This window comes from Stenotrophomonas sp. Steno-Z10-BAI, from assembly GCF_056393115.1.
In genome coordinates this window covers 1-57,671 of the sequence record NZ_JBWJOZ010000006.1, presented here as the reverse complement: position 1 = coordinate 57,671, position 57,671 = coordinate 1, and the positions used below count along the sequence as shown (strand labels likewise).

The 57,671-nt window shown below is 66.5% G+C and carries 48 protein-coding genes and 1 pseudogene (1 of these 49 running past the window's edge); 17 read left to right on the top strand and 32 right to left on the bottom strand.

Annotated features, from left to right (window positions below; genetic code table 11):
* Both AC06E9_RS14875 and AC06E9_RS14870 read right to left on the bottom strand, forming a co-directional pair.
* Positions 1–1,059 carry the 5' portion of a polyhydroxyalkanoate depolymerase gene (locus AC06E9_RS14875; protein ID WP_478056318.1) on the bottom strand. The gene continues 297 nt to the left of window position 1, outside the view, so 1,059 of the gene's 1,356 nt are visible here — the first part of the coding sequence; the start codon lies at positions 1,057–1,059; its stop codon lies off the left edge, out of view.
* Between the two features lie 57 nt (positions 1,060–1,116).
* The gene (locus tag AC06E9_RS14870) at positions 1,117–1,713 is read right to left on the bottom strand and encodes a class I SAM-dependent DNA methyltransferase (RefSeq protein ID WP_282263656.1); all 597 of its coding nucleotides are present in this window, start codon (positions 1,711–1,713) and stop codon (positions 1,117–1,119) included.
* Positions 1,714–1,871: 158 nt separating this feature from the next.
* On the opposite strand from AC06E9_RS14870, the gene AC06E9_RS14865 reads away from it, so the two are divergent.
* The 4 genes and pseudogenes from AC06E9_RS14865 to AC06E9_RS14850 all read left to right on the top strand — a co-directional run bounded on the left by AC06E9_RS14865 (position 1,872) and on the right by AC06E9_RS14850 (position 4,261).
* The gene (locus AC06E9_RS14865) at positions 1,872–2,327 is read left to right on the top strand and encodes a CopD family protein (RefSeq protein WP_282263658.1); all 456 of its coding nucleotides are present in this window, start codon (positions 1,872–1,874) and stop codon (positions 2,325–2,327) included.
* A gap of 58 nt (positions 2,328–2,385) precedes the next feature.
* Positions 2,386–2,881, top strand: a pseudogene (locus AC06E9_RS14860) (transposase); the annotation flags it as partial.
* A gap of 131 nt (positions 2,882–3,012) precedes the next feature.
* Positions 3,013–3,879, top strand: coding sequence for an RHS repeat-associated core domain-containing protein (locus AC06E9_RS14855; protein WP_478056317.1), 867 nt, complete (start codon positions 3,013–3,015; stop codon positions 3,877–3,879).
* A gap of 19 nt (positions 3,880–3,898) precedes the next feature.
* A complete protein-coding gene (locus AC06E9_RS14850) occupies positions 3,899–4,261 on the top strand; it encodes a hypothetical protein (protein WP_478056316.1) in 363 nt (120 codons plus the stop codon).
* Positions 4,262–4,460: 199 nt separating this feature from the next.
* Here the strand turns inward: AC06E9_RS14850 and AC06E9_RS14845 are convergent, their stop codons facing one another.
* The 24 genes from AC06E9_RS14845 to AC06E9_RS14730 all read right to left on the bottom strand — a co-directional run bounded on the left by AC06E9_RS14845 (position 4,461) and on the right by AC06E9_RS14730 (position 32,800).
* Positions 4,461–5,420 carry an acetyl-CoA carboxylase carboxyltransferase subunit alpha gene (locus AC06E9_RS14845; protein ID WP_478056315.1) on the bottom strand — a complete coding sequence of 320 codons (960 nt, stop codon included), beginning with the start codon at positions 5,418–5,420 and terminating at the stop codon, positions 4,461–4,463.
* Positions 5,421–5,533: 113 nt separating this feature from the next.
* The gene (locus tag AC06E9_RS14840) at positions 5,534–6,406 is read right to left on the bottom strand and encodes a hypothetical protein (protein ID WP_282263661.1); all 873 of its coding nucleotides are present in this window, start codon (positions 6,404–6,406) and stop codon (positions 5,534–5,536) included.
* A 31-nt stretch (positions 6,407–6,437) separates the two neighbouring features.
* Entirely contained in the window at positions 6,438–10,019 is a 3,582-nt protein-coding gene (dnaE, locus tag AC06E9_RS14835; protein WP_152151751.1) for a DNA polymerase III subunit alpha, read from the bottom strand.
* Between the two features lie 548 nt (positions 10,020–10,567).
* Positions 10,568–11,230 (bottom strand): ribonuclease HII, encoded by a 663-nt coding sequence (locus tag AC06E9_RS14830; RefSeq protein WP_461770875.1) that lies wholly within the window; start codon positions 11,228–11,230, stop codon positions 10,568–10,570.
* Positions 11,227–12,444: a lipid-A-disaccharide synthase gene (lpxB, locus tag AC06E9_RS14825; protein WP_478056389.1), complete on the bottom strand. Its 1,218-nt coding sequence runs from the start codon at positions 12,442–12,444 to the stop codon at positions 11,227–11,229. The genes AC06E9_RS14830 and lpxB overlap by 4 nt, the downstream gene beginning before the upstream one ends.
* A gap of 59 nt (positions 12,445–12,503) precedes the next feature.
* Positions 12,504–13,295 (bottom strand): acyl-ACP--UDP-N-acetylglucosamine O-acyltransferase, encoded by a 792-nt coding sequence (lpxA, locus tag AC06E9_RS14820; protein ID WP_121041472.1) that lies wholly within the window; start codon positions 13,293–13,295, stop codon positions 12,504–12,506.
* A gap of 19 nt (positions 13,296–13,314) precedes the next feature.
* A complete protein-coding gene (gene fabZ / locus AC06E9_RS14815; RefSeq protein WP_019184406.1) occupies positions 13,315–13,770 on the bottom strand; it encodes a 3-hydroxyacyl-ACP dehydratase FabZ in 456 nt (151 codons plus the stop codon).
* Entirely contained in the window at positions 13,767–14,789 is a 1,023-nt protein-coding gene (gene lpxD, locus AC06E9_RS14810) for a UDP-3-O-(3-hydroxymyristoyl)glucosamine N-acyltransferase (protein WP_121041474.1), read from the bottom strand. The genes fabZ and lpxD overlap by 4 nt, the downstream gene beginning before the upstream one ends.
* A gap of 343 nt (positions 14,790–15,132) precedes the next feature.
* Positions 15,133–17,499 carry an outer membrane protein assembly factor BamA gene (gene bamA / locus AC06E9_RS14805; protein ID WP_478056314.1) on the bottom strand — a complete coding sequence of 789 codons (2,367 nt, stop codon included), beginning with the start codon at positions 17,497–17,499 and terminating at the stop codon, positions 15,133–15,135.
* A gap of 73 nt (positions 17,500–17,572) precedes the next feature.
* Positions 17,573–18,931, bottom strand: coding sequence for an RIP metalloprotease RseP (gene rseP, locus AC06E9_RS14800; RefSeq protein ID WP_461770877.1), 1,359 nt, complete (start codon positions 18,929–18,931; stop codon positions 17,573–17,575).
* 34 nt (positions 18,932–18,965) lie between these two features.
* On the bottom strand, positions 18,966–20,156 hold the full coding sequence (locus AC06E9_RS14795) for a 1-deoxy-D-xylulose-5-phosphate reductoisomerase (protein ID WP_478056313.1): 1,191 nt from the start codon (positions 20,154–20,156) through the stop codon (positions 18,966–18,968).
* Positions 20,157–20,158: 2 nt separating this feature from the next.
* Positions 20,159–20,983: a phosphatidate cytidylyltransferase gene (locus AC06E9_RS14790; protein ID WP_123728763.1), complete on the bottom strand. Its 825-nt coding sequence runs from the start codon at positions 20,981–20,983 to the stop codon at positions 20,159–20,161.
* Positions 20,980–21,750, bottom strand: a complete 771-nt coding sequence (gene uppS, locus AC06E9_RS14785) for a polyprenyl diphosphate synthase (RefSeq protein ID WP_121041482.1) — start codon at positions 21,748–21,750, stop codon at positions 20,980–20,982. The genes AC06E9_RS14790 and uppS overlap by 4 nt, the downstream gene beginning before the upstream one ends.
* Positions 21,751–21,755: 5 nt before the next feature.
* Entirely contained in the window at positions 21,756–22,313 is a 558-nt protein-coding gene (gene frr / locus AC06E9_RS14780) for a ribosome recycling factor (RefSeq protein WP_121041484.1), read from the bottom strand.
* 99 nt (positions 22,314–22,412) lie between these two features.
* Entirely contained in the window at positions 22,413–23,141 is a 729-nt protein-coding gene (pyrH, locus tag AC06E9_RS14775; RefSeq protein ID WP_121041486.1) for a UMP kinase, read from the bottom strand.
* A 133-nt stretch (positions 23,142–23,274) separates the two neighbouring features.
* On the bottom strand, positions 23,275–24,774 hold the full coding sequence (locus AC06E9_RS14770) for a GGDEF domain-containing protein (protein WP_152151760.1): 1,500 nt from the start codon (positions 24,772–24,774) through the stop codon (positions 23,275–23,277).
* Between the two features lie 192 nt (positions 24,775–24,966).
* On the bottom strand, positions 24,967–25,845 hold the full coding sequence (gene tsf / locus AC06E9_RS14765; protein ID WP_088433310.1) for a translation elongation factor Ts: 879 nt from the start codon (positions 25,843–25,845) through the stop codon (positions 24,967–24,969).
* Positions 25,846–25,972: 127 nt separating this feature from the next.
* Positions 25,973–26,842 (bottom strand): 30S ribosomal protein S2, encoded by an 870-nt coding sequence (rpsB, locus tag AC06E9_RS14760; protein ID WP_478056311.1) that lies wholly within the window; start codon positions 26,840–26,842, stop codon positions 25,973–25,975.
* Between the two features lie 214 nt (positions 26,843–27,056).
* Positions 27,057–27,773 carry a fimbrial biogenesis chaperone gene (locus tag AC06E9_RS14755; RefSeq protein WP_478056310.1) on the bottom strand — a complete coding sequence of 239 codons (717 nt, stop codon included), beginning with the start codon at positions 27,771–27,773 and terminating at the stop codon, positions 27,057–27,059.
* Positions 27,773–27,988 carry a hypothetical protein gene (locus tag AC06E9_RS14750; RefSeq protein WP_478056309.1) on the bottom strand — a complete coding sequence of 72 codons (216 nt, stop codon included), beginning with the start codon at positions 27,986–27,988 and terminating at the stop codon, positions 27,773–27,775. The genes AC06E9_RS14755 and AC06E9_RS14750 overlap by 1 nt, the downstream gene beginning before the upstream one ends.
* A gap of 132 nt (positions 27,989–28,120) precedes the next feature.
* Positions 28,121–29,167: a Csu type fimbrial protein gene (locus AC06E9_RS14745; protein ID WP_478050546.1), complete on the bottom strand. Its 1,047-nt coding sequence runs from the start codon at positions 29,165–29,167 to the stop codon at positions 28,121–28,123.
* A complete protein-coding gene (locus tag AC06E9_RS14740) occupies positions 29,167–31,512 on the bottom strand; it encodes a fimbria/pilus outer membrane usher protein (RefSeq protein WP_478056388.1) in 2,346 nt (781 codons plus the stop codon). The genes AC06E9_RS14745 and AC06E9_RS14740 overlap by 1 nt, the downstream gene beginning before the upstream one ends.
* A gap of 13 nt (positions 31,513–31,525) precedes the next feature.
* Complete coding sequence (locus AC06E9_RS14735; protein ID WP_478056308.1) at positions 31,526–32,266, bottom strand: fimbrial biogenesis chaperone; 741 nt, start codon at positions 32,264–32,266, stop codon at positions 31,526–31,528.
* A gap of 9 nt (positions 32,267–32,275) precedes the next feature.
* Positions 32,276–32,800: a Csu type fimbrial protein gene (locus AC06E9_RS14730; protein ID WP_121041502.1), complete on the bottom strand. Its 525-nt coding sequence runs from the start codon at positions 32,798–32,800 to the stop codon at positions 32,276–32,278.
* A gap of 271 nt (positions 32,801–33,071) precedes the next feature.
* On the opposite strand from AC06E9_RS14730, the gene map reads away from it, so the two are divergent.
* The 6 genes from map to dapE are packed head-to-tail and all read left to right on the top strand — an operon-like array spanning position 33,072 to position 39,965.
* A complete protein-coding gene (gene map / locus AC06E9_RS14725) occupies positions 33,072–33,845 on the top strand; it encodes a type I methionyl aminopeptidase (RefSeq protein WP_121041504.1) in 774 nt (257 codons plus the stop codon).
* A gap of 20 nt (positions 33,846–33,865) precedes the next feature.
* The gene (locus AC06E9_RS14720) at positions 33,866–36,487 is read left to right on the top strand and encodes a [protein-PII] uridylyltransferase (protein WP_478056387.1); all 2,622 of its coding nucleotides are present in this window, start codon (positions 33,866–33,868) and stop codon (positions 36,485–36,487) included.
* The gene (gene dapD, locus AC06E9_RS14715) at positions 36,487–37,566 is read left to right on the top strand and encodes a 2,3,4,5-tetrahydropyridine-2,6-dicarboxylate N-succinyltransferase (protein WP_478056307.1); all 1,080 of its coding nucleotides are present in this window, start codon (positions 36,487–36,489) and stop codon (positions 37,564–37,566) included. The genes AC06E9_RS14720 and dapD overlap by 1 nt, the downstream gene beginning before the upstream one ends.
* Positions 37,563–38,435, top strand: coding sequence for a hypothetical protein (locus tag AC06E9_RS14710; protein ID WP_478056386.1), 873 nt, complete (start codon positions 37,563–37,565; stop codon positions 38,433–38,435). The genes dapD and AC06E9_RS14710 overlap by 4 nt, the downstream gene beginning before the upstream one ends.
* Positions 38,436–38,478: 43 nt before the next feature.
* Positions 38,479–38,841 carry an arsenate reductase gene (locus AC06E9_RS14705; protein ID WP_121041511.1) on the top strand — a complete coding sequence of 121 codons (363 nt, stop codon included), beginning with the start codon at positions 38,479–38,481 and terminating at the stop codon, positions 38,839–38,841.
* Entirely contained in the window at positions 38,838–39,965 is a 1,128-nt protein-coding gene (gene dapE, locus AC06E9_RS14700) for a succinyl-diaminopimelate desuccinylase (RefSeq protein ID WP_478056306.1), read from the top strand. The genes AC06E9_RS14705 and dapE overlap by 4 nt, the downstream gene beginning before the upstream one ends.
* Positions 39,966–40,028: 63 nt before the next feature.
* Here the strand turns inward: dapE and AC06E9_RS14695 are convergent, their stop codons facing one another.
* A complete protein-coding gene (locus AC06E9_RS14695; RefSeq protein WP_478056305.1) occupies positions 40,029–40,712 on the bottom strand; it encodes a pentapeptide repeat-containing protein in 684 nt (227 codons plus the stop codon).
* 87 nt (positions 40,713–40,799) lie between these two features.
* Entirely contained in the window at positions 40,800–41,678 is an 879-nt protein-coding gene (locus tag AC06E9_RS14690; protein WP_478056385.1) for a tetratricopeptide repeat protein, read from the bottom strand.
* Positions 41,679–42,046: 368 nt separating this feature from the next.
* Between AC06E9_RS14690 and asnB the strand changes: the two genes are divergently transcribed.
* Positions 42,047–43,738 (top strand): asparagine synthase B, encoded by a 1,692-nt coding sequence (asnB, locus tag AC06E9_RS14685; protein ID WP_282262702.1) that lies wholly within the window; start codon positions 42,047–42,049, stop codon positions 43,736–43,738.
* Positions 43,739–43,827: 89 nt separating this feature from the next.
* Positions 43,828–45,210, top strand: coding sequence for a cation:proton antiporter (locus AC06E9_RS14680; protein WP_282262704.1), 1,383 nt, complete (start codon positions 43,828–43,830; stop codon positions 45,208–45,210).
* A gap of 25 nt (positions 45,211–45,235) precedes the next feature.
* Here AC06E9_RS14680 and AC06E9_RS14675 read toward each other — a convergent pair whose 3' ends face one another.
* Positions 45,236–47,578, bottom strand: coding sequence for a penicillin acylase family protein (locus tag AC06E9_RS14675; protein WP_478056304.1), 2,343 nt, complete (start codon positions 47,576–47,578; stop codon positions 45,236–45,238).
* A gap of 153 nt (positions 47,579–47,731) precedes the next feature.
* Here AC06E9_RS14675 and bfr point away from each other — a divergent pair, with 153 nt between their 5' ends.
* Positions 47,732–48,220 carry a bacterioferritin gene (gene bfr, locus AC06E9_RS14670; protein WP_121041522.1) on the top strand — a complete coding sequence of 163 codons (489 nt, stop codon included), beginning with the start codon at positions 47,732–47,734 and terminating at the stop codon, positions 48,218–48,220.
* 617 nt (positions 48,221–48,837) lie between these two features.
* On the opposite strand, the gene parC is transcribed toward bfr, so the two are convergent.
* Both parC and AC06E9_RS14660 read right to left on the bottom strand, forming a co-directional pair.
* Entirely contained in the window at positions 48,838–51,081 is a 2,244-nt protein-coding gene (gene parC / locus AC06E9_RS14665; RefSeq protein WP_121041523.1) for a DNA topoisomerase IV subunit A, read from the bottom strand.
* A 58-nt stretch (positions 51,082–51,139) separates the two neighbouring features.
* On the bottom strand, positions 51,140–52,018 hold the full coding sequence (locus AC06E9_RS14660) for an AraC family transcriptional regulator (RefSeq protein WP_152151784.1): 879 nt from the start codon (positions 52,016–52,018) through the stop codon (positions 51,140–51,142).
* Positions 52,019–52,160: 142 nt separating this feature from the next.
* On the opposite strand from AC06E9_RS14660, the gene AC06E9_RS14655 reads away from it, so the two are divergent.
* The 4 genes from AC06E9_RS14655 to AC06E9_RS14640 are packed head-to-tail and all read left to right on the top strand — an operon-like array spanning position 52,161 to position 56,866.
* Complete coding sequence (locus tag AC06E9_RS14655) at positions 52,161–52,604, top strand: MarR family winged helix-turn-helix transcriptional regulator (RefSeq protein ID WP_121041527.1); 444 nt, start codon at positions 52,161–52,163, stop codon at positions 52,602–52,604.
* A gap of 5 nt (positions 52,605–52,609) precedes the next feature.
* Positions 52,610–54,094, top strand: coding sequence for an efflux transporter outer membrane subunit (locus tag AC06E9_RS14650; protein ID WP_152151786.1), 1,485 nt, complete (start codon positions 52,610–52,612; stop codon positions 54,092–54,094).
* 11 nt (positions 54,095–54,105) lie between these two features.
* Positions 54,106–55,287 (top strand): multidrug efflux MFS transporter periplasmic adaptor subunit EmrA, encoded by a 1,182-nt coding sequence (gene emrA / locus AC06E9_RS14645; RefSeq protein WP_121041531.1) that lies wholly within the window; start codon positions 54,106–54,108, stop codon positions 55,285–55,287.
* 7 nt (positions 55,288–55,294) lie between these two features.
* Positions 55,295–56,866 carry a DHA2 family efflux MFS transporter permease subunit gene (locus AC06E9_RS14640; RefSeq protein ID WP_121041533.1) on the top strand — a complete coding sequence of 524 codons (1,572 nt, stop codon included), beginning with the start codon at positions 55,295–55,297 and terminating at the stop codon, positions 56,864–56,866.
* Between the two features lie 52 nt (positions 56,867–56,918).
* Here AC06E9_RS14640 and AC06E9_RS14635 read toward each other — a convergent pair whose 3' ends face one another.
* The gene (locus tag AC06E9_RS14635; protein ID WP_121041535.1) at positions 56,919–57,569 is read right to left on the bottom strand and encodes a hypothetical protein; all 651 of its coding nucleotides are present in this window, start codon (positions 57,567–57,569) and stop codon (positions 56,919–56,921) included.
* Positions 57,570–57,671: the final 102 nt, after the last annotated feature.

The following is a 57,671-nucleotide window of genomic DNA, read 5'->3' as shown; positions in this document are numbered from 1 at the left end:
GCTGGGATCCACGCGTTCACCCTGTACGTACCACTCGCCGCGCGGCAGCAGGAACTCCTGGAAGACCACGCGGATCGTGGCCAGGTAGTACTTGGCCGGCATGTCGAGCACCGCGTTGTACTCATCGTAGAAACGACGGTGGGCGTCGGCATCTTCCATGTCGCCCTTGACCAGGTCGGCATAGAAATCCCAGTGCGAACTGAAGTGGCGGCTCGGGTTCATCGACAGGAACCCGGCGTGCTGCAGGAAGCCCGGGTACACGCGGCGGCCGGCGCCGGGGAAGGTGGCCGGCACGGTGTGGATGACGTTGTTCTCGAACCACGACATCGGGTTCTGCGTGGCCAGGTTGTTGACCGCGGTCGGGCTGCAGCGCGCATCGATCGGGCCACCCATCATCACCAGCGACCGCGGCGTGGTTTCGCCACGGCTGGCCATCAGCGAGACGGCGGCAAGCACCGGCACGGTCGGCTGGCAGACGCTGATCACGTGCAGCTTTTCCGCGCCAAGGTGGCGGATGAATTCCTGCACATAGGCAATGTAGTCATCCAGCCCGAACTCGCCTTCACTGCCCGGCACCATGCGCGCATCGACCCAGTCGGTCACGTACACGCGGTGATCGCGCAGCAGGGTGCGCACGGTATCGCGCAGCAGCGTGGCGTGGTGGCCGGACAACGGCGCCACCACCAGCACGAACGGCTGGTTGAGCATGGTATGCAGCTGGTCGGCTTCATTGCTGTGGCGCTTGAAGCGCAGCAGTTTGCAGAACGGCTTGCTGATCTCTTCGTGGACGACGATCGGCACGCGTTCGCCCTCGACGTCGATTTCGTTGATGCCCCATTCGGGCTTCTCGTAATCCTTGCCGATGCGGTGGAACAGCTCATTCACAGCGGCCAGGCGGTCCGCGCCGGGCATCTGCGACCACCAATGACCTTGATTGGCGAAGAACTTCGCGTTGGCCTGGGCCTGGTGCACCCACGGGGCGAGCAGGTTGCGGGTCAACTCATGCAGCTGATATAGCATGACGTCCAATATGTATGGTCTTATGTTGCCGCGCAGCATAGCGTACCCGTCGCGCGGGCGCCTTAATGCGAGTCCTGTCTCAGTTGTTATCGAGACTCAGGGCGTGCCGCGTTCCAATGCAGCCGCGTGCCCGGCCAGTGCGGGCGACAGCCAGCAGTGCGAGCCCAGCGCTGTGAACCCCACGCGCTTGAGCTGGCTGCGGTACCAGCGCGCCGGGCGCGGCTGGAAGCCTTCGTGGTCGCCATCGAAGTCATCCTCGGCCGTGAATGCCTCCAGGAAGGCCACGCCGGCGGTCAGTTCGGCAAAGCCCTCCAGTGCCGGGCGCAGCTCGCGGCTGGGCACGTAATGCATCACGTCCGAGCAGATCAGCAGATCCACCGGTGCGCACGGGCGCAGCCAGGCGAAATCGCCGACCTTGGCCGGGTGCAGGTTGCGGCTGCGGCCGTAGCGGTGCACGGCGTAATCGCTGCTGTCGAAGCCCAGGTACTGCACGCGGGGGCGCAGTTTGAGCAGCGGGGCACGCCAGGCGCCTTCGCCACAGCCGATATCCAGCACGCTGCGGATCGGGCGTTCCAGGTAGTACTCGGCGCTGGCCACCGCGAGCGCCACCTTGCGCGCCAGGCGCGCGGCGCCACCGGTCTGGTCAGGCTGGTACCAGCGCTGGAAGTAAGCGGCGTCGTAGGTTTTGTCCATGGGGATATGCACGTGGGTGAAAGCGGCGCTTATCGTACGGCGTGGGCGCGCGGATGCGTAGTTGAGGTGTGGCGATGGGTCGCGCCCGCCACGCATGGGCGGCCCTGCCGGGCATGCGAGAATGGCGGCCAACCCATGCCAGCCGCCGGAGCAAGCACATGCAGTCCTACTACTGGGTCAAGACCTTCCACCTGTTGTTCGTGGTGGCGTGGATGGCGGCGGTGTTCTATCTGCCCCGGATCCTGGTCAACCTCAGCGAGACCGCCGGCCAGCTGCCGGTGACCGAGCGGCTGCAGCTGATGGGCCTGCGCCTGTACAAGTTCGGCCACATGATGTTCGGCCTCGCGCTGATCCTGGGCGTGGTGCTGTGGCTGGGCTACCGCGTGATTCCCGATTTTCCGACCATGGTCGCGCCCGGTGCGGCGGGCTGGCTGCATGCCAAGCTCGGCCTGGTGGTGCTGCTGCTGGTGTATTACTCGTGGACCGGGCGGCTGCTGAAAGGCGCGGTGAAGGGCAAGCAGCTGCCGTCCTCGCGCGCGCTGCGCTGGTTCAACGAACTGCCGCTGGTGCTGTTCATCGGCGTGGTCTGGCTGGTGATCGCCAAGCCGTTCTGAAAAAAAGGTTCATGGCGGATTATCGTGGAGACCAGGCTTACTGACGGTAACCTTGACGCCTGCTTTCCCCCTTCGTGTTGCGCTGGTAGTTCCCCGGCGTAGGGTCTGGTGTGATCATGCGGTGGTCCGCGGCTGCAGACGCTGGACTGGCTGGGCCGCTATCAGCGGGTCACCGACCGGCTGGCTGAGACGGTCAATCAGTTGCTGGCTTCCAGCAGTATTCTGGCGGAGCTACAAAAAGGCCATCGCTACGCCACCGTCGTCGTCGACCCGCTAAGTCGCCAGGTGTTGTGGATCGGCAAAGGCCGCTCCCGTTAGGCCGCAGCGGCCTTCTTCAAGCGGGTATTGCCGAGCAGCTCCGTACCGTCGCAATCGACATGACGACCGGTATGAATTGGATTAGGGCAAACGGCCCAAACGCCAAGATCGTCTTCGATTTGTTCCATATGGTGGCCAAGTGCGGCGGCGAAGTGATCGACCGCGCTCGTGTCGATCAGGCTGACAAGCTGCGCCATGACAAGTCGGACCTCCGGGTATGTAGTGCAGGCTGCTGGCCGGCCACCACAGGTCCGCTTGACGCCCCCCGACTGACACCGCCGCATCGACCCGGTCCGACTTCGCTGGTGCTTGACGTCAAGTTCTAAAGTCGGGTGCCGTATGGGCATGGCTCTGCCTTGTGCTGTTGATGGGTCTGGCAGTTGTGCCGACCGCAAGCGCACAGAAGGTGACCTACATTCACACCGATGCTCTGGGCTCGGTTGTGGCCGAGTCTGATACCAACGGCAACGTGATCAAGCGTTATGACTACGAGCCCTACGGGGCAGTGGTAGGCGACCAGGTCACTGATGGGCCGGGGTACACGGGACATGTGAGCGACTCGGCCACTGGCCTGAGCTACATGCAGCAGCGGTACATGGATCCGCAGGTGGCAGTGTTCCTGTCAGTGGATCCGGTGACGGCATACCAGAAGCCGGTTGAGCAGTTCAATCGTTATCGGTACGCGAACGGGAACCCATATCGCTTTACTGACCCAGATGGGCGTCAAGCGCTGGGAGCGCCGAGGGATTTCTACAGTCCCGTAACAGATGAGCAAGCCCGGCAGGTCCTCCCTGTAGTTGCCGACTTCACGCCTGTTTTGGGTGACGTCAAAGGTATCGTCGAGGCAATCCGAGCCCCAACTCCTGCGAACATTGCTGGGGCGGCAATTGGTCTGGTCCCAATTGCCGGTGATGCTGGAAAGGCAGTCCTGAAGCACGGTGACGAAGCGGCGACATTAGGACGGAAGCTCGTTAGCGAGCAGAAAGGTGCTGGAACAATTTATGTCGATTTCAAGGGAAACGCGATCCCGACACCTCCAGGTGGAAAAATCGAAGGATCTCCGGATGGCCGCTTTGTTCAGGCGAAAGGGCCTGATGGTCGGCCTACTGGCTTGCGTATGGATGGAGGACATAAACCATCGACACACCCTGATCCGCGAGCGCAGCAGCCGCATGGCCATGTACCAGGTGTAACCAATGCCGATGGGACTTCTTGGCTTCCCATAAAGCAATGACAGAGGAGTTGCGTGGAATATGGATAGTGAGATAGATCTCATCAAGATGACGAGGCTTGTTAGAGAATTTGCACTCGGCGCTGTCAACGCCCAGAGCTTCATTGACGAGTACTCCAACTTTTACTACTACGAGGCATTGGATGGGCACGAGGCGTCAAGTGCGCTACCTGCTGGAGATACGGTACGACTAAGTCTGGCTGTTGAGTTGCATCGCCGCATTCAGGAGGAAGTTGTCAACAAAATTTCGCTTGATCCGGAGTTTTCAATCGAATCATTGAAGATGGCAGGGCGATTGACTGCCTCTGAAGCCCGGGAGCGTGCGCTTCGCATCTGTACAGACGTCGGAATTGAAGCTGTGTTGGCGGCGGTAGGGCCTGCTTGAGTAGGTGCTTCTGAGACGTCCAAGGTTTCTCTCAACAATTCGGCAGTTTTCAGGACATGGGTCAGTGGGTCACCACGGATACCGGGATTCGCACTATTTCTTCCTGAAGCCTCACGCTGCCTTGGCCGGAGTTGGGTGAAGAACCAAAAAAAAGCCGGGCGCTCACGCGTCCGGCTTTTCCGTTTCCGCCGCAGCCCGGTCAGGCCACTTCGTAGGTCCCGTAGCTGCGCAGGCGCTCGTAGCGCTTCTGCAGCAGCTCATCGACCGGCAGCTTCTCCAGCACGTCCAGCTCGTTGAGCAGCACGGCCTTGAGGCGCTTGGCCATCTGGTTCGGGTTGCGGTGGGCGCCACCGGTCGGCTCACGCAGCACCTTGTCCACCAGGCCCAGGCTCTTCAGGCGCGGGGCGGTCAGGCCGAGCTGTTCGGCGGCGTCCTTGGCCTTGGCAGGGTCCTTCCACAGGATCGAGGCGCAGCCTTCCGGGCTGATGGTCGAGTACACGCTGTACTCCAGCATCACGGTGCGGTCGCCCACACCCAGTGCCAGTGCGCCACCCGAACCGCCTTCACCGATCACCGTGCAGACCACCGGCACCTTCAGTTCGGCCATTTCCATCAGGTTGCGTGCGATCGCTTCGGACTGGCCGCGCGATTCGGCATCGATGCCCGGCCAGGCGCCGGCGGTGTCGATCAGGGTCAACACCGGCAGGCCGAAGCGCTCGGCCATCTTCATCAGGCGCAGCGCCTTGCGGTAGCCCTCCGGCTTGGGCATGCCGAAGTTGCGCCTGATCTTTTCCTTGGTGTCGCGGCCCTTCTGATGGCCGATCAGCATCACCGAGCGACCACCGATACGGCCCAGGCCGCCGATGATCGCCTTGTCGTCGGCGAAGGCGCGGTCGCCGGCCAGTTCCTGGAACTCATCGCAGATGATGCGGATGTAGTCCTCGGTATACGGGCGGGACGGATGCCGGGCCAGCTGCAGCACCTGCCAGGAGGTCAGGTTGCGGAAGATCTGTGCAGTGCGCACCCGCAGCTTGTCCTGCAGGGCATTGACCTCGGCCTCGACATTGACCGCAGGTCCGGCGCTGGCGCTGCGCAGTTCCTGGATCTTCGCCTCCAGATCAGCGATGGGTTGCTCGAAGTCGAGGTAGTTCGGATTCATCGGAAACCGTCGTGAAGAAAAGAGGGAAAGTGTAGCCGAATGCGCCGAAAAGCCCCGTACGCCGTCGTCTGGAAACCGACGTTAGCGCAGCGGGGCCAGGCGCGCCAGTCAGCTCAGGGGACGACCAGCGCCGCGCTGCCCATCAGCGTGCTGCGGGTCTTCACGAAGGTGTTGTAGCCCTCGTTGGCTTCCTTGGGCAGGCCCGAGCCCAGCCGGGCGGTGGCGGCGGTGAACGCCATCTGCGCCTGGAAGGCCTCCTGCTGGAGCTGCAGCTGCGCATCGGCGGTGGTGGCATGCAGGTAGCGGGTGTACAGCTCGCGCAGCGGGCCGGCATGGGCCTCGAAGGCCGGGTCCAGCGCGGGCAGTGCGGTCGGGGCGGCTTCCAGCGCGTAGGCGGGCGCGGCGTAGCCGTGGGGCTGCTGGCGTGCGTAAGCACCGGGCTGGCCCATGCCTGCTTCGACGTAGGCGATGAAATCCGGGGCGGTGAAGATCTTGGCGTTGATCCGGCCGCCACTGGCGTCCACGTGGGCCACGGTCTGCACCTCCGGGAACGGCTCGCGGACGCCGAAGCTCCACGCCTTGTCGATGAACAGGTCGTGCGTGCTCTGGTACGGCCCTTGGAAGGTCACCCCGCCCAGCTCGATCTGCTTGTCCAGGCTGCCGAAGTTCTGCAGCTTGTCTTCGCTGGTGACGTAGATCTCGTTGGCGATCACGTACTCGGCCAAGGTCGGGTTGATCAACCCGCCCTTGCCGCTGGCGTAGACGATGAAGCGCACGTCGCCGAGCTGGTCGGTCTGCAGGTGATGCTCACCGGGCTTGAGCTTGACCGGGCGCGAGGCGTGCGCGGCGATCGGCAGTTCGTTGCCGTCGATGCGCAGGGTCAGCGGGGTATCGCCCGGGTTGTCGATCTCGAAGGTCTGGGCGGGGCCGGCACAGCCCGTTAGGGCGACGGCTGCACTCAGCAGCACGGCAAAACGCTTGATCAAAACAAAATACCTGTGTTGCAACAGAAAAAAATCAGTTCGCCCAGGGCGGGCTGTAGCGCACCTTCACCGTGCGGACCGCGGGATCGGCGCGCAACGCATCGACCAAGTGGCTGTCCACGCGCACGGCGATGTCACCGGCGACATCGAGCATGCCGGCCACCGGGCCCTGTTCCGAGCCAAGCAGCAGGTCCAGCCGCAGCGGTGTGCGGCCCGGGCGATGCCGGTCGAGCAGGGCGTTGACGCGGTTCCACACCGCACCGTCCTGGCGCAGGTCCACCCGCAGTGAGAGCCGCGTGGCGTAGTTGGCGCAGATGTCTTCGTAATCCCAGACCTGGCGGATGCGCAGCGCGTAGCCACCGTTGAATTCGTCTTCGCGCAGGCCACCCTTGACCACCAGGATCCGGTCCTTGGTCATCAGGTGGCCGAACTCGGCCAGGCCATCGGTGAAGGCGCTGCATTCCACGCGGCCCTTGCCGTCTTCGAGCTGCATGAAGATCTGGCTCTCGCCCTTGCGGCGTACGCCGACCACCAGGCCGGCCAGGATCACCGGCGTTTCCTGGCGCCAGGCACGCTTCTCGCCGTCCTTGCTCGGGCGTGCCGGCGGGATCAGCTTTTCCAGCTTGCCCAGGTCGGTGCCGACCAGTTCCTTGACGTCATCGGCGTAGGGGTCGAACGGATGGCCACTGAGGTAGAAGCCCAGCGTTTCGCGCTCGCCGTCCAGCAACTGGCCCAGCGCCCACTCGTTGGCTTCCGGCAACTCCAGCTGCATCGCCGTGCTGACCGGATCGGGCGCGCCGAACAGCGAGTTCTGCCCGGAGGCCTTCTCGCGCGCCATCTGGTCGGTGGCCTTGAGCACTTCGGGCAGTTGCAGCATCAGCGAGGCGCGGTTCTTGCCGAGCCCGTCCATCGCGCCGCAGTTGATCATCGCTTCCAGCGTGCGGCGATTGAGCTTGCCCGATCCGGCACGCATGCAGAAATCCAGCAGCGATGCGTAACGGCCGCCACGCTGGCGTTCCTCCACGATCGCTTCGCAGGCACCCTGGCCGACGCCCTTGATCGCGCCCAGGCCGTACACGATGGTGTCGGCGCTGGAGGCTTCGAACATGTACGCCGATTCGTTCACGCGCGGCGGCAGCACGGTCAGGCCGAGGTTGCGCACTTCGGCAAGGAAGCCGACCACCTTGTCGGTGTTGTCCATGTCCGAGGACAGCGTCGCGGCCATGAACTCGGCCGGGTAATGCCGCTTGAGCCAGGCGGTCTGGTAACTCACCAGCGCGTAGGCGGCGGCGTGCGACTTGTTGAAGCCGTAGCCGGCGAACTTCTCCATCAGGTCGAAGATCGCGTCGGCCTTGGCTTCAACGACACCGTCCTTGGCCGCACCTTCGCGGAAGATCTCGCGGTGCTTGGCCATTTCGGCCGGCACTTTCTTGCCCATCGCACGGCGCAGCAGATCGGCGCCGCCGAGCGAGTAACCGCCGACGATCTGCGCCATCTGCATCACCTGCTCCTGGTACACCATGATGCCGTAGGTGTCTTTCAGGATCGCTTCGGTGCGCGGATCGGGATAGATGATTTCTTCCTGCCCGTGCTTACGCGCGTTGAAGGAGGGAATCAGGTCCATCGGGCCGGGGCGGTACAGCGACACCAGCGCGATGAGATCTTCGAAGCGGTCAGGACGCGCGTCTTTCAGCAGGCGGCGCATGCCCGAGGATTCGAACTGGAACACCGCGCCGGTATTGCCGTTGGCGAAGATGTCCTTGTAGGTGGGTACGTCATCCAGCGGCAGCGCGGTGATGTCCACCGGCGGAATGCCGGCGCGCTCATGGCGCTTGTTGATCGCCTTGACCGCCCAGTCGATGATCGTCAGCGTGCGCAGGCCGAGGAAGTCGAACTTCACCAGGCCGATTTCTTCGACGTCGTTCTTGTCGAACTGGGTGACCGGGTTGCGGCCGCGGCCGCCTTCGTCATGTTCGGCGAACAGCGGGCAGAACTCGGCCAACGGCTCCGGTGCGATCACCACGCCACCGGCGTGCTTGCCGGCATTGCGGGTGAGGTCTTCGAGCTGGCGCGCCAGGTCGATCAGATCGCGGACATCGTCTTCGTTCTGGTAGCGCTGGATCAGCTCCGGCGAGGCCATTTCCGAATCCTTGCCTTCGCCCATCGCATCTTTGAGCGAGATGCCCAGGATGTTGGGGATCAGCTTGGAGACGCCATCGACCAGACCGTACGGGAAGCCGAGCACGCGGCCGGAATCGCGCACCACGGCCTTGGCCGCCATGGTGCCGTAGGTGATGATCTGGCTGACGCGGTCGCGGCCGTACTTGCGCGCGACGTAGTCGATCACTTCGTCGCGGCGGTCCATGCAGAAGTCGATGTCGAAGTCGGGCATCGACACGCGTTCGGGGTTGAGGAACCGCTCGAACAGCAGGTTGTACGGGATCGGATCCAGATCGGTGATCTGCAGCGCCCAGGCCACCAGCGAGCCGGCACCGGAACCGCGGCCGGGGCCGATCGGAATGCCCTGGTTCTTTCCCCACTGGATGAAGTCGGCCACGATCAGGAAGTAACCGGGGAAGCCCATCTTGATGATGGTGGCCAGTTCGAATTCGAGGCGCTCGACATAATCGGCGCGGGTCTTGCCCGGTGCCAGCGGATTCTTTTCGAGGCGCGCTTCCAGGCCCTTGCGCGATTCGCTGCAGATCCAGCTGTCGAGGGTTTCCTCTTCGGGCACGGGATAGTTGGGCAGGAAGTAGGTGCCCAGCCGCATCTCGATGTTGCAGCGTTCGGCCAGCGCCAGCGTGTTGTCGATCGCGTCGGGAATGTCGGCGAACAGCGCGCACATGTCCTCGGCGGATTTGAGGTACTGCTGGTCGCTGTAATCGCGCGGGCGTTTGGGATCGTCCAGCACGCGGCCGGAGGAGATGCAGACGCGCGCTTCGTGGGCGCTGAAGTCTTCCGGCTGCAGGAAGCGCACATCGTTGCTGGCGATCACCGGCAGGCCGCGCTGGCCGGCAGCCTGCAGGGCGAACTGGTTGAAGGCTTCTTCGCCGTCGCGGCCGGTGCGGGTCAGCTCCAGGTGCAGGCCGTCACCGAACACGCGCTGCCAGTCGGCGAGCTGCTGCTCGGCCAGGTCGTGGCGGCCGTCGCCGGCGAGGCGGCCGGCAAGGCTGTCGCGGCCGGCCAGTGCGAACAGGTTGTGGCAGCCGGCTTTGAGCCAGTCCGGGTGGACGGCGACGCCGCCTTCGGGGCGGTGGCCTTCCATCCAGGCGCGGGTCAGCAGCCTGGAGAGGCTGAGGTAGCCTTCGCGGTCGCGACAGAGCAGGGTCATGCGCCAGGGCGTCATGCCTTCTTCGGCGATCATGATGTCCGCGCCGGCGATGGGCTTGATGCCCACGGTTTCGGCGGCTTTGTAGAACTTGACCAGCGCGAATAGATTGTTGAGATCCGTCACTGCCAGTGCGGGCAGCTTCAGTTCGACCGCGCGGCTGAGCAGGTTGGCCTGCTTGGCTTTTTTCGGGTCAGCCTGATCCGGCTTCGCCGGGACACGGATGGTCGAATCCGCCAGCGAAAATTCGGTGTGGACGTGGAGATGTACGAAACGGGAAGTGGACATGCCGAACCAATGTGATGCCCGGTCAGGGTAGCGGTGGCGGTGGTCGCTAACAAGGCTTGACAGGGGTGTTGCGGGGGCGCGGGTTGGCGCTGGGGTTCAGGTTTGCTACGGCGGTTCCAGCGGTTGCGGGGTTTGGCGTTGGTGAAGCAAGTGCAGGAGCGGTGGGCCCGGTGGTGCTGCGGGCTGGGGCGGCGGGGGCAGAGTCGCGGGACGCGCTGTGAATACATCCCTGTAAGCTCGTAGGCAGCATCCATGCTGCCTAACGGTCCCGCGCCTCTACCCCCACCACCCCTTCGACAGATGGCCGGTGCGTTGGGGCGAGCAACAGCTGATCCTTCGATAGGTGAGGGGTGCGTTGGGGTTGGCAACGGCCCATTCTTCGATAGATGGCGGGTGCGCAGAGGCAGGCAGCAGTCAGCCTTCGACAGATATCAGGTAGGCAGGCGCGAGTAACCGCCCACCTTTCCACCGGTGGCTGAGGCCCGGTGGCGAGCAATCGCCGTGTGTTCTTTGGTGCCGTGCCGGGCAGGGCCCGACAAGTGCAGCGCTCAGGCGGGGAGGCTGCTGCGGTCGGGTTCCAGGCACGCGCGGACGGGGGCGAAGCTGCGGCGGTGCTGGGGGCAGGGGCCGTGGTTGCGCAGGGCGGCGAGGTGGGCGGGGGTGCCGTAGCCTTTGTGCTGGTCGAAGCCGTATTCGGGGTGGGCGTCGTGCAGCGTCTGCATGAAGCGGTCGCGGCTGACTTTGGCGAGGATCGAGGCGGCCATGATGGCGCGGTCGAGGGCGTCACCACCGATCAGGGCCTGGGCCGGGCAGGGCAGGCCTTTGGGGACGACGTTGCCGTCGATGCGGGCGAACTGGGCGACGTGGGCGACGCCTTCGACGGCGCGGCGCATGCCGAGCATCGTGGCCTGGTAGATGTTGAGGGCGTCGATGTCGCCGACGTCCACCATCACCACGTGCCAGGCCAGGGCGCGGTCGAGGATCTTGTCGTAGAGCTGGTCACGGCGTGCAGCGGTGAGCTGCTTGGAGTCGTCCAGGCCGTTGAGGCGCGGTCGGTCGGGGCAGAACACCACGGCGGCCACCGCGACGGGCCCGGCCAGGGGGCCGCGGCCGGCTTCATCCACCCCGGCCACGTAGCGCGGGGCGACGGTGGCCAGGGCGGCGCCGTCGAACAGGGCCAGTGAAGCGGCGGCGGCGTGGCGACGGCTCATGCGGCGCGGCCGTGGTGGGGGCCGCGTTCAAGCAGCTCGGTGACGGCGTCGGCGGCCCGTGCGGAGGCGTCGCGCCGCAGCTGCAGGTGCAGGCGCTGGTAGGTGTCCTGCAGGTCGGTCACGCGCTGGGGGCGATCGAACCACTGCAGGATGGCGACGGCCAGTTTGTCCGGGGTGCAGTCGTGCTGCATCAGCTCCGGCGCGAGGTCCTTGCCGGCCAGGATGTTGGGCAGGGCGAAGCGGTCGACCTTGAGCAGCCCCAGCGCCTTGACGATGCGGTAGGTGAGTTCGGCCACGCGGTAGCCGACCACCATCGGGCGTTTGACCAGCATCGTCTCCAGGGTGGCGGTGCCGGAGGCGAGCACGACCACGTCGGCGGCGATCATCGCGGTGCGCGCGTTGCCGTCGAGCAGGTGCGAATGGGCAACCGGCAACGCCGAGGCGGAAAGTTGCTCGCTGATCAGGGTGCGGCAGGCGGCGTTGGCGGCCGGAACCACCACGTGCAGGCCGGGGATGCGTTCGGAAACCTGCCAGGCGGCTTCGAAGAACGGTTCGCCGAGCTTGCTGATTTCCCCCAGGCGGCTGCCGGGCAGTACCGCCAGTACCTTCGCGTTGGAGGGCAGGCCGAGTGCGGCACGCGCCTGTTCGCGATCATTGTGCAGCGGGATGTCATCGGCCATCGGATGGCCGACGAAGCGGGCGTCGATGCCGTGCTTGGCGTAGATCGGCGGTTCCATCGGGAACAGGCACAGGACCAGATCGGCGCTGGCCCCGATCTTCTCGGCACGCTTCTCACGCCAGGCCCAGACCGAGGGGCTGACGTAATGGACGGTGCGCACGCCGCGTTCCTTCAGCCAGCGCTCGACGCCGAGGTTGAAATCGGGCGCGTCGATGCCGATGAACACGTCCGGCTGCCACTCCAGCGCACGCGCGCGGAACGCGCGGCGTAGTTTGAGCAGGCGCGGCAGGTGGCGCAGGATTTCGGTCAGGCCCATCACCGCCAGTTCGCTGGCGTCGAACCAGGTCTGGCAGCCGGCGCTGCGCATGGCATCGCCGCCGATGCCGGCGAACTCGGCATTCGGGAAGCGCAGGCGCAATTCGCGGATCAGGCCGGCCCCGAGCAGGTCGCCGGAGGCTTCACCGGCGACCAGGGCGATCCGCACAGGGCGCTCGGAGGTGCGCACGGCCAGCGTCTGTTCAACGCTGGTCGCCATCGCAGCGAGTGGAATGATCTCGGCGGTCGTCATGCCCGGGGTGTGCCCGCCTGGAGCCGTCATCGCAGCAGGGGCCTCTCGGCGCTTTCGATGAAGTCCAGCAGGTCCTTCACGTCGGCGCTGTGGGTGGCCTGCTCGGCCAGCTGCACCTTGGCGTCGGCCAGCGGCAGGCCGGCCACGTACAGCGTGCGGTAGGCGCGCTTGATGCTGGCGATGCGCTCGGCATCGAAGCCGCGGCGCTTGAGGCCTTCGCTGTTGATGCCGCGCGGGCGGCCCAGGGTATCGCTGCCGACCATGGTGAACGGCGGAACGTCGCCGTTGGTCAGCGCGCCCATGCCAAGGAAGGCGTGGGCACCGATGCGGCAGAACTGGTGGGCACCGGCGAAGCCGCTGATGATCACGTAGTCGCCCACGGTGACGTGGCCGGCCAGCGTGGTGTTGTTGGAGAACACGCAATGGTCGCCGACATGGCAGTCATGCGCCACGTGGGTGTAGGCGAGCATCCAGTTGTCGTTGCCGACCGTGGTGATGCCGCCGCCACCGGCGGTGCCGCGGTTGATGGTGACGAACTCGCGGATGACGTTGTCATCGCCGATCACCAGCTCGGTGCGCTCGCCTTTGTACTTCTTGTCCTGCGGCTCGCCACCGATCGCGGCATGGCCGATGAAACGGTTGTTGCGGCCGATCCGGGTCGGGCCGTGGATCGAGCAGTGCGGACCGATCTCGGTACCGGCACCGATTTCCACGTCCGCACCGATCAGGCAGAACGCACCCACGCGCACATCCGCAGCCAGCGTCGCCGACGGGTCGATGACCGCGGTGGGGTGGATGAGAGGGGCGTTGTCACTCATTGCAGATCTCCTGCCTGGATCATTCGCGGGTGCCGGCGCACAGCACTTCGGCGCAGGCGACGATTTCGCCATCGACCTTGGCCACGCAGTCGTACACCGCCATGTTGCGGATCACGCGCTTGATCTCCACGTGCATTTCCAGCACATCGCCGGGCACGACCTGCTTGCTGAAGCGGGCTTTGTCGACTTTCACCATGTAGAACAGCTTGGACTGCGCATCGCGGCCCAGGGTGAGCTGGGTCAGCACGCCGCCGGCCTGGGCCATGGCTTCGATGATCAGCACGCCGGGCATGATCGGCTGGCCCGGGAAGTGGCCCTGGAAGAACGGCTCGTTGATGCTGACGTTCTTGGTGGCGACGATCTTCCGGTTCTCGAAATCGAGCGAGATCACCTTGTCCACCAGCAGGAACGGGTAGCGGTGCGGGATCAACTGCTGGATCTGGTTGATGTCCGGCAGATTCTGGTTGTTGCTCATTCTTTCTCCTTGCTCACAGACAGGATGCGCCGGGCGAGCGCATCGAGCTGCTTGAAGCGCGCGGCATTTTTACGCCACGTGCGGTTGTCGGTCAGTGGGGTGCCGGAGGAATACTCGCCCGGCTCATGAATGGAGTTGCGCACCACCGATTTGCCGGTGATGACGACCTTGTCGCAGATTTCGAGGTGACCGACGACGCCGACGGCGCCGCCCAGCAGGCAGTAGCGGCCGATCTTGGCGCTGCCGGCGATGCCGGTGCAGCCGGCGATGGCCGAGTGGGCGCCGATCTGGACGTTGTGGGCGACCTGCACGAGGTTGTCCAGGCGCACGTCGTTCTCCAGCACGGTGTCTTCCAGCGCGCCGCGATCCACGCAGGTGTTGGCGCCGATTTCGCAGTCGTCGCCGATGCGCACGCCGCCGAGCTGGGGCACTTTGATCCAGTGGCCGGCATCCATGGCCAGGCCGAAGCCATCGGCACCCAGCACGGCGCCGGGATGGATGCGCACGCGCTTGCCGAGCTTGACGCGGGTGACCAGGGTCACGCGGGCGATCAGTTCGCAGCCGTTTTCCAGGGTGCAGTCTTCGCCGATGATGCTGCCGGGGCCGACGATGCAGTTCTCACCGACGACGCTGCGCGCGCCGATGGTGACGAACGGCCCGATGTGGGCACTGGCGGCGACCTGGGCGTCCGGATCGATGCAGGCGCTGGGGTGGATGCCCGGGGCGCGCGGCGGTGCGATATCGAACAGGGCGGCGATCTTGGCGAAGGTGGTGTACGGGTCCTTGGCGACCAGGGCGGCGCCGGGCGCGGCCTCGGCATCCTCGGCGCGCAGCACGACGATGGCCGCCTGGCTGTCGGCCAGCTGCGCGCGGTAGCGCGGATTGGCCAGGAAGGTGAGCTGGCCGGGGCCGGCATGGGCGAGCGTAGCCACGCCATGGATGGCGGTGCTGCCATCACCATGGACCTGCAGGCCAAACTGCTCGGCGAGTTGCTGGGCGGTATAGGTAGGAGTGTTCACCGGGGGAGTTTACCGTGTGATGCCGAAACGGTCATGCGGGGCGGGGGTTTTGGGGTGGGTGTGTCGGTTTGCTGTGGCTCCGGCGCTTTGGTTGCCATCGCGCGGGGTCATGGCGGGCAGCCCGCCACGACCCCCGACGGTTCAGCGCGAGCGCGGCAGGGTAGTGCCGGCCGCTGGCCTGACCCAGAAACGAAAACGCCGGGCAAAGCCCGGCGAATGCGTACCGCGTCTGTTGGAGAGGCCCCCTTCTGTTAAGGGGGCCGCGCCGACGGCGCGGGGGATAGGAGGAATCGTTGGGCCCCAAGGTTTGCTGCGCAAACCTTGGGCAATTCACGTTAGGCGGTCAGAACTGACCGCCGAACGTGAATTGCAGACGCTCGACTTCGTCGTCGTCTTCCTTCTTGAGCGGGAAGGCGTAGCTGATCGAGATCGGGCCGACCGGGGCGCGCCACAGCAGGGCCACACCGGTGGACACGCGCAGTTCGTTGGCCTTGAAGTTGTCCACGCCGGTGTACACGTTGCCGAAGTCCACGAAGGCCGAGATGCGGGCCGAGGGGCTGTCGAACAGGCGCGGGAAGTAGGCTTCCACCGAACCAACGGTCTTCAGCGAGCCACCCAGCGGCTGGCCGCGGTTGTAGCTCAGGGTCGGTTCCGAACGCGGGCCGAGGGTGTTGTCCTCGAAACCACGCACCGAGTTGGTACCACCGGCGTAGAAGTTCTCGTAGAACGGCAGGCCAGCGGCGGTCACCACGCGGGTGCTGCCATCCGGGTTGGTGATCACGCGGGTGGTGTCATTGCCGTAGCTGTCGCCGTAGCCGACTTCGGCGCGGGTGTTGATGACCAGCTGCGGGATGATCGGCCAGTACTTGGAGAACTGATAGTTCAGCTTGTAGTACTCCACGGTCGAACCCGGCAGCGTGGTTTCCAGGCCGACGCGCTGGTAGGTACCGCGGGTCGGCATGAAGTAGTCGTTGCGGGTATCGCGCGCCCAGCCCAGCTCGGTACGCCAGGAATGGAACGTGCGCTGGCCGATGGCATCGATGTAATCGATGATCGCCTGTGGGGTCGACCCCTGGTACGTGGTGATCTGGTTGCTGTCGATGCCCACCATCAGCGAGACGGTGTCGTTCTCGGTGATCGGCACGCCGAACACCACCTGCGCGGCACCATTGGTGCTGTTGTACTGCGCGGTGTTGAAGTCGGAGTAATCCAGTTCGCGCCAGGACAGGTTGTAGCCCAGCGAGACGCCGTCATCGGTGAAGTACGGGTTGGTATAGCTGAAGCCGTAACGCTGCAGGTAGCTGCTGCGCGACGCTTCGACCGACACACGGTTGCCGCCGCCGAGGAAGTTGTTCTGCGACAGCTGCACCGAGGTGGTCATGCCGTAGGACTGCGAATAGCCCAGGCCGAACACGAAGCTGCCCGAGGTGGTTTCCTTGACGTTGTAGACCACGTCGACCTGGTCGTTGCTGCCGGTGACCGGCGGCGTTTCCACGTCGACCGATTCGAAGTAGCCCAGGCGCTGCAGACGGATCTTGGAGCGGTCGATCGCGGCCTGCGAGTACCAGCTGTTCTCGAACTGGCGCATTTCACGACGCAGCACTTCGTCGGAGGTGCGGGTGTTGCCCTTGAAGGTGATGCGGCGCACCGACACGCGCGGGCCGGGAACGACCTGCATGTTGATGGCCACCGTGCGGTCGGCACGGTTGCTGGTCGGGATCGGGTTCACCTTGGCGAAGGCGTAACCGATGTTGGACAGCGAATTGGTGATCTGGTCCGAGCTGAACTCCAGCAGCGCACGCGAGAACGTGTCGCCGGACTTCTGGATCACCATGCGCTCGACATCTTCCTGCGGCAGGATGGTGTCGCCGGTGACCTTGATCTCGGAGATCTTGTACTGCTCACCCTCGGTCACGCCGGCGGTGATGAACATGTCGCGCTTGTCGGGACTGATCGAGACCTGGGTGGAATCGATGCTGAAATCCACGTAGCCGCGGTCCAGGTACCAGCCGTTGAGCTTTTCCAGATCGCCGGACAGCTTTTCCTTGGAGTACTGGTCGTCGCGGCGGTACCACGAGGCCCAGTTGTGCTCCTTGGATTCCCAGGTTTCCAGGATGTCCTTGGCCGGGAACTTCTCGGTGCCGACCAGGTTGACGTGCTGGATCTTGGCGGCCTTGCCTTCCTTGATCGCGATGGCGATGTCCACGCGGTTGCGGTCCAGCGGGCTCACCGTCGGGGTGATGTCCACGTTGTACTTGCCACGGTCGTTGTACTGGCGGCGCAGTTCCTGGGTCACCCGGTCCAGGCTCAGGCGGTCGAAGGTGCCGCCCTCGGTCAGGCCGATGTCGCTCAGGCCCTTGAGCAGCTGGTCGCTCTTGATGTCCTTGTTGCCGGTGACGGTCAACTTGTTGATCGCCGGGCGTTCCTTGACCGTGACCACGAGGATGTCGCCCTGGCGGTTGAGCTGGACGTCTTCGAAGAAGCCGGTCTTGTACAGCGCACGGATGGTCTCACCGACCTTGTTGTCGGTGATCGTGTCGCCACGTTCCACCGGCAGGTAGGTGAACACGGTACCGGAGGTGATGCGCTGGAGACCATCCACGCGGATGTCGCTGACGGTGAAGGGCTCGGCTGCCTGCGCCAGGGCGGGCGCGCCGAAACCGGCAACGAGTGCGAGGGCCAGCAGGCGGCGATTGGGGAGTCGCGTCATGTCACGTCCGGTTGGAGTCGATTTCAACATTGCGGGATGCCGGCGCATAAGACGACGACAAAAGGAAAAAAGTTCATCGCGGGACCAGGCCGAGGATGTCGTTGTAGAACGCCAATCCCATCAGCCCGGCCAGCAGCGCCAGGCCCACATACTGCCCGGCAGCCATGGCGCGCTCGCTCAGCGGGCTGCCCTTGACCAACTCGATAAGGTAATACAGCAGGTGCCCGCCGTCCAAGATGGGGATGGGCAACAGGTTGATGATGCACAGGCTCAGCGACAGCAGGGCCAGGAAATACAGGAACCAATCCAGGCCGCGTTTGGCCGAGACATTGGCGACCCGGGCAATGGTGACCGGGCCGGAGATGTTCTGCAGCGAGGCGTTGCCGGTGACGATGCGGCGCATCATCCCCAGGGAATCGCCCGCCATCCGGGCGGTTTCGCGCAGGGCTACCGGCACTGCCGCAAACGGCCCGAACTTGAGTTCGGCGTCGTAGGCCGGGGCGTGGGTCTCCGGGAAACCGATGCCGATCTGCCAGGTCGGCTGGCCACGGCCGTCCACGCCCTGGCGGGGGGTGATCTCCAGCGCCAGCCGCTCGCCGCCGCGCAGGACGTCGATCATGCCGGGGCCGCCACGCTGGCCGAGCGCGGCGATCTGCGCCGGCACCTGGTCGGCACCTTCGATGCGCTGGCCGTCCACGGCCACGATCAGGTCGCCCGGCACCAGCACGCCCTGGGCAGCCGCGTCGGGCAGTACCTTGTCGACCAGCGCCGGCTGCAGCCAGAACTGCCAGCTCAACCCGGTCAGCTGGGGCACGCGGCGTTCATCGAAGCCGGCCGGCAGCTGCGACAGCGGCAGGGTGCGGGTGCGCACCTGGTCCAGGCCGTCGAGGACCTCGACGTTGGCATCGTGACGATCCATCGCCGCAGTGGTCAGCGCCATGCTGGCCTCGCCGGCGGTGGCCACGCTGCGGCCATCGACCTTGACCACACGGTCGCCGGCCTGCAGCCCGGCGGTCTGGGCCATGCCGGTGGTGCGGCCGATGGTGGCCGAATAATCCTGTTTCCCGATCACGAACATCGCCCACAGCAGGGCGATGCACAGGATCAGGTTGGCGGCCGGACCGGCGGCGACCACCGCGATCCGCTGCCACACGGTCTTGTGGTTGAAGGCCTGGCCGCGCTCGGCCGGGTGCACTTCCACCTCGCGCTCGTCCAGCATCTTCACGTAGCCGCCCAGCGGAATGGCGGCGATCGCGAATTCGGTGCCGGCGCGGTTGCGGCGCGACCACAGCGGCTTGCCGAATCCGACAGAGAAGCGCAGCACCTTGATCCCGCAACGGCGGGCCACCCAGTAATGGCCGAACTCGTGGAATGTCACCAGCAGGCCAAGGCTGACGATCATCCACCAGACGGATCCGATGAAATCACCCATGGTGATCAGCACTGTAAGGGGGCGTATGGGGCATTCAGGCGTGGTCGATGGCGGCTTGGGTGATCTGGCGGGCGCGCTGATCGGCGGTCAGCAGGCCCTCCAGTGTATCGGCGGACTCGCTCGACAGTGTTGACAGAGCGTTAGCGACCAGCGCTGGAATGGCAAGGAAAGCTGCCCGCCCCTGAAGAAACGCTGAAACCGCGACTTCATTGGCTGCATTGAGGATCGCCGGGGCGGTGCCACCGGCGGCCATCGCCTGCCAGGCGAGCTTCAGGCACGGGAAGGCCTCGGTGTCCGGGGCTTCGAAATCCAGCCGCCCCTGGGTCAGCAGATCCAGCCCGCCGACCCCGGATTCGATCCGTTGCGGCCAGCCCAGGCCGACGGCCAGGGTGGTGCGCATGTCCGGCAGGCCCATCTGGGCCAGGGTGGAGCCATCGACGAATTCGACCAGCGAATGCACCAGGCTCTGCGGGTGGACCAGCACGTCGATGCGCTCGCCGGGCACGCCGAACAGATGATGGGCTTCGATGACTTCGAGCCCTTTGTTCATCAATGTCGCCGAATCGACCGAGATCTTCGGGCCCATGGACCACTTCGGGTGGGCCACGGCCTGGGCCGGGGTCACCTGGGCCAACTGCTCACGGCTGCGGCCACGGAACGGGCCACCGGAGGCGGTCAGGATGATCCGGCGCACGCCGGCCCCATCGAGACTCGCATCGCGGGAGCGCAGGCACTGGAAGATCGCGCTGTGCTCACTGTCGATTGGAATGATCTCGGCCCCGGCGGCCGCGGCCTGGCGCATCAGCAGTTCGCCGGCCAGCACCAGCGATTCCTTGTTGGCCAGCAGGATGCGCTTGCCGGCGGTTGCCGCGGCGAGGGTCGAGGACAGCCCGGCGGCCCCCACGATGGCGGCGACCAGGGTGTCGCAGGCATCACTGGCGGCCAGCTGATCCAGCGCCGCAGCGCCCGCATGGGCCTGGGTGGCCAGGCCAGCGTCACGCAGACCGTCGCGCAGGGCGGCATACCGCGATTCATCGGCAATCACGGCATGCGCGGGGCGGTGCACGGCGCACAGCGCGACCAGCGCATCGACCTGGCGGCCGGCGGCCAGCACAGTGACCTGGTAGCGGTCCGGATGGCGCGCGATCACGTCCAGCGCGGATGCGCCGATCGAACCGGTGGCGCCGAAGACGGCGACCTGGCGGGGGGCGGAAGCGCTGGCCATGGTTAGAACCCGAAGATTTCCTTGCCGAGTGCGAACACCGGCAGGGCGGCGAGCACGCCGTCGATACGATCGAGCACGCCGCCATGGCCCGGAATGATATGGCCCGAATCCTTGGCACCGGCGTGGCGCTTGATCAGGCTCTCGTACAGATCGCCCAGCACCGAGGCGAACACGGTGACCACGGCGGTGATGACCAGGCCGACCAGGTGACCGCTGTCGATGCCGGCCAGCCAGCCGAAGCCCAGCGCCACGATCAGGCCGGCGACCATGCCGCCCCCCAGGCCTTCCCAGGTCTTGTTGGGGCTGATGCGCGGGGCCAGCTTGGTGCGGCCGAAGGTGCGGCCGGCAAAGTAGGCGCCCGAATCGGCGGCCCAGACCACGGCCAGCGCGGTCAGCAGCCACAGGTGGCCGTTGTCACCGCTGGCATGGATGAGCACCAGCGAGGCCCAGGCCGGAACGATCGCCAGGGTGCCGGCCAGCAGCTTGAGCGCACGCGCCGGGCTGCTCGGGCTGGCGCCGAAGTTGAAGAAGCGCAGCCACAGCAGCGCCAGCAGCCACCACCCGATGCCGACCAGCGCGGCGATCTGGTACAGCACCAGCGAGCCTGCATCGGCCCACACGATCAGCACCATCAGCACCAGGTTCAGCACCAGCAGGACGGTGCGGGCGAGGGTGTCTTCGACGTCGGCCAGCTTCAGCCATTCCCACAGCCCGATCAGGAACACGGCGGCGGCGGCGGCGGCCAGCCACTGGGTGGGCAGCATCAGGATGGCGAGAATGGCGACCGGCGCCATGATCAGCGCGGCGATGACTCGGGTCTTGGTCATGGGGAAGAGGTCTCGGTGGCCAAGGCGGCGATCTGGGCGCTGGTCAGGCCGAAACGGCGTTCACGCGCGGCATAGGCGTCGAACGCCTGCTGCAGGACGGCGGCGTCGAACTCGGGCCACAGTACGTCGGTGAACCACAGTTCGGTATAGGCCAGCTGCCAGAGCAGGAAATTGCTGATGCGGGTATCGCCACCGGTGCGGATGAACAGGTCCGGCGGTGGCAGGTCGGCCAGGGCCACGCGGCTGCTGAGCATCGCTTCGTCGATCTGCTCGGGCAGCAGGCGACCGGCCGCGACCTCGGCAGCGAGCTCGCGCGCGGCGCGGGCGATGTCCTGGCGGCCGCCGTAGCTGGCGGCGATGCTCAGGGTCATCGCACGGTTGCCGGCGGTGCGCTGTTCGGCCAGCTGCATGCGGCTGACCAGCCCGGCGCCGAAGCGCTCACGCTCGCCGATGAAACGTACGCGCACGCCACGGCGATGCAGCTCGTCCACTTCGCGGTCGAGCGCATTGAGGAACAGCTTCATCAGCGCGTCGACCTCATCGCTCGGCCGGCCCCAGTTTTCACTGGAGAAGGCGAACAGGGTCAGCGCGGCGATGCCGTGGTCGAGGCAGAAATCGATGGTGCGGTTGACCGCGCGCGCACCGGCACGATGGCCGATCACGCGCGGGCGACGACGCTTCTGCGCCCAACGCCCGTTGCCATCCATGATGATGGCAACATGGCGCGGCACGGGCGCGTCGGAACTGCTGGTCGGGGCCTGGGACATAGGGCTCAGACCGCCATCAGTTCCTTTTCTTTCTCGGCGACAACACTATCGACGTCCTTGATGGACTTGTCGGTCAGCTTCTGGATGTCGTCTTCGCCGCGCTTCTTGTCGTCTTCGCTGATCGCCTTGTCCTTGATCAGGGTGGCGATCGCCTTGTTGGCGTCCTGGCGGATGTTGCGGATGGCGATCTTGGCGCCTTCGCCTTCCTTCTGCACCTGCTTGCCCAGCTCCTTGCGGCGCTCTTCGGTCGGCGGCGGCAGGTTCAGGCGGATGACGGTGCCGGCCACGTTCGGGGTCAGGCCGAGGTCGGAGGCATAGATCGCCTTTTCCACGTCCTTGATCATGCCCTTGTCGAACAGCGTGATGACCAGAGAATGGCCCTCGGAGACGCTGATCGAGGCGACCTGGTTCAAGGGGGTGTCGGTGCCGTAGGCCTTGACGGTGATGCGATCCAGCAGGGCCGGGGAAGCACGGCCGGTGCGGATGGAGGTGAGGGTGTGCTTCAGAGCATCGATGCTCTTTGCCATGCGCGTCTGCGCGTCCTGCTTGATTTCGTTGAGCATCGCCCGAATCCTGGATGTAACTGGGAATCGGGCGATTATAGGCGAAGAAGGGGCTTCGCCGGGCCGTTCAGGGCGCCCGGTGTGGGGCGCCGCTCAGGCTCAGGTGTTGTCGCGGCCCTGCACCAGGGTGCCGATGTTGTCGCCGTGCAGGATCTTGAGCAGCTCGCCCGGCTGGCCCATGTCGAACACGCGCAGCGGCAGATCGCTGTCACGGGCCAGCGCGAAGGCGGCGGTATCCATCACTTCCAGCCCGCGACGGATCACTTCGTCGTAGGTCAGGCTGTCGAAACGGACCGCATCGCTGTACTTGTTCGGATCCTTGTCGTACACGCCGTCCACCTTGGTGGCCTTCAGCAGCAGGTCCGCGCCGATCTCGATCGCACGCAGGGCCGCGCCGGAATCGGTGGTGAAGAACGGGCTGCCGACGCCGGCGGCAAAGATCACCAAGCGGCCCTTTTCCAGATGGCGGATGGCGCGGCGACGGATGTAATCCTCGCAGACGTCGTTGATCTTGATCGCGCTCATCACGCGGGCCTTGGCGCCCAGCTTCTCCAGGGCGTCCTGCATGGCCAGCGCGTTGATCACGGTGGCGAGCATGCCCATCTGGTCGCCGGTCACCCGGTCCATGCCGCCTGCGGCCAGGCCGGCACCGCGGAAGATGTTGCCGCCGCCGATCACCAGGGCCACTTCGGCACCGGCGGCCTGCGCTTCCATCACCTCACGGGCGAGGCGGTGGATCACCTTGGGGTCGATGCCGTAGTCCTCGTCTCCCATCAGCGCCTCCCCGGAAACTTTCAACAGGATGCGGCGATAGGCGAGCTTTGACATGGCGATCTCTGGATGCGTGGAAAACGCCCGGATTCTACTGGAAGCCGGGCCATCGGGCAGCATAAATTTGCTGCACTGCGGCGTAGGCAGGCGCTGCGACGGCCCCGATCACGACGCCGCGCGCGGGTCGGGCTCAGGCCGGCGCGGTACTGGGCGAGCGCGCGATGACGCGGTTGCGGCCCAGGTTCTTGGAGCGGTACAGCACGTCGTCGGCGGCTTTCAGCAGGTCCTGAACATCGGCGAAACGCTCGTAGCCCCCCTGGGTGGCCACGCCGGCGGAGAAGGTCACGAACAGTGGGCCACCGGCCGCTTCGGCCATCGGTGTGTTGACGATCGTGGCAAGTACCCGCCGGACCACTTCCAGTGCGACCGGCTCGGTGGTATTGGGCAGCAGCGCGATGAATTCCTCGCCGCCGAAACGGGCCACCGTATCGCTGTTGCGCAACTGCTCCTGCAGCTTGGTGGCGAACATGCGCAGCACCTGGTCACCCATGAGGTGGCCGTGGGCATCGTTGATCTTCTTGAAATCGTCCAGGTCGATGAAGGCGACCGAGAGTGGCCAGCCATGACGGGTGGCGCGCAGGAATTCCTGTTCGAGCACGGCTTCGAGCTGGCGGCGGTTGAGCACCCCGGTCAGTGCATCGCGGTGGGCCTGCTCGGCCAGCCGATTGGCGCGCGCCTCGAATTCATCCGCACGCTGGCGGGCCAGGGCGGCGTCCTGCATCTCGCGCAGGTTGCGCAGCGTGGCCAGCTCCTGGGCATGGTCGATCAGCTGCTGCACGCGCGAGGGCGAGAACAGCGGGGTCTCGAACAGGGTGCTGATATCCGGCAGCGATTCGCCGATGCGGGCCAGCACCTGGTCGAACTGGGCGCTGTCCAGGCCGAGGGTGTCGTGCACGCGCTGCAGGGCGTGTTCGCGGGCGGCATCGGCATCGGTGCCGAGCCAGATATCGGCCACGGCGCCGGACAGGGCGACGCAGTTCTGGAAATTGTCGTCGCCGGTGGCAGGCGATTCGCTGTGCGCGATGCTGTCCACCAGGTAGCGGGGCAGGCCCCATTCCTCGGCCACCCACGCCCCGACATCGGCATGGCTGCACTGCAGGTGTTCGCGCTCCAGTGCGACCAGGGCGTCGTTGTCGGCCGCCTGGCGCAGCAGCGGGAGATAGGTTTCCGGCTGCGCCTGGGCGAGGGCGAGCACGCCGATGTCCTGCAGCAGGCCGGCCAGCATCAGTTCCTCGGCTTTGCGCAGGCCGCGGGCCTGGCCGAGCAGGCTGGCTGCCAGCGCGCTGAGGATGCTGCGGCGCCACGCGCGCTCGCGCAGGTCCTGGCCGTCGCCGGCCGCGGTCAGGTTCTGGGTGACGGTGAAGCCCAGTGCCAGGCTGACAGTGGCATTCAGGCCGAGCATGGTCAGTGCCTGGCCGAGGTTCTCGATGCGCCGGCGGCTGGCATACAGCGGTGAATTGGCGATGCGCAGCATGCGGGCACTCAGCGCCATGTCGATGGCGATGATGTCGGCGGCGGTGGTGATGTCCGCTTCCGGATCCTGCGCCAGTTCGATGATGCGCAGGGCAATACCGGGCGGGGAGGGCAGGTTGCGGCAGAGCGCCAGGGCGGCTGTCAGCTCGGGAGGCATGGCGGGCTTTTCAGTGTGTTGGGGCAAGAATACCTGAGGTACATCACAGTTTCGTCCTTGATTTCTTGCGTTGACGCGGCAGATCGGTTTGGGAGTATTGCCCTGATCCGGCACACAAAGCAAAGCCAATGGACAAAAAAAAGAAGCCGCGGAGTCCGCGGCTTCTTTCGTAACACATTCAAGCGGTGAAGATCAGGCCAGACCGGCCTGCTTCATCACTTCGGCGGCGTAATCTTCCACCACCTTCTCGATGCCTTCGCCGACCGCCAGGCGCTGGAAGCCGACCACATCGGCACCGGCGGCCTTGAGGACCTGCTCGACCGACTGGTTGGTGTCCAGCACGTACGGCTGGCCGTACAGGGTCACTTCGTTGACGATCTTGGCGATCTTGCCGCTGATGATCTTTTCCAGGATATCGGCCGGCTTGGACTTGTCCTTGTCGGACATCTTGGCCAGTTCGATTTCCTTTTCCTTGGCAACGAACTCGGCCGGCACATCGGCGGCCTTGTTGTGCGGCGGGTTCATGGCAGCCACGTGCATGGCCAGGCCACGGGCCAGCTCTTCGTTGCCGCCGGCCAGTTCAACCAGCACGCCGATGCGGCCGCCGTGCACGTAGGCAGCGACGTTGTTGGTCGATTCCAGGCGCACGATGCGACGCACGTCGACCTTCTCGCCGACCTTGGCGATGACGGCAGCGCGGGCTTCTTCGATCGTCTCGCCGGACGGCAGCTTGGCGGCCTTCAGGGTGTCGATGTCGGCAGCGCCCGAGCTCAGCGCGGTGGCAGCAACCGCCTTGGTGAAGTCCAGGAAGTTGCTGTCCTTGGCGACGAAGTCGGTTTCCGAGTTGACTTCGACCAGCACGGCCTTGCCGCCGTCCTGGGCCGCCACGATGATGCCTTCGGCAGCCACGCGGTCAGCCTTCTTGTCGGCCTTGGCCAGGCCGGACTTGCGCAGCCATTCGGCCGAGGCGTCGATGTTGCCGCCGTTTTCGACGAGTGCCTTCTTGCACTCCATCATGCCGGCGCCAGTGCGCTCGCGCAGTTCCTTGACCAGGGAAGCAGTGATTTCCACGGGATTTCCTCACGAAAGAAAGGGGTTGGGCCGGCATGGTGGCCGGCCCGTGTGACAGGTGTCCTGTCGTCGCGCCAACGGCAGCGGACAGGAGCGGTGGGCGCGCTGCGCCCACCGCGGGCCTGGATCAGGCCTGGGCTTCGCCAGCGGCCGGAGCGTCGGCCGCCGGGGCTTCAGCGGCCGGAGCGGCAGCAGCCGGAGCAGCAGCAGCCGGAGCAGCAGCCTTCTTGGCCGGTGCGCGGCGGGCCGGCTTGGCTTCTTCGCCAGCAGCGGCTTCGCTGAACTCTTCTTCGCGGACGGTGGCGGCGTGCGGCGCAGCAGCCTTGCCTTCCAGCACGGCGTCGGCAGCGGCGCGGGCGTACAGCTGCACAGCGCGGATGGCGTCGTCGTTGCCCGGGATCGCATAATCGACCAGTTCCGGGTTGTAGTTGGTATCGACAACAGCGATCACCGGGATGCCGAGCTTCTTGGCTTCCTTGATGGCGATGTCTTCGTGGCCGATATCGATGACGAAGATCGCGTCGGGCAGACGGTTCATGTCCTTGATGCCGCCCAGCGAGGCTTCCAGCTTGTCGCGCTCGCGACGCAGGCCCAGCACTTCGTGCTTGACCAGCTTGTCGAAGCTGCCGTCGGTCTCACCGGCTTCCAGTTCCTTCAGGCGGGCAACCGACTGCTTCACGGTACGGAAGTTGGTCAGGGTGCCGCCCAGCCAACGCTGATTCATGAAGGGCATGCCGCAACGCTCGGCTTCTTCACGGATCGACTCGCGGGCGCTGCGCTTGGTGCCCAGGAACAGGATGGTGCCGCGCTTCTGCGCAACGCTGGAAATGAAGTTCATCGCGTCATTGAAGAGCGGAACGGTCTTTTCCAGGTTGATGATGTGGATCTTGCCGCGGGCGCCGAAGATGTACTGGCCCATCTTGGGGTTCCAGTAACGGGTCTGGTGGCCGAAATGGACGCCGGCTTCCAGCATCTGACGCATGGTGACCTGGGGCATTGCAGTAACTCCTGATAGGGAACCGGCCGCCACGGGTAATAGTTGGGCGGTCCGCCGTGAGGCGGGAGGTTCCGGGGTTTGGCTTCCCTGTCGCTTCCGTGACCGAACTCCTTGCGGAGCACCCCGGCACGGATATGGGCGGCAGGTGTGGATTCACCGGTGACGTCCGGTGTTGACGTGTTCCCTGCTTCGATGAGGCAGGAGATCCGGTCGATTATAGCCCGGCCTGGGCCGGGGCTGCAATCTCGGGCGCGGCGGCGGGCAGGGCAGCCTCTGCTGCGTGGTCCAGGCGGGCCTGGAAGTGGCCGCCAACATACTGATCGGGGCGGAAGGGAAGCGCCCAGGTCCGCGTCTGGCGGGGCAGCACATAGCCGGCAAGGCCCCCTATCACCACCTGGCGGGCCCCAGTGCGGTCGACGAACACCAGGTCGGCCACGTGGGCGTGGCGCGCGCCACCATTGTAAAGCTGCACGTGCGCGGCCAGGCCCGGCTGGAGCCGTGCCTGCAGTGCCGGTGCCACCGCGGGTGCTTGAAGCGGGTCCAGGAACACCGGCAACGAGTAGCGCGGGGCCGTCGCCGCAGGCAGCGCCGGATCCGGGCTGATGACCAGCCGATACGCCTGTTGGACCTGTTCGGGGGCGGCGCCGAGCCGGACCACGCGCAGGCGCTGCCGCTGGCCAGGCGCGATGTCCAGTAAGGACGGGCTCAGCGCCACGTCCTCGGCCGGCTGCAGGCGCTCGTCGTTTTCTTCCTGTTCCCAGCGATACAGCCGGGCCTGGCCGGACCATCGCACCGGATCGGGGTTGTCCAGCCACAGATCGACGTCGGCCTGCCCGGCAGGCAGCAGCAGGCGGGTGGTGGAAAGCTGCACGGCCCTCGCATCGGCTGCAGGCAGGGCCAGGGCCAGGGCAAGTGCGGCAAGTCCGCGCATCAGTAGGTCACCGTAGCCCGGTCAGGCCGGTCGCCGCGGAGCAGTTCCACCGGGGTCAACGCCTGCACCTGCATGGGCACCGGCGTGGGAGCATCGCTGCGCTGGTGCGGCATCGCGCAGTCCGGCCGCGCCCCGCGCAGGGCCGTGGCCGTGCAGTCGGCCACGATGCGGAGCTGGATGCGCAGGCCGCCCTGCGACTGCGCGGTGGCGGGCAATGCCGTGAATCCGGCGAGCAGGAGCAGGCAGGCCGGGGCGGGGGGGAGCCGTCTCAGGATCATCGAACATCGCAGGAAAGGGGCCTGCCCATTATCGGCCAGGCTGCCGCCGGTCTTGAGGGCGAGGCGGGATCAGTAGGTAATGTTCACCGTGATCACATCGTTGTAGCTGCCCTGGGCCGGCAGGCTGCCGGAGGTGGGCGGCGCCCGCCCGTACACCGTCAGCGTCTGGGTGCCGCCGGTGCCGGTGCCGGGGACGGTGTCCACCCCGATGGTGTTGCCCCAGCGCTGGCTGCGGCCACTGTCGCGGTACAGCTCGTAGGCAATGAAGTAGCTCGGATTGGTGGCGTGCTGCATGCGCCGGGTGGTCGTTCCGAGCACGTGCTGGCCGTTGTCCAGGCCGATGGTGTACGCGGTGCGGTTGATGCAGGTCAGGCCGATGGTCGAGGTGCGGTCGATGTTGCCGGTAATGGCGCCGGCATTGCTGCCGAAGTCCATATCGGTGGTGACATACGTACTGCATTGCGGCAGGACGTTGGCAGTGACCGTGAACGGGAAGCCGGAGGCAACGGTCTTGTTGCCGGTCGCGCCGCCGCCGGCCGGGGTCGTGCAGGCGGGCGGTGGGGAGGCGGTACCGAGCAGTACTTCGTTGTAGGCGAAGCGAACCGTGGTGTCGGCGGCGGCGAAGCTGCTGCTGAAGCTTCCTGCGGAGAGCGTCTGCCCGGCCGGAACCTGGCCATAGATGGTGACGGTGACCGTGCCGCTGCCGCCGGTCAGCAACGGCACGTTGTAGTTGAGGTCGATCACCTGCGCGCCCGGGTTGCTGCCCGGGGTCAGCCCCCAGATCGTGCTGCGGGTGGAATTGGTATACAGCTGGAACGCCATGGTGTCGGTCGTGGCGTTGCGCAGGCTGCGCGTGGGCTGGGTGGCGCTGCCGCCGCTGCCGTTGCCGATGCCCAGGCAGGCGCGCACCGACGCGGTCGCCAGCAGGCTCAGGGCGGCCGTGCTGCAGGTGATGGTGAAAGTAGTGGTGGTGTTGGTGACGCTGGCAGACCCGTTGGTGATGGTTCCGAACGCGAGGGTGACCGGGGTGGTGACCACGCAGTTGGTGTCGGCATGCGCGGAGCGGCTGCCGAACAGGGCCAGCGCGGCCACCAGCAGCAGGGCGAGCGCGCGGATCACGGCGATGGCCCGGCGATGCAGCGCAGCGGCCCCAGTCGGCGCGGATGCGGCTCGCTGGGGCTGGGGGGCTCCAGGGCCACCGTGCATGGGCCGCGCGCGGTATCGATCCGCAGGGTGAGCGGTAGGGTCACGTCCTCCAGGTAGGTCTGGCCGTCGTAACCGACGATCGCCGTGCGCGCCCCGGCCAGATGGACCACGCTGCCGGGTGCCAGCGGGTGGCCGCTGTCATCGTGCAGTACAAGGGTGAGGGGGTGGGTGCGGCGCAGGCCGAAATCCACGCCGATTCCGGCGCTCTGGCGCGGCGTGACCCAGCGGTCGACCTCGGCGGCGCGGATGTCTGCCGGCAGGTCCAGGGTGTCGATCGAGAGCCGGTTGCGCTGCCAGGACAGCAACGGCGTCACCAGCAGCAGGCCGTTGTGGTCGGTGCTGCCGATCAGGCGGTTTTCCAGCCGTACCGGTACCCCGGCGAACCTGCCGGTGGAGACCACGGCGAACGCATCGGGCACTTCGCGTGCGGCGAACACGTGCCCCCCCATCCAGACCAGGCTGCCGCTGGCGCTGGCATAGCCGTAATCGGTGTCGCCCTGGCGCGAGTACCCCAGTGCGTAGCGTCCGACCCGGTTGAGCCAGCCCACTTCACCCAAGCCGCCGCCGCCATCGTCGCCGCCGCGCGCCTGCAGGCGCCAACCGACCCCGCCCTGGCTGCCGTCGCCGGGCACCGGCTGGGACACGTCGGCCACGTAGGTGGTGTTCTCGCCGTTGCGCTGGGTGGACAGGCTGGCCTGGCGGTTGCGCCCAAGCGCGGCCGACAGCGACAGGTAGATGCTGCGATCGTTGCTCTCGTCCAGGTTCTGGTTGACCGACAGGTACGTGGACCAGCGGCGTCCGAGGTTGGCCGACCAGAACAGGCTGGCGTAGCGGTTGTCCTCACCATCGCGGTAGCGCAGGCGCAGGTAGCTGGCACTGATCGCCCCGGCCGCGTCCAGGTTCACGCCCAGCGTGGCCTGTTCGCTGATCTGCGCAGGCAGGCTGTCCTGCAGCGCACCCAGGTCACGATAGTCGCCGTGGGTGCGTCGGCTGGACAGGTTGACGTTGAATCGGCGGTTGTTCCAGCTGTACCCCAGCCCGTACTGGCCGCCGTCGCGGCCGTCCTGGCGGCTGTGAACGTAGGCGGCATTGAACACCCCGGCGGCGCCCAGCAGCCACCAGCCGCCAGCGCCGGCATTGCGCACGCCGCCACCGCCCTCGGCATGCAGTTCGGCGGTGAACCGGTCGCTGACGCCGTAACGCCAAGTGCCGCTTCCCACGGTCTGCGCCTCGTAGGCGAACGAGCGGATGCCATAGTCCCGGCGCATGCGTCCCACGCCCAGCGACCAGTCCGACAGGCCCTGCGCCAGCAACTGCTGGGTGCCGTAGAAGGCGAAGTCCAGTGTCTGCATGCGGCCGAATGCATCGGTGATCACCACCTGGGCATTGCCGGTGCCGTTGATGCCCGGCTGTGCGGCCAGCTGGAACGGTCCGACCGGCACCTGGCCGTTGTACTGGCGCAATCCGTCGACATACAGCTCGACGTTGGAAGGCACCACCGCTTCGCCGAGGAAGGTCGGGGTGGGGGTCAGCAGGCGATACGGCTGCAGGCCATAGTTGCGTCCAATCTGGATGCCGCCCATCCGCACCGGCCGGCTCCAGTCGACGAAGCCACTGTAGAAATCGCCGACGGTCAGGGTCAGCGCTGCGTCGGGGAAGTCCAGTTGCCAATGGGTGTCCAGGCGCACGCTGTCGGTCCGCCAGCCTTGCCGGGGAACCTCGTAGATGCGCTGCACAGTGCTGTTCTCCAGCACGCCATTGCCGAGCCCGAACAGCCGCAGTTCGCTTGTGAGTGCCAGGTTGCCGCCGGCCTCACTGTGGCTGCCATAAACGTCGTAGTTGAGGAGTGCTCCGGGTGAGGCGGAGGCATGCGGGGTAGTTTCCTGTGCCCGCTCGAGCCGGGTGGTCGGCAATGCGAGCTGGTCCAGTGGCACGTCCAGCGCGAGGGTCTGCAGGGAGGCGTCGTAGCGCAGCACCACGCCGGCCAGACGGTCCAGTGGCACCGCCGCGTCGCCCTGCGCGGGGAAGCCGAGCTGGCGCAGCGTGGCCGGCGCGGCGAACAGCCGCCCCAGTTCCTGGGTGAAGGGAAGCAGGCCACGCGGCGCGCGATTGAGGGTCACGTCCAGGTACAGGGTCTGCGGCGCGGTCAACGGGGTCGGTGCCGGCAGCACGGCGTCGCCCGACGCGCCCGAGGCCTCCAGGCCGATCTCCGCGGCGTGCATCGTCCAAGGCAGCAGGCTGGCGCTGAGCAGCATCCGCGCGCAGGCCTCAGCGAGCCGGTGGCGCGACGGGCAGTGGTGTCTGGGCCGACTCACCATTGATCCTGGCCATGAAGGTGGCTCCCGCCAGGCGGGTTGCCGAAAGCTCCAGCGGCCAGCGCATGGTCTGGCCGCCAAGGACGTAGCCCAGCAGGCCCGGATGTACGGTCTGCGGGCGCTCCGGAGTGCCGATGGCGAGGTCGGCCAACTGCGCGTACGCGCCGCCGTCGTTGCTTACTTCCAGTGCCGGGCGGCCATCATCCAGGGTGATCTGCCGTGCCCGCAGCTTGGCAGGGGCGGCCTGGACGGGTTGGACGAAGACCGGCAGCGAGTAGCGCAGCACGAACTGCATGCCGGTCCGGTTCGGATCCAGCGTCGGCAGTTCGTCGACAATCACCCGGTAGGCCAGCTGTCCTGCCGGGGCCTGCGAGTCGCTGCGCACCACCCGCACCAGCTGCTGTTGGCCAGCGGCAAGGGTCTGCATCGGCGGGCTGACCTGCAGGTCGTCGGTCGGGGTCAGCTGGTCCTGGCCTCCTTGCTGGCTCCATCGGTAGACCCGCACCTGCACCTGCACCGGTGCGGTGCCGCTGTTGCTGATCCACAGCGCGTCGGCGTTCTGTCGGGGCCCCAGCTGCAGCCCGGTCGGTGCCACCTGAAGGCTGGCGGCCGGGACGGTGCCGATGGAGAGGGCAGACAGGACGCAGGCCAGTCCCAGGCGCCGCCGGAGGCGGGCCCGTGCGGTCATTGGCATGGGCTGCCCTCAGTAGGAAATGGTAGCGGTGACCGTATCCTGGTAATTACCCGTCGCGGCATTGTTGACGCTCGGGTTGGCGATCTGGCCGTACACCGTGTAGGGCACGGCCAAGCCAGTGCCGATCCCGGCCACCGTGTTGGTGCCGGTCGTGGCGCCCCAGACGTTGGCGTGGCCGGCATCCTGGTAGAGCTGGTAGCCCACGAAGTTGTTGGCGGTGACCGCGGCGTTGGTGTTCTTCATGCGCCGGGTGGTCACGTCGTTGGCGGTGCCAGCGTTGGAACCGGCGTTCAAGGCGATCGTGTAGGGGGTCAGCGCCGAGCATTGCGCGGTGATGGTGCCCTGCGCGTTGGACGGGGTAGTGGCCGTGGACAGGGCCGAACCGAAGTCGACGTCCGTGGCGGCTGCAGCGGTGATCGTGCAGGCCTTGGTGATGATGATCTTGACGTTGAAGGTGGTGGTATCGGCCGCCAGGGCGGGCGCAGCGAGGCTGGCAAGGGCCAGGCTCAACAGGGCAGGACGGAGAAATCGCATGGGCATGCTCCTTGGACGCGGGTCCTTGCTGAACAACACGATGCTGCCGAACGGTGACGCGATGGAACGGTGTTGATCCGGTTATAGGTTTGGTCTTGTAGGTAACCCGTGAGATTTGGGCGATTCGATGGCCGTTTTCGGCATGAACATGCGATTTGAGACGTCCATCTCATTCATTCATCGACCTGACTGAACTTGCGCCCAAACCGCGGCTGTCGGTGTTCCACCCGATCCCGTTCAGATTGGCCCCGGATCGGCGATAATGGGCCCCATGAGCGTGAATCTGAAAACCCCCGAGGAAATCGAACTGATGCGCATCGCCGGCCGTCTGGCCAGCGAAGTGCTCGACATCGTCACCCCCCACGTCAAGCCGGGCGTGACGACCGAAGAGCTGGACCGCATCTGCCATGACCACATCATCAATGTGCAGAAGGCGACGCCGGCCAATGTCGGCTACCGCGGCTTCCCCAAGACGGTCTGCACGTCGGTCAACAACGTGATCTGCCACGGCATCCCCAGCGAAGCCAAGGTCCTCAAGGACGGCGACATCGTCAACATCGATGTGACCGTGATCAAGGATGGCTGGCACGGCGATACCAGCCGCATGTACTACGTCGGCACGCCGTCGGTCATGGCCAAGCGCCTGGTCGATGCGACCTACGAAGCGATGTGGCGCGGCATCCGCGCGGTCAAGCCGGGCGCGACGCTGGGTGACATCGGCCATGCGATCCAGAGCTATGCCGAAGCCGAGCGCTTCAGCGTGGTGCGCGAGTACTGCGGCCATGGCATCGGCAAGGTCTACCACGACGAACCGCAGGTGGTGCATTACGGTCGCCCCGGCCAAGGCCTGGTGCTGCAGCCCGGCATGACCTTCACCATCGAGCCGATGATCAACGAGGGCACCCGCTACAACAAGGTGCTGCCCGATGGCTGGACCGTGGTCACCAAGGACCGCAAGTTGTCGGCGCAGTGGGAGCACATGGTCGCGGTCACCGAGACCGGCGTCGACGTGCTGACCCTTTCGCCCGGCGAATCGCAGGTCTGAGCATGCTGCCGGCGAGCCCGATGCTGGACGCGCCGGCCGATTCCGTCGCCGACCCGGACTGGGCGGCGTTGGCGCGCCAGTCGCTGCAACAGACCGACGCGCGGCTGTACCGCCGCTTCGACCAGGGCGACAACATCGAACGCCTGCTAGCCCTGCGCGCACGCGCGGCCGATCACCTGATCCGGCTGTCCTGGCATCGCTGCCTGCCCGCCGGTTCGGGAATGGCGCTGTTCGCGGTGGGCGGCTACGGGCGCGGCGAGTTGTTCCCGCGCTCGGATATCGACGTGCTGGTGCTCGGTGCGCCCGAGCAGCAGCGTCGGCACGAGTCCGGGCTGGCACGCTTCTTCGCCCTGCTCTGGGATTGCGGCCTGCCGGTCAGCCACGCGGTGCGATCGGCGGCCGAATGCACCCAGGCCAGCGCCGATCAGACGGTGCTGACCGCGCTGATCGAGTCGCGCCCGGTCGTTGCCGATGACACGGCCCGTCAGGCATTGAAGGCAGCCGTGAACGTGGAGGGCCTGTGGCCGCCACGCGAATTCTTCCTCGCCAAGCGCGAAGAGCTGCTGGCCCGCCATCAGCGTTTTGGCGACACGGCGGACAATCTCGAGCCGGACATCAAGGACGGCCCCGGCGGGCTGCGCGATCTCAATACGCTGGGCTGGATGGCACTGCGTGCGTTCGGCGTGCGCGATCTGGAAGCGCTGGTCGGCCTCGGCCATCTCGGCCCGGATGAAGCGGCCGCGCTCAAGCGCGAACGCTGCGCGCTGGCACGGCTGCGTTTCGGCCTGCACCTGGTCGCCAACCGGCCCGAAGAGCGCCTGCGCTTCGATTACCAGAAAACACTCGCTGCGCGCCTGGGTTTCGAAGACGACATCGAAAGCCTGGCCGTGGAAAAAATGATGCAGGGGTTCTACCGCAGCGCCACCGTGGTACGCCGGATCAGTGACCGCCTGCTGCAGCGCTTCGAGGAACAGTTCGATGGCGAAGCGGTGCCCGAGCCGGTGAGTGTCGGTTTCTCGCTGCGCCGCGGTTACCTGGCCGCCAATGATCCCGCGTGGCCGCAGGGCGACATCGAGCAGGTATTCGCGCTGTTCTCCAGCTGGGCCTACAACCCGGATGTGCGCGGCCTGCATTCGCTGACCGCCCGCGCGCTGGCCGAGGCGTTGCCGGAGCTGGCGGCGTATACCGATGCCAGTGCCGTGGCACGCGAACAGTTCCTGGCGCTGCTGCGCAGCCCGCGCGCGGTCGATACCCTGGCGCGGATGGCACGCCTGGGCGTGCTCGGCCAGTGGATCCCCGCGTTCGCGCAGGTCTCCGGGCGCATGCAGTTCGATCTGTTCCATGTCTACACCGTGGACCAGCACACGCTGATGGTGCTGCGGAACATCGGCCTGTTCGCCAGCAGCCGCGCGGATGAGCGCTTCTCGATCGCGCATGAAGTGTGGCCGCGCCTGCGCAAGCCGGAGCTGCTGCTGCTGGCGGGCCTGTTCCATGACATCGCCAAGGGCCGCGGCGGCGATCACTCCGAACTCGGTGCGGTGGACGCCCGCGAATTCTGCCAGGCGCTGGCGCTGAGCAGTTCCGATACGGAGCTGGTGGCCTGGCTGGTCGAGCAGCATCTGCGCATGTCGGTTACCGCGCAGAAGCAGGACATTTCCGATCCGGACGTGATCCATCGCTTCGCCACCCTGGTGGGCAGCCGCGACCGGCTCGATTACCTGTATCTGCTGACCTGTGCGGATATCGCCGGGACCAGCCCCAAGCTCTGGAATGCGTGGAAGGACCGTTTGCTGGCCGACCTGTATTTCGCCGCGCGCCGCGCGCTGCGCGACGGGCTGGAGAACCAGATGCCGGCCGCCGAGCGGGTCGCCGAAGCGCGCGAATCGGTGCGCCAGCTGGTGCGCGAGCGCGGCTATGACGATGCCACCATCGAGCGCCAGTTCACCGTGATGCCCGATGAGAGCTTCATCCGGCTGCGGCCCGAACAGCTTGCCTGGCAGGCGGCCGCGCTGGTGCCGATCAAGCAGGGCCAGACCCTGGTCAAGGTGCGCCGGATCACCCCGGACGACCACGCGCTGGAGGTGTTCGTGCACTCGCCGGATCGCGACGGCCTGTTCGCGGCGATCGTGATGACGCTGGACCGCAAGGGCTACGGGATCCATCGCGCGCGTGTGCTGGACGGCCCGGTCGACACCATTTTCGATACCTTCGAAGTGACCCCGGCCGACAGCTTTGCTGATGGCGATGCGCTGCGCCTGGAGGCTGGCCTGCGTGAGGCGCTGGCCGGCGATCTGACCCGGCTGCGCCCGTCGCGCCGTGTCATTCCGCGCCAGCTGCGGCACTTCCGTTTCGCCCCACGCATCGAGTTCCGCGATGTCACCGATGGCCAGACCACCAGTACCCGTTTCAGCCTCGTCGCACCCGACCGCCCCGGCCTGCTGGCCGACGTGGCGTTCGTGCTGCGCAACCAGCGGCTGCGCGTGCATGATGCGCGCATCGCCACGTTCGGCGAGCGCGCCGAAGATATGTTCGTGATCAGCGATGAGCATGATCACGCCCTGACCGAATCCGCCAGGCAGCAGCTGCAAGACGCGATGCTCGCCTGCCTGGACCCTGATCGAAACGCCGGAGACCCCCACTGATGGCCACCAAGCCTGCCAAGAAGACTGCCGCGAAGACCGCGGCGGCCAAGACCCCTGCTGCCGCGCCTGCGGTGAAGAAGACTGCTGCCGCAGCGAAAAAGGCGGCACCCGCAGTGAAGAAGCCTGCCGTGAAAAAGGCGCCGGCCCGCAAGGTTGCCGCCACGCCGGCCGAGAGCGCCGCCAAGCGCAGTGCCAGCCGTGATGCCACCATCGCGCGCAAGTCGCTGCGCAAGCCGGCCACGCCGGGTGTGGAAGAACTCAAGTTCGGCATCGAGAGCGCGTTCGAGCGCCGTGCCACGCTGACCCTGCACGAGATCGAAGGCTCGACCAAGCCGCTGGTCGGCCGCGTCATCGATGGCCTGGAAACCGGTGAATTCCGGGTTGCCGAGCCCGACGGCCACGGTGGCTGGAAGGTCAACGAATGGCTGAAGAAGGCCGTGCTGCTGTACTTCCGCGTCAACGACATGGCCGTCGTCGATGCGCGCCCGGCGCCGTTCTGGGACAAGGTCGAATCGCGTTTTGCCGGCTTCGATGAAGCCAAGTTCCGCCGCGCCGGCGTGCGCGTGGTGCCCGGTGCGATCGCACGCCGCGGCAGCTACTTCGGCAAGGACGTGGTGCTGATGCCGAGCTTCACCAACATCGGCGCCTACGTGGGCGAGGGCACCATGGTCGATACCTGGGCCACGGTGGGTTCGTGCGCGCAGATCGGCAAGCACTGCCACCTGTCCGGCGGCGCCGGTATCGGTGGCGTGCTGGAACCGCTGCAGGCCAGCCCGACCATCATCGAAGACCATTGCTTCATCGGTGCGCGTTCGGAAGTGGTGGAAGGCTTCGTGGTCGGCCATCACAGTGTGATCGGCATGGGTGTGTTCCTTGGCCAGAGCACGCGCGTCTACAACCGCGCCACCGGCGAGATCAGTTACGGTTCGGTACCGCCGTACAGCGTGGTGGTGTCCGGGCAGCTGCCGTCCAAGGACGGCTCGCACTCGCTGTACTGCGCCGTGATCGTCAAGCAGGTCGATGCCAAGACCCGCAGCAAGACCAGCGTCAACGAGCTGCTGCGCGGCCTGGCCGACTGAGCACGCCGCAGCCCGCGCTGGCGCAGGCAGCGCGCTACCGGCACCCGTTCGCGGGGTGGCCGGGACGCGCGCTGCAGCGTCTGCTCGGCTGCGCGCACCTGATCGCCGCCCGGCGCGCGCTGACCCGCGTGCTGCCGGTGCCGGCGTTGATCAGTGATGTGCGTGAGGTGGTGTACCTTAGCTGGTGGGTAGACGTGCGTCGTGCACCGCCGCCACCGCCAGGCCATCGCCTGTTCGTGCATGACGGGCGCACGCCCTACACGATCCTGACCTACCGTCACGGCCATTTCGGGCCGGCGCTGGCGGGGCCGTTGCGTGGCCTGTTTCCGTCGCCGCTGCAGAGCAACTGGCGCTGGTATGTGGTGGCGGACGATGCAGCTGCCGGGGCCGCCACGCCGCGGGTCCTGTTCGACCGCAATGTGATCGACAGCGGGGTGTACGCAGTCGGTGCACGGCTGTGGAGCGACGCCATGCAGCCGCATCTGGCCGCGCGTTTCGAGCATGCCGTGGATGCCAACGGCGGGCACACCGTGATCGAGCCGGGGCAGGGCAGTGCGCCCGCACTGCAGGCGCAGGTGCGTCCGGCAACGGCCTTGGCGGCGGCGTGGGCGGCCGGGGCGTTCACCGATGCAGCGCAGGCCATGGCGTTCCTGGCCTGCCAGGAGGCCGCGTTCGCGGTCGCCCCGGATGGTCGGCTGGTCCTGACCCATATCGATCTGCCGATCACCCTGGCCGAGGTGCAGCCGCTGCGGCTGGAGGGGACGGTGTGCTGCCCGCACCTGGCCGCGATGGGCGTCGATCTGGCCGATGCGTTCTGTTTCCGGGTGCCGCAGGTGCCCTTCCGGGTCGTGTCCGAACGCCTGTTGTGACATCCTCACGGCGTCCTTCCTGATCGATGCTGCACGCCGCGCCATGACCACCACTCTGTACGGATTGAAGAACTGCGACACCTGCAGGAAAGCCACCAAGTGGCTGGACCGTTTCCAGGTGCCGTACACCTTCGTCGACTACCGCGACCACACGCCAACGCCGGAGACCCTGATCGACTGGGCGGCCCAGGCCGGCGGCTTCCCCGCGTTGATCAACCGGTCCTCCACCACGTGGCGGCAACTGCCGGAGAACCGCAAAGCGGCCGACTCCGAGGCCGAGTGGAAGCTGCTGCTGCGCGAGTACCCGCAGCTGATCAAGCGCCCGGTGGTGGTGAGCGCCGATGGCGTGATGACCCAGGGCTTCTCGGACAACGGCTTCAAGCAGCGGTTCGGAGTGGGCGCGTGAACGACGTCGTTGCCCTGACCTGCGACCTGATCGCGCGCGCCTCGGTCACGCCCGAGGATGCCGGTTGCCAGGCGCTGCTGGCCGGCCGACTTGAGCGCGCCGGCTTCCACTGCGAACACCTGCGCCTGGGCGAGGTCGACAACCTGTGGGCCACGCACGGGCAGGGCGCACCGGTGCTGGTGCTGCTCGGGCATACCGATGTGGTGCCGACCGGCCCGGTTTCGGCCTGGACCAGTGATCCGTTCGATCCGCAGATCCGTGATGGCGTGCTGTACGGACGTGGCGCGGCCGACATGAAAGGCAGTGTGGCCGCGTTCGTGGTCGCCGCCGAGCAGTTCGTGGCCGCCCATGATGACCATCCCGGCACCTTGGCCGTGCTGCTGACCAGTGACGAGGAGGGCGACGCCATCGATGGTGTGCGTCGTGTGGCCGATATCTTCCGCGAACGCGGCCAGGCCATCGACTGGTGCATCACCGGTGAACCGTCCTCCACCGCGGTGCTCGGCGATCTGCTGCGCGTGGGCCGCCGCGGCAGTCTCTCGGCTACGCTGACGGTGCAGGGCGTGCAGGGCCATGTCGCGTATCCGGACAAGGCGCGTAATCCGATCCATCTGGCCGCCGCGGCACTGGCCGAACTGACCGCACGGCACTGGGATGATGGCTTCGAGAGCTTCCCGCCGACCAGCCTGCAGGTCTCCAACATCCATGCCGGCACCGGGGCGAACAATGTGATTCCGGGTGAGCTGCAGGTGCTGTTCAACCTGCGCTACAACCCGCACTGGAATGCGCCGGCGCTGGAGCAGGAGATCGCCGCGCTGCTGCAGCGTCATGCGCTCGAGTACACGCTCAAGTGGCATCGCAGTGGCGAGCCGTTCTATACCCCGGAAGGCACGCTGCGCCGGGTTGCCCGCGAAGTGCTCGGTGTGTTCGCCGGTGCGCCGCCGGAGGAGAGCACCGGCGGTGGCACCTCCGATGCGCGCTTCATCGCGCCGCTGGGCGCGCAGTGCATCGAAGTGGGGCCGGTCAACGCGAGCATCCATCAGGTTGACGAAAATGTCCGCGTGGCGGATCTGGAAGCGCTGCCGGCGTTGTACCAGCGCCTGATCGAGCGTTTGCTCGCCTGACGCCATCGGGTTGAATCTACCGCCGCTCGATTACGGTAGTGCCGGCCGCTGGCCGGTTCGCCCTTACGCCACGATCAGCCCGAACGACGCCAAGGCGGCCGCTGCCTGGCGCTGTGAAATCACTGCCTTCTTGAACAGCTTGGCGTCCATCACGTTGAGCCCGCTGATGTCGGTGCCGCGCAGGTCAGCGCCTTCAAACCGCGTCAGCCGTGTCTGTGCATTGCGCAGGCTGCCGCCGTTGAAGACCGCATCGCGGAAGTCGCAGCCGGACAGCTCGGCCTCGGAGAAATCCATACCCTCCAGCTGCGCCTTGCGGAACGACATCCCGCGCAGGTCCGCGCTGACCAGCAGGCAATCGCGGAATTCCAGCGCCCAGCCGGTCACTTCCTGCAGGTGCGCGCCAGTCAGCTTGCAGTCCTGGAACTGCACCGAGGAGAGCGTTGCGCGGCGCCAGTGACTGTTGTTGAGATCGCAGTGCGAGAAGCGCGCATCGCTGAGCAGGGCCGAACTGAAATCGCACTGGCTGCCGCGGCACTTCGTCCACTGGCTTTCTTCCAGCGAGGCCGCCAACCAGCTCGCGCCGGTGACCGAGCACTGGTTGAACTGGAACCCATCCATGTCCAGCCGCGAGAAGTCGCCGTGATCGAACGTGCAGTTCTCGAACACGGCCGCCCGCGGATGCGCGGCGATGATGGCCTGCATGCGGTCGCGGGTGAGGGTTTCATCGCGGAACGTGGCGGTGTTCATGCGGTCATTCTGGGCGATGTTCCGGACCATGGGCAGACTTGAAGCGTGTTGCGGAATGTGTACAAAACGGCGCCCCGATGCCCGGCACTACTCGAACGTCCAGAACGGCGGCTCGATGGTCTTGCGCCAGTAGGTTTCCCCGGCCAGGTAGAACTTCTGCGCATAGGCCTTGGCGAACCAACCGGCGGCCGCGTCCAGATCACGCGTCACGCCGGCGCGGCCGCGGCCCAGCAGCAGGCCGCTGGAATACTGGCCATACACATTGCCCTGGTCCGCCGCCAGCCGATACCAGCGCAGCGCCTCGATACCATCGCGCGGCAGACCCATGCCCAGTTCGTACATCGCCCCCAGATCCGCCTGGGCATCGGCGTCGCCGCGCTGCGCACGCCGCTGGATGTCGACGACCAGCGGATGCAGGGTGCCATCCGCCTGCGCCGCGATCGCCTGCGGCAGCCGCGAGGATTCGGACGGCATGTGGAAGTAGATCGTCGCGCGCAGGTCCCAGCGCAGCGCGCTGGCCGTGTCACCGCGTTCGCGATGGAACTTGGCCAGCATGAGCATCGCCATCGGGTTGCCATGGTCGGCGGCAGCGCGGTACCAGCGCTCTGCTTTGCGCGGTGACGCGCGCAACGCAGGGCCCTGGAGGATGTTCGGGCCGGTGCCATGCAGCAGCTCACCGTGGGTCCAGATCCGGCCCAGCGCCTCTTCGGCCTGGGGGTTGTGGAACGTCCACGGAGTGACGGCGGCGGCACGCTCGTACCAGGTCACCGCGCGCGGGTCGTTGAAGGTTTCGTAGGTTCTCGCGGCGTCCCAGGCACTGTCGAAGCTGCCATCGGCCGCCTTAGTCTCGAGCGACTGCACGATGCTCGCCGGCGTCCGCGAGGGGGCGCTGCTGCAGGCGATGAGGAAGAGGAGCAGGGCGATGCCGCCCAGGCGTGAAGCGATGCGTCCGATGCGAGGGGTCATGCCAGCCAGGGGGTACACAAGGGCGGTGATTATCGCCCGGCCCAGCAGCCCCGGGTTGTCCGCGGCGGTCGGTTTGGTTGCCATCGCAACAGTTGCACCGCCGCCCAAACCCGGTTACGGTCGGTCCATGTCCTCGTTCCCGGCCACCGCTGTCAGCAATACCAACCGCACTAATCTGCGCGCGAATAATCGTGCGCGGCCGATGCGGGACTGCGACCAGGGCTAGTACAAGCAACACGCCCGGACCCCAGAAAACCCGCATCGACCGATGCGGGTTTTTTTGTGGCCCGGGTTTACCCCTTCCGGGCCTGGGTGGCCGGTCGAATGCCTGCAATACGTGTATTCCCCCATCATCAGGAGCTGTTCCCATGTGTTCGATCTTCGGTATTTTCGGCCTCCAGGCGGGCGACGACCTCGCCGCATTGCGCCGCCACGCGCTGGACCTGTCGCAGCGCCAGCGCCATCGCGGCCCGGACTGGAGCGGGGTGTACGTCGATGACGGCGCCATCCTGGTCCACGAGCGCCTGGCCATCGTCGATCCCGCCGGTGGTTCACAGCCGCTGCTCTCCGAAGACGGCGGCCTGGCGCTGGCGGTCAACGGCGAAATCTACAACCACCGCGAACTGAAGGCCGAGCTGGCCCAGCCGTACGCCTTCCAGACCGGCTCGGACTGCGAGGTGATCAACGCCCTCTACCGCGAAGACAGCCCGGCCTCGTTCCTGAACCGCCTCAACGGCATCTTCGCCTTCGCGCTGTGGGACCGCGCCGAGCAGCGCGTGCTGATCGCCCGTGATCCGATCGGCGTGGTGCCGCTGTACTGGGGCCACGACAAGGACGGCCGCCTGGTGGTGGCCTCCGAACTGAAGTCGCTGGTGGACATCTGCGCCGACGCCGCGCAGTTCCCGCCGGGGCATTGGTACGACAGCGCCACCGGCACGCTCACCCGTTACTACGAGCGCCCGTGGCGCGACTACGATGCGGTCGAAGGCGTGGAGGCGGATCGCGTCGAACTGCGTGAGGCGTTCGAGCGCGCGGTGCACCGCCAGTTGATGACCGATGTGCCCTACGGCGTGCTGCTCTCCGGGGGGCTGGATTCGTCGCTGGTCGCGGCCGTCGCCGCGCGCTATGCCCGCCACCGTGTCGAAGATGGCGATCAGAGTGAAGCCTGGTGGCCGCGCCTGCACTCCTTCGCGATCGGCCTGAAGGGCTCGCCCGATCTGGCGGCCGCCGCCATCGCGGCCGAAGCCCTGGGCACCGTGCACCACGGTTTCGAGTACACCTTCGAAGAGGGGCTGGATGCGCTGCCGGAAGTGATCCGCCACGTGGAAACCTACGATGTCACCACCATCCGCGCCTCCACGCCGATGTTCCTGCTGGCGCGCCGGATCAAGGCGATGGGCGTGAAAATGGTGCTGTCCGGTGAGGGCAGCGATGAGATCTTCGGTGGCTACCTGTACTTCCACAAGGCGCCGAACGCGCGCGAGTTCCATGAGGAGCTGGTGCGCAAGCTCGACGCGCTCAACAACTACGATTGCCTGCGCGCCAACAAATCGATGATGGCCTGGGGCGTGGAGCCGCGCGTGCCGTTCCTGGATCGCGAGTTCCTCGATGTGGCCATGCGCATCGATGCCAAGCACAAGATGGTCGGGCAGGGCCCCGCCGGTGCACGCCGGATCGAGAAGGCGGTGCTGCGCGAGGCCTTCGAAGGCTACCTGCCGGACTCGATCCTGTGGCGCCAGAAGGAGCAGTTCAGTGACGGTGTCGGCTATGGCTGGATCGACGGGCTCAAGGCCCATGCCGAAGCCCAGGTCAGTGACCGGGTGATGGCCGCGGCGGACAAGCGCTTCGTGCACAACCCGCCGCAGACCAAGGAAGCCTACTTCTACCGCCACGTGTTCGAGCAGTACTTCCCCACCCAGGCCGCGGCGGAGACCGTACCGGGTGGCAAATCCATCGCATGCTCCTCGCCAGCGGCGATCGCGTGGGACGCCAGCTTTGCCGCGATGGCCGATCCCTCCGGGCGCGCCATCGCCGGCGTACACGAACAGGCACTGGCCTGATCGGATGTGCCACACCGCCGCGTCGTCCGCGGTGGTGTGGCGACGCGTGCAGCCCGTAGAATCGCCCCTTCAATCGATGGGGATCGGTCATGGACTCTGACACCACCGGCATGCGCCGCAGCGGGCTGGCCTGGCGCTACCTGGGCTGGGTGGCGCTGCCGCTGTTGATCGGCCTGGGCCTGGCGCGGTTTGCCGGCCCGGCCGTGACCGCGCAGGTGGCCCGTGCAGAGTCCTCGCTGGGGGCCGACTGGGCTGCGCATCTGCATGCGCCGCTCGGTCTGTTCCTGCTGCAGTTGCTGGTGTTGCTGATGGTCGCCAAGGGCGCGGGCTGGGTGTTCCGCCGCCTGGGCCAGCCGGGGGTGATCGGTGAGATGGCGGCCGGCCTGATGATGGGGCCGCTGGTGCTGGGCGCCGTGTTGCCGCAGGTACATGGCGTGCTGTTCCCGCCGGCATCGCTCGGTCCGCTCGGTCTGCTCAGCCAGCTCGGCGTGCTGATGTTCCTGCTGGTGGCCGGGGCGGAGCTGGATCTGGGCGGACTGCGGGGGCGACGTCGTTTTGCCTTCGTGGTCAGCCATGCCGGCATCGCGGTGCCCTTCGTGCTGGGCGTGCTGCTCGCGATCTGGCTGTACGGTGCACACGCGCCGTCGGGCGTGGGCTTCACCGGCTTCGCGTTGTTCGTGGGTATTTCATTGAGCATCACCGCTTTCCCGGTGCTGCTGCGCATTCTGGCCGACCGGGGCATGACCGGCACGCCGCTGGGCCAGACCGCCATCGCCTGCGCCGCGCTCGGTGATGCCACTGCATGGTGCCTGCTGGCCCTGATCGTGGCGGCTGCGCAATCGCAGGGCTGGGTGCCCGCGACGATCAATCTGGTCTGCGTGGTTGCCTTCGTCGCGTTGATGCTGGGCGTGGTGCGCCCGTGGTTCTCGCGCCTGGTGATCGCACCGGGCCAGGAAGGACGCTGGCTGCTGATCATGCTGTTGATGGCGCTGGCCTGCGCGCTGGTTACCGAGATGCTGGGCATCCACGCGCTGTTCGGCGCCTTCGCGGCCGGCGTGGCGGTCTCCGGCAACGCCACCCTGCGGCACACCGTGGCCGAGCGCGTCGAGCCGTTCGCGGTGACCTTGCTGCTGCCGCTGTTCTTCGCCATGACCGGCCTGCGCATGCGCGCCGATGCCCTGCAGGCCAGCGACCTGGCGCTGTGCCTGATCGTGATCGTGGTGGCCACGCTGGGCAAGCTGATCGGCACCTGGAGCGCAGCGCGCAGTGCCGGCATGGGCAGCCATGAGGCGTGGAAGCTCGGTGCCCTGATGAACACCCGCGGCCTGATGGAGCTGATCGTGCTCAACCTGGGTTACGAGCTGGGCTTCCTCGGCGACCGCCTGTTTGCCGTGCTGGTGATCATGGCCCTGGTGACCACGGCCATGACCGGGCCGCTGCTCAACGCAATGGAGCGGTGGAAGAGGCGGTAGCCGTAGGGGCGGCCACCGCCCGTGATCATTCCACGGGGACCAGCGTCAGCGTGTACGCGGTCTTGCCCGGCAGGAACGGGGTGGGTGTTCCCTGCACCCAGGCGTCGTGTCCGGCGCCCCAGAACGGTGACAACGGGTGACCGCTCTGCCCACCGGGCATGTGGATCCATCCCTCGGCTTCGTGGCCGGGCGAGACCACCATCCGCTGCGACGCCCCGAATGCGGGCCCCTGCACACGGGGCATGTCGCGGTCGCCGGGCAACCGATCGGCGGGCATGCACAGCCATCGTCGGGCGACGTTGGGCAGGGCGCGACTGACCGGGTGACAGATCGAGGCGGTGTTGCGTTCGCCCCACGTACGCGCCTCCAGCGGTCCCTGACTGCTCAGGTCTGCCTCCAGCGCCTTGGCGGTATCGGTCAACAGCGCAGTCCAGCTGGCATACGGGGGCGGCAGCAGATGCGCCGGCCGTTCGCTCACCAATGGCCACAACACGCCCTCGAACTGCCCCAGTCGCGGCTCCAGATAGGCCTCGCCGAGCTGTGCTTTCGCTGGCGCGAGCAGGCCTTCGCCAACGCGGTCGATCAACATGCCGCGGAAACCGCGGGTGATCCGGTAGCTGACCGAATCGACGCCCGCATGGCCCTCCCATCGCCGGGTTGCGACCTCAAGCCGCTGCAGGGCAGGGTCGTCGCTGGTGGTGACGATCTCGCGCAGCAGGTGCCACCAACGCGTGAGCAGCAGGGCACGATCGTCGAGCTGGATCGCCAGCAGGTCCGCCTCGGTGAAGCGCTCTTTCGCCATCAGGCCATCGCGGATCTGCCGCCCGCGTGCACCCAGATCGTAGCCCCCGTTCCCGGCGATGGCCAGCGCGTCCCCATCGAGTACACGGCCGTTGGCGGTCCACAGCCGATGGGAGGGGGGATCGATCAATGCGGGCGCGCCATCGCTGCGGATCGCCCACGGCGTGCAGCTCGCGGGCGCCGTGATCGTGTTGCCGTCTGGCGGGCAGCCCGCAGCGCGATCCGGGCGTGTGCCGATCAACCGCCAGGCGATGCGTCCGTTACGGTCGGCGATCACCAGATTCTGCGCGGGAATACCGCTGCGGTCGGCTACCTGGAACGCCTGGTCAAGATCCCTTGCGCGCGCCATCTCGGCAAAGTCCAGACGGACCGCACCGGGAAGCTGTGCCGTCCAGCGCAGTGCCTCGCCACTGCCGTCCGGCCGTTCGTGGAGTACCGGACCCCAGGCGGTCTCGCGCACGCGCAGCGTCACCGGCGCTTGACCGGCGACGCGGATACGCTCTTCATGCGTGGTGATGCCTTGGGCATCGGCGGGTACGCTGCGGAAATCGGCGGTGTCGATGTAACTGTTGGTGAAGCCCCAGGCAACGTGTCCGTTGCTGCCGACGACGATGGCCGGCAGGCCGGGCAGCGAGAAGCCGCTGACATCGACGCGCCCGTCGGGCGCCTGCGGATCGGGATAGCGCAGCCGTACCCGGAACCAGAGATTTGGCGCGCGCAGTCCCAGGTGCATGTCGTCGGCGACGATGGCGCGGCCGTCCGTGGTCAGTGCACCGGACACGGCGAAGTTGTTGCTGCCCAGTACGTCCGGGTCCAGATGACCGGCGGCGGCACCGGTTGCCTGCGCCGCATCGAGCCGTCGGAGATTGAGCGCCGTGGCGTCCGGTAGCGGGGCGTTGCCGCGCGCCCCGCCGAACAGGGGGGCATCCCATTCGCTGCCCTCGTGGCTGAGCAATGCATACAGCGCCGGTGGCACCACCGCGCGGATCCGCGCCATCGCCAGTTCGTTCTGATTGGTGGGGTCCTGCAGGTCGGCATACATCGCCAGCCCGGTCAGCACGCTGTCTTCGGTCCGCCACGGTGCGGGCGTCTGGCGCAGCAGCAGATAGGGCCAAGGCCGTACCCGAAGATCCGCGACGCCTTGGTTGATGCCGTCCACATAGGCCTGCAGGGCAGCGGCACTGCTGCCCGTGGCAACCTCCAGGTGGGCCTCGGTGCGCGCCCGCAGCCGGTGCACGCGCATGCGCTTGTCCATCTTGATCGCCGCCGGGCCGAACAGCTCGGCGAGCTCGCCAGCGGCAGTACGACGCATGAGGTCCATCTCGAAGTAGCGCTCCTGCGCATGCACCAGACCCAGCGCCCGCATCGCATCGGCCTGGGTTCCGGCCTCGATGGTAACCACGCCCAAGGCATCCCGGGTGATGCTCGCCGGCGCCGCCAAGCCGGTCATGGGCTGTTCGCCTTCCAGGCGGGGCAGGCTGCCGCGCAGCAGCCACCACACCATCAAAACCGCCGCCAGCGTCAGTATCAACACTCCCCAGACCAACCGCTTCAGCCAATGCCGCATCCCGCGCGTCCCCCTGTAGGTGTGGTTCGATTGTAGGGAGGCGTGAACGCCCTGTGCACGCCGACCGAAGCGCAACTGCAACTGATTCCGATTAGATCACCGGAATTCCAGATAGGGCACCATGCGCGCATTGATTCATCAGGAGCACCCCCCATGAAAGGCAACCCGGACGTCATCGCCTGCTTGAAGGAACTGCTGCGCGGCGAGTTGGCTGCGCGCGACCAGTACTTCATCCATTCGCGCCGCTACGAAGACCAGGGCCTGTTCGCGCTCTATGAGCGCCTCAACCACGAGATGGAAGAAGAGACCCAGCACGCCGACGCGCTGCTGCGCCGCATCCTTTTCCTCGGCGGCGACCCGGACATGCGCCCGCATGTGTTCGAGCCCGGCGTGACCGTGGAAGAGATGTTGCAGAAGGACCTGGAGACCGAGTACAGCGTCCGCGACAACCTGGCCGCCGGCATGAAGCTGTGCGAACAGCACCAGGACTATGTGAGCCGCGACATGCTGCTGGTGCAGTTGAAGGACACCGAAGAAGACCACGCGTGGTGGCTGGAACAGCAGTTGGGCCTGATCAAGCGCATCGGCCTGGCGCTGTACCAGACCAGCAAGATGGATGCGAAAGGCACCGCTGCGCACTGAGTGCGGCATCGGGTTCCGCACGCCAGCCAGCCTTCGCCAGCCAGCTGCTGAACCCCCGTCCGCCCGCCAGCCTCTGCCAGCCAGCTGACGTTGATTCGAATAGAGAGGCCGGGGAAACCCGGCCTTTTCTGTGGGCAAAAAGGTTCTCCCTCCGTCCGCGTGGCAAGCCTGAAGCGCTCTGAACCTTTCAGTCGCGGCCGCAGGTGGGTCGAGCGCTGGGCCGCGATGCCCTTGCCGGCGAATGTCCCCCGGCGTCGGCCTGCGGCCGCCACCTCCTCCTTTATTTCGCCCACAAGGGCATCGCGACCCACGTATAGAGACCACTGGCGCTTCACAGCAATGCCCGGTGTTACGCCTGCGCGCCGCGAGCCGAGCCCCGTAGCGGCCGGCAGGCTCCTGGGCAAAATCAAGGAGGAGGACGTCGCCGTCAGGCGGCGGCCGGGGGACATTTGCCGAGGGGCCTGCCGGTCGCTACGGGGCCCCTCACGCTCTCGGTAGACCCGAGCGGAGGCACCGCCAGATCCAACATGCACCGCAGGCGCTCCCTTCGTTGGGAGAAGAACAAAAAAACGGCCGGGTTTCCCCGGCCGTTCCGATTCACGTCAACACCGCGACGCTTACTCCACCGCCAGCCCTTCCACCTTCTGCCAGCCACGCGGCAGCAGATGGCCACGGGTGGCGCGGGTGCCCAGGTAGGTGTCCAGATCCTTGAACGACAGGTTCATCGTGCGCTGGCCGCTGCGGACCAGCAGCGTGTTGCCCGGCGCAACGGACACCACCGCGACCACGCGCTCGGTGGCGAGCTTGGCCTTGGGGATGTCGATGATCTTGTTGCCCTTGCCCTTGTCCAGTTCCGGCAGGTCGCTGGCCGCGATCGCCAGCAGGTTGCCCGAGCTGGTCACGGCCACGATGCGATCCGTCTCCGGATTGGCGACCACGGCCGGGGTCAGCACCTTGGAGCCGGAGGTCAGGTTGAGCATCGCCTTGCCGGCCTTGTTGCGGCCGGTGAGGTTCTCGAAGCGGGTCACGAAGCCGTAGCCGTGCGTGGAGGCCAGCACGAAGCGCGTGTTGTTCTCGCCGCTGGCCAGCGTCATGAAGGCGCTGCCCGGCGCCGGCGAGAAGCGACCGGTCAGCGGTTCGCCGTTGCCACGGGCCGAGGGCAGGGTGTGGATCAGGGTCGAATAGGCGCGGCCCTCGCTGTCCAGGAACGCCACCTGCTGCGTGCTGCGTGCGCGCACCGAACCGAGCAGCGCATCGCCATCACGGTAGGACAGGGTGGACGGGTCCATATCGTGGCCCTTGGCCGCACGGATCCAGCCCTTCTCCGAGAGCACCACCGTCATCGGCTCGCTCGGCACCAGCTCGGTTTCATCGATGGCCTGCGCCGCGCCACGCTGCACCAGCGGCGAGCGACGGTCATCGCCGAACTTCTTGGCATCGGCCACCAGCTCATCGCGGATCAGCTTCTTCAGCTTGGCCTTGCTCTCCAGGATGCCGACGATCTTGTCGCGCTCCTTGGCCAGCTCGTCCTGCTCACCGCGGATCTTCATCTCTTCCAGGCGGGCCAGCTGCTTCAGCTTGGTTTCCAGGATGTACTCGGCCTGTTCCTCGCTCAGCGCGAAGCGCGCGATCAGCGCCGGCTTGGCTTCGTCCTCGGTGCGGATGATGTGGATCACTTCATCCAGGTTGAGGAAGGCGATCAGCAGGCCATCCAACATGTGCAGGCGGCGCTCGACCTTCTGCAGGCGATGGTTGAGGCGGCGGGTCACGGTGGTGCTGCGGAACTGCAGCCACTCGCTGAGCAGGGTCTTGAGGTTCTTCACCTGCGGGCGGCCGTCCAGGCCGATCACATTGAGGTTGACCCGGTAGCTGCGCTCCAGATCGGTGGTGGCGAACAGGTGGCCCATCAGCTGCTCGGCGTCCACGCGGTTGGAGCGCGGTACCAGCACCACGCGCACCGGGTTGGCGTGGTCGGACTCATCGCGGATGTCCTCCAGCCACGGCAGCTTCTTGGCGCGCATCTGCGCGGCGATCTGCTCGATCACCTTCGACGGCGACACCTGGAACGGCAGCGCGTTGACCACGATGTTGCCGTTCTCCTTCAGGAAGGTGGAACGCGCCCGCACGCTGCCGTAGCCGGTTTCGTACATGGTGCGCAGATCGGCGATCGGGGTGATGATCTCGGCGAAGCTCGGGTAGTCCGGGCCTTTCACGTGCTCGCACAGGTCGGTGACCGTCGCATCGGGGTCGTCGAGCAGGTGCAGCAGTGCGCTGACGATCTCGTTGAGGTTGTGCGGCGGCACATCGGTGGCCATGCCCACGGCGATGCCGGTGGTGCCGTTGAGCAACAGGTGCGGCAGGCGCGCCGGCATCCAGGTCGGCTCTTCCAGCGTGCCGTCGAAGTTCGGGGTCCAGTCGGTGGTGCCCTGGTTGATCTCGCCCAGCAGCACTTCGGCGATCGGGGTCAGCTTGGACTCGGTGTAGCGCATCGCTGCGAACGACTTGGGATCATCGGTCGAGCCGAAGTTGCCCTGGCCTTCGATCAGCGGGTAGCGGTACGAGAACGGCTGGGCCATCAGCACCAGCGCTTCGTAGCAGGCGCTGTCGCCATGCGGGTGGTACTTGCCGATCACGTCACCGACGGTACGCGCGGACTTCTTCGGCTTGGAGGACGCGTTCAGACCCAGCTCGCTCATCGCGTAGATGATGCGGCGCTGCACCGGCTTCAGGCCGTCGCCGAGGAACGGCAGTGCGCGGTCGAGCACCACGTACATGGAATAGTCCAGGTACGCCCGTTCGGCGTACTCGCGCAGGGGCAGCTGTTCAAAGCCGTGGAACGCGGGGCGGGCAAGATCGGTCATGCGGGATTGTTACCTGTGGCAAGGGACGGCGACGGCTGTCGCCCTCGCAGGCGGATGATTATCCGGATGCGGCCGGGGATGCCAAGCCGCGTGATGGGTTCAGGGGGAGTCCGCTGCGCGCCAGATAGCGCCCGGGCGGGCTGCCGAAGTGGCGGCGGAAGACAGTAACGAAGGCGCTGGGGCTGCTGAACCCCAGTTCGTGCGCGATATCGGACACGCTCTGGCCATCGGAGAGCCGGCGCAGCCCCTCGGCCAGCCGGGCCTGCTGGCGCCATTGCGCGAAGCTGAGCGTGGTTTCATCGCGGAAGTGCCGGGTCAGTGTACGCGGCGACAGCCCGGCCCACTGGGCCCATTGCTCCAGGCTGCGGCCGTCGGCCGGGTCGGCGATCAGCTGCGAGGCGATCCTCAGCAGGCGCCGGTCCTGCGGCATCGGCAGGTGCATGCGCTGGCGCGGCGCATTGCGGATCTCGTCCAGCAGGACCTCGATCATGTGCTGCTGGCGCAGGCTCGGCTCGGCCGCGGGCACCCACGCGGTGACGCGCAGCGAGAGCGCCTGCAGGAGATCGGAAATGGCCAGCACGCAAGGTTCGTCGGGCAGATCACAGGCCATCGGCGCGCTCACGATCACGCCCCAGCCACGCAGCGGCCCGCAGATATCCACCGTATGCGGCTCGCCCGGTGGCATCCAGCCGGCACAGCCCGGTGGCAGCGACCAGGTGCCGTGGCGGGTGCGGGTGGTGAGCAGCCCGGCCTCCACGCAGATCAGCTGGGCGCGCCGGTGCTGGTGCCAGTCGATCTCGCGTTCCAGCCCCTTGGGGCTCTCGATGCGGAAGCCGAGCACGCCCAGTCCGTCATCCCGCTCGAACCAGTCCAGGACCTGGTTGCGGATCATCTGGGTGGCCTCGGTCTCCAGCGCTGGCCTGAAAGTGTTATCCATTGTCCAAATTGTAATACCCGGCCAGTGGCGGGCGCCATTAAGGTAGCGACCTCCCATTGTTCTGATTGCTGCAACACAGCATTTGGTTCCAAATTAAATATTTCTATTGAGAAATATATTTTTTGGAAGAGAATGCTCACCCATGATCTGCCCTGATGCCCATCCCCCCAGCTTCGGACTCCTGCTGCGCCAAGTGCGCGATGGCCTGGTCCGTCAGCTAGACACGTCGATGGCCGAGGAAAACCTCGGTATTGGCTTCACCCACTATCTCGGCCTGAAGGTGCTCGCGGCACGTGCCCCGTGCACCGCCAACGAGTTGGCCCAGGCCCTGGACCAGGTGCCCAGCGCGGTCACCCGCCTGCTGGACAAGCTGGAAGCCCTGGACTGCGTGCGGCGCGAGCCACATGCCCAGGACCGGCGGGCGCTGCAGATCGTGCTGACCGAGCCGGGCCGCCAGTTGTGGGCCCGCCTCAAACAGCGGGGCGACCAGACCATCGACGACGCCATGCGTGATCTGTCTGCGGACGAACGCGCGCAGCTGCTTTCCCTCATGACCCGTGTACGCGACTCACTGGTAACGCCATGACTTCCATGTTTGAACGTTCTTATTCACTGCGCCCACTGCGGCCGGTGCTGGTCTCCGCGCTGGCGCTTGCGCTGGCCGCGTGTGCCAGCAGCCGCGGCCTGGAGCCGCAGGGCCGTCTGCTCGATGCCGACAGCCTGCAGACCCAGCGCACCCTGGCCGGCACCGGCCTGAGCCAGCCCGGCTGGCCAGCCACGGACTGGTGGCGCGCGCTGGGCGATCCGCAGCTGGACGCGCTGATCGCCGAAGGCCTGCAGCGCAATCCGGGGCTGGACGCGGCCGATGCACGCCTGCGCCAGGCGCGTGCCCAGATCGGCACCGCCCGCGCCGACCGCCTGCCCAGCGTGTCCGCCTCCGGTGGCTACACCGGCGTACGCCTGCCCGAATCGATGGTCGGCGACGAACTCGGCGGCAGCTATGCCGGCAGCGGCCAGGCCTACCTGAGCTTCAGCTACGGCATCGACCTGTGGGGTGGCAAGCGCGCCGCGTGGGAAGCGGCCGTGGACAGCGGTCATGCCGCCGAAGTGGACGCCCAGGCCGCACGCCTGAATCTCTCGGCCGCCATCGCCGAGGCGTATGCACAGCTCGGTTACGCATGGACGCTGCATGACGTGGCCAGCGAAGAACTGGCCCGATCGCAGAAGACGCTGGAGCTGACCCGTCAGCGACGTGCCGCCGGCATCGACAGTGACCTGCAGACCCGCCAGGCCGAAGCCCGTATTCCGGCCGCGCAGCAGCAACAGCAGGCCGCGCAGCAGCAGATCGACGAAGCCCGCACCGCGCTCGCCGCGCTGGTCGGGCAGGGCCCGGACCGGGGCCTGCAGATCGTGCGCCCGCAGGTGTTGAACCCGCTGGCCCTGCAGCTGCCCGGCGTGCTGCCGAGCGAACTGCTCGGCCGCCGCCCGGACATCGTCGCCGCGCGCTGGCGCGTGGAAGCAGCCAACCGCGAGATCCACGCCGCCAAGGCCGCGTTCTACCCCAGCCTCAACCTGACCGCCCTGGGCGGCGTGGTCTCCAGTGAAGTAGACCAGCTGCTCAAGAGTGGCTCGACGTTCGCTTTCCTCGGCCCGGCACTGAGCCTGCCGATCTTTGACGGTGGCCGCCTGCGCGCCAACCTGGGCAAGACCGACGCGCAGTACGACCTGGCCGTGGCCGATTACAACCAGTCCGTGCTCAACGCACTGCGCGATGTCGCCGACCAGGTCAACGCGGTGCGCTCGCTGGCCGACCAGGCCAATGCCCAGGCCCAGGCCGTCAGCACGGCGCGTGCCGCCCATGACCTGGCCGAACAGCGCTACCGCGCCGGCATCGGCAGCTACCTGGATGTGCTCAGCGTCGAAGAGCAGTTGCTGGTCTCCCAGCAGCGGCTGGCCGAACTGCAGTCGCGTCAGATCCTTGTTTCGGTCCGCCTGAGCCAGGCGTTGGGCGGTGGCTTCACCCCGACCAGCGATGCCGCCACGGTCGCCGCCACCCCCGAATCCTCGCATTCCTGAGAGTCATCCCCATGAGTCAGACCTCCGCCCCCGCTGCCGAGAAGGCAGCTCCCTCCCGTCGCGGCAAGCTGCTGCGCGGCCTGCTGGTCATCGTAGTGCTGCTGCTGGCCGCGCTGGCCCTGTGGTACTTCATGTTCGGCCGCTGGTTCGAAGAAACCGACGATGCGTACGTGCAGGGCAACCAGGTCCAGATCACCCCGCTGATCAGCGGCACCGTGGTCGGGATCAACGCCGATGACGGCATGCGCGTCGAGCGCGGCCAGTTGCTGGTCCAGCTGGACCCGGCCGACACCGAAGTGGCCCTGCAGCAGGCCGAAGCCAACCTCGCCAAGACGGTCCGCCAGGTGCGCGGTCTGTACCGCAGCGTGGAAGGTGCCCAGGCCGAATTGAACGCGCGCCAGGTAACCCTCAAGCGCGTGCGCGAGGACTTCAACCGTCGTAAGGATCTGGCCAGCAGCGGCGCGATCTCCAATGAAGAACTGGCGCACGCCCGCACCGAACTGGCGGCTGCCGAAGCCGCCGTGGCCGGTTCGCGCGAGACCTTCGAGCAGAGCAACGCGCTGGTCGATGACACCGTGATCGCCACCCAGCCGGACGTGCAGGCCGCTGCCGCGCAGCTGCGCCAGGCCTACCTCAACAATGCCCGCGCCGGCATCGTCGCGCCGGTCACCGGTTACGTGGCGCGTCGTTCGGTGCAGGTCGGCCAGCGCGTGCAGCCGGGCAATGCCCTGATGGCCGTGGTGCCGACCGAGCAGATGTGGGTGGAAGCCAACTTCAAGGAAACCCAGCTGCGCCACATGCGCCTGGGCCAGGAAGTGGAGCTGCGTTCGGACCTGTACGGCGGTGATGTGACCTACAAGGGCCGCATCGACAGCCTCGGCCTGGGCACCGGTTCGGCGTTCTCGCTGCTGCCGGCGCAGAACGCCAGCGGCAACTGGATCAAGATCGTGCAGCGCGTGCCGGTGCGTATCGCCATCGATGCCAAGCAGCTGGCCGAGCATCCGCTGCGCATTGGTCTGTCGATCAAGGCCGAAGTCAGCCTGCGTGACCAGAAGGGCACCGTGCTGCCGACCGAGATCGCCAAGGGCCAGGTGTTTGATACCGACGTCTATGCCAAGCAGCTGCACAGCGCCGACGATGTGATCCACCAGATCATCCAGCGCAACCTGCCGCAGCAGGGCAAGGCGAGCTGAGGCGACCATGTCCGCACAAGCTCCCGCCGCACCGGGCGCCCCCGCGGCCCCGGGCACGGCCTTCCGGCCGGCCAACGTCGCCCTGTGCACGGCAGGCCTGGCGATGGCCTCGTTCATGCAGGTCCTGGACACCACCATCGCCAACGTCTCCTTGCCGACCATCGCCGGTAATCTCGGCGCCAGTTCGCAGCAGGCCACCTGGGTCATCACCTCGTTCGCGGTCAGCACCGCGATCGCGCTGCCGCTGACCGGCTACCTCAGCCGGCGCTTCGGCGAGACCAAGCTGTTCGTGTGGGCCACGTTGGCCTTTACATTGGCCTCGCTGCTGTGCGGCCTGGCTCAGAGCATGGGCATGCTGGTCGTCTCACGTGCGATCCAGGGTTTCGTCGCCGGCCCCATGTACCCGATCACGCAGAGCCTGCTGGTCTCGCTCTATCCACGTGAGAAACGCGGGCAGGCGCTGGCGTTGCTGGCCATGATCACCGTGGTCGCGCCGATCGCCGGCCCGATCCTCGGTGGCTGGATCACCGACAACTACAGCTGGGAATGGATCTTCCTGATCAACGTGCCGCTCGGCATCTTCGCCGCGCTGGTGGTGGGCAACCAGCTCAAGGGGCGCCCGGAACAGATCGAAAAGCCGAAGATGGATTACGTCGGCCTGATCACCCTGGTGATCGGCGTGGGCGCGCTGCAGCTGGTGCTCGATCTGGGCAACGACGAAGACTGGTTCAGTTCGACCAAGATCGTCGTGCTGGCCTGTGTGTCGGTGGTGGCACTGGCGGTGTTCCTGATCTGGGAACTGACCGACAAGGATCCCATCGTCGATCTGCGCCTGTTCCGGCACCGCAACTTCCGTGCCGGGACGCTGGCGATGGTGGTGGCCTACGCGGCGTTCTTCAGCGTGGCGCTGCTGATTCCGCAATGGCTGCAGCGTGACATGGGCTACACCGCGATCTGGGCCGGTCTGGCGACCGCACCGATCGGCGTGTTGCCGGTGATCATGACGCCGTTCGTGGGCAAGTACGCCTCGCGGTTCGACATGCGCATGCTGGCCACGATCGCCTTCATCTTCCTGTCCTTCACCAGCTTCCTGCGCTCGGGCTTCAACCTGCAGGTGGACTTCGGCCATGTGGCCGGCATCCAGCTGATCATGGGTATCGGTGTCGCCTTGTTCTTCATGCCGGTGCTGCAGATCCTGCTGTCGGATCTGGACGGTCGCGAGATCGCAGCCGGTTCCGGTCTTGCCACCTTCCTGCGCACGCTGGGCGGCAGCTTCGCCGCCTCGCTGACCACGTGGTTGTGGGCACGCCGCACCCAGGAGCACCACGCGCATCTGACCGAGCACATCTCCGGCTACACCCCGGGCATGCAGGACCAGGTGACCGCGATGGGGCAGGGCGACCTGCAGCATGGGGCGGCCGCGCTCAACAACATGATCAACCACCAGGCCTCGCAGATGGGCTTCAACGACATCTTTTTCCTGCTGGGCTGGATCTTCCTGGCCATCATCGCCTTCCTGTGGCTGGCCAAGCCGCCGTTCGGTGCAGGGGCGGGCGCTGCCTCGGCCGGTGGGCATTGACGTGCTTGCGGTGAGCTGAAACGAAAAACCCCGCCCAGTGCGGGGTTTTTTGTCAGACTTGTGCATGCTCCGCTGCCCAACTGACGACAGATGCCCCTCTAGTGAGGCGCAAGATTAGTCCTAGCGATCTCACTCCCCCAAGCAGTATGCAGATCGCGACGATGCCTAAGATGATGCTGTAAGGCGGGCCGCGATCAAGGAGCTCGAGCTGAGTGGCTTCCTGAGAAATCGCAGCAAGCGCTGCCAGGACGCCGGTGAGAATGGCCACGATATTGAAGCGGGTGGCCGCGTACTTGGCTTCAAGCTCTAGATGACGGGCCTTGTTCTGCAGCGCTGTTCGCCCAAGGTGGGACAAGCCCTTCGCAACTTGCTCATCTGCTTCATGCCTTTTGTCCATATGCGCATATAGGAACGATCGCGTGGGCATGGTGATGAAGATGGCGAGAGCAGCAAGCCATAAGGCGGCCATGAGGTACATCAGCGAGAGTATGCCCAAGCCCATGGGAAACCATAAGGATGTGTCCTCGTTTCCACTTACGAGTTTGATGATTGTCACGACGATAAGAATTGCGAACCAGCCTACGATGCTCGCAATCGAGATCCTCTCAAACGAGTCATACCAGGACTTAGGGTGAGGCACGGGCCGCAGGTGCTTAAGAACATCCGATGTAGAAAGCAGGTGCGTCTTTTCAGTGCTAACCATCTCAAGTTTCCATCCAGATCTGCAGTCCAATGACGGCATGGAAGGTTGCAACTTGAGGAGAGTGGTTCCTTAGCAACCTACGGCGGTCATTTGACTGGCCCG

Bases quoted from the DNA above. Each gene is read 5' to 3' on its own strand.
- AC06E9_RS14870 (WP_282263656.1), bottom strand. From the start codon at position 1,713: ATGGACAAAACCTACGACGCCGCTTACTTCCAGCGCTGGTACCAGCCT.
- AC06E9_RS14865 (WP_282263658.1), top strand. From the start codon at position 1,872: ATGCAGTCCTACTACTGGGTCAAGACCTTCCACCTGTTGTTCGTGGTG.
- AC06E9_RS14855 (WP_478056317.1), top strand. From the start codon at position 3,013: ATGGGTCTGGCAGTTGTGCCGACCGCAAGCGCACAGAAGGTGACCTAC.
- AC06E9_RS14850 (WP_478056316.1), top strand. From the start codon at position 3,899: ATGGATAGTGAGATAGATCTCATCAAGATGACGAGGCTTGTTAGAGAA.
- AC06E9_RS14845 (WP_478056315.1), bottom strand. From the start codon at position 5,420: ATGAATCCGAACTACCTCGACTTCGAGCAACCCATCGCTGATCTGGAG.
- dnaE (WP_152151751.1), bottom strand. From the start codon at position 10,019: ATGTCCACTTCCCGTTTCGTACATCTCCACGTCCACACCGAATTTTCG.
- AC06E9_RS14830 (WP_461770875.1), bottom strand. From the start codon at position 11,230: ATGAGCCGTCGCCACGCCGCCGCCGCTTCACTGGCCCTGTTCGACGGC.
- lpxB (WP_478056389.1), bottom strand. From the start codon at position 12,444: ATGGCGACCAGCGTTGAACAGACGCTGGCCGTGCGCACCTCCGAGCGC.
- lpxA (WP_121041472.1), bottom strand. From the start codon at position 13,295: ATGAGTGACAACGCCCCTCTCATCCACCCCACCGCGGTCATCGACCCG.
- fabZ (WP_019184406.1), bottom strand. From the start codon at position 13,770: ATGAGCAACAACCAGAATCTGCCGGACATCAACCAGATCCAGCAGTTG.
- bamA (WP_478056314.1), bottom strand. From the start codon at position 17,499: ATGACGCGACTCCCCAATCGCCGCCTGCTGGCCCTCGCACTCGTTGCC.
- rseP (WP_461770877.1), bottom strand. From the start codon at position 18,931: ATGGGTGATTTCATCGGATCCGTCTGGTGGATGATCGTCAGCCTTGGC.
- AC06E9_RS14795 (WP_478056313.1), bottom strand. From the start codon at position 20,156: ATGGCCAGCGCTTCCGCCCCCCGCCAGGTCGCCGTCTTCGGCGCCACC.
- AC06E9_RS14790 (WP_123728763.1), bottom strand. From the start codon at position 20,983: ATGACCAAGACCCGAGTCATCGCCGCGCTGATCATGGCGCCGGTCGCC.
- uppS (WP_121041482.1), bottom strand. From the start codon at position 21,750: ATGTCCCAGGCCCCGACCAGCAGTTCCGACGCGCCCGTGCCGCGCCAT.
- frr (WP_121041484.1), bottom strand. From the start codon at position 22,313: ATGCTCAACGAAATCAAGCAGGACGCGCAGACGCGCATGGCAAAGAGC.
- pyrH (WP_121041486.1), bottom strand. From the start codon at position 23,141: ATGTCAAAGCTCGCCTATCGCCGCATCCTGTTGAAAGTTTCCGGGGAG.
- AC06E9_RS14770 (WP_152151760.1), bottom strand. From the start codon at position 24,774: ATGCCTCCCGAGCTGACAGCCGCCCTGGCGCTCTGCCGCAACCTGCCC.
- rpsB (WP_478056311.1), bottom strand. From the start codon at position 26,842: ATGCCCCAGGTCACCATGCGTCAGATGCTGGAAGCCGGCGTCCATTTC.
- AC06E9_RS14755 (WP_478056310.1), bottom strand. From the start codon at position 27,773: ATGCGCGGACTTGCCGCACTTGCCCTGGCCCTGGCCCTGCCTGCAGCC.
- AC06E9_RS14740 (WP_478056388.1), bottom strand. From the start codon at position 31,512: ATGCTGCTCAGCGCCAGCCTGCTGCCTTGGACGATGCACGCCGCGGAG.
- AC06E9_RS14735 (WP_478056308.1), bottom strand. From the start codon at position 32,266: ATGCCAATGACCGCACGGGCCCGCCTCCGGCGGCGCCTGGGACTGGCC.
- AC06E9_RS14730 (WP_121041502.1), bottom strand. From the start codon at position 32,800: ATGCGATTTCTCCGTCCTGCCCTGTTGAGCCTGGCCCTTGCCAGCCTC.
- map (WP_121041504.1), top strand. From the start codon at position 33,072: ATGAGCGTGAATCTGAAAACCCCCGAGGAAATCGAACTGATGCGCATC.
- AC06E9_RS14720 (WP_478056387.1), top strand. From the start codon at position 33,866: ATGCTGGACGCGCCGGCCGATTCCGTCGCCGACCCGGACTGGGCGGCG.
- dapD (WP_478056307.1), top strand. From the start codon at position 36,487: ATGGCCACCAAGCCTGCCAAGAAGACTGCCGCGAAGACCGCGGCGGCC.
- AC06E9_RS14705 (WP_121041511.1), top strand. From the start codon at position 38,479: ATGACCACCACTCTGTACGGATTGAAGAACTGCGACACCTGCAGGAAA.
- AC06E9_RS14695 (WP_478056305.1), bottom strand. From the start codon at position 40,712: ATGAACACCGCCACGTTCCGCGATGAAACCCTCACCCGCGACCGCATG.
- AC06E9_RS14690 (WP_478056385.1), bottom strand. From the start codon at position 41,678: ATGACCCCTCGCATCGGACGCATCGCTTCACGCCTGGGCGGCATCGCC.
- asnB (WP_282262702.1), top strand. From the start codon at position 42,047: ATGTGTTCGATCTTCGGTATTTTCGGCCTCCAGGCGGGCGACGACCTC.
- AC06E9_RS14680 (WP_282262704.1), top strand. From the start codon at position 43,828: ATGGACTCTGACACCACCGGCATGCGCCGCAGCGGGCTGGCCTGGCGC.
- AC06E9_RS14675 (WP_478056304.1), bottom strand. From the start codon at position 47,578: ATGCGGCATTGGCTGAAGCGGTTGGTCTGGGGAGTGTTGATACTGACG.
- bfr (WP_121041522.1), top strand. From the start codon at position 47,732: ATGAAAGGCAACCCGGACGTCATCGCCTGCTTGAAGGAACTGCTGCGC.
- parC (WP_121041523.1), bottom strand. From the start codon at position 51,081: ATGACCGATCTTGCCCGCCCCGCGTTCCACGGCTTTGAACAGCTGCCC.
- AC06E9_RS14660 (WP_152151784.1), bottom strand. From the start codon at position 52,018: ATGGATAACACTTTCAGGCCAGCGCTGGAGACCGAGGCCACCCAGATG.
- AC06E9_RS14655 (WP_121041527.1), top strand. From the start codon at position 52,161: ATGATCTGCCCTGATGCCCATCCCCCCAGCTTCGGACTCCTGCTGCGC.
- AC06E9_RS14650 (WP_152151786.1), top strand. From the start codon at position 52,610: ATGTTTGAACGTTCTTATTCACTGCGCCCACTGCGGCCGGTGCTGGTC.
- emrA (WP_121041531.1), top strand. From the start codon at position 54,106: ATGAGTCAGACCTCCGCCCCCGCTGCCGAGAAGGCAGCTCCCTCCCGT.
- AC06E9_RS14640 (WP_121041533.1), top strand. From the start codon at position 55,295: ATGTCCGCACAAGCTCCCGCCGCACCGGGCGCCCCCGCGGCCCCGGGC.
- AC06E9_RS14635 (WP_121041535.1), bottom strand. From the start codon at position 57,569: ATGGTTAGCACTGAAAAGACGCACCTGCTTTCTACATCGGATGTTCTT.